This window comes from Acidimicrobiia bacterium (genome assembly GCA_035651955.1).
GTDB lineage: Bacteria > Actinomycetota > Acidimicrobiia > IMCC26256 > JAMXLJ01 > JAMXLJ01.
On sequence record DASRES010000069.1, the window covers coordinates 115,343 to 170,677 of the forward strand.

65 protein-coding genes (2 of these 65 only partly in view) are annotated in these 55,335 nt (G+C 71.0%); 37 read left to right on the top strand and 28 right to left on the bottom strand.

The window, feature by feature from the left end:
• Positions 1-613 carry the start of a glycoside hydrolase family 15 protein gene (locus tag VFC33_14860; GenBank protein ID HZR14517.1) on the bottom strand. 1,199 nt of this gene lie to the left of the window's left edge, so only the first 613 of its 1,812 coding nucleotides appear in the window; it begins with the start codon at positions 611-613; its stop codon lies off the left edge, out of view.
• A 79-nt stretch (positions 614-692) separates the two neighbouring features.
• On the opposite strand from VFC33_14860, the gene VFC33_14865 reads away from it, so the two are divergent.
• A complete protein-coding gene (locus VFC33_14865) occupies positions 693-1,256 on the top strand; it encodes a type 1 glutamine amidotransferase domain-containing protein (GenBank protein ID HZR14518.1) in 564 nt (187 codons plus the stop codon).
• Between the two features lie 61 nt (positions 1,257-1,317).
• A complete protein-coding gene (locus VFC33_14870; protein HZR14519.1) occupies positions 1,318-1,509 on the top strand; it encodes a ferredoxin in 192 nt (63 codons plus the stop codon).
• 80 nt (positions 1,510-1,589) lie between these two features.
• Here the strand turns inward: VFC33_14870 and VFC33_14875 are convergent, their stop codons facing one another.
• Together VFC33_14875 and VFC33_14880 are read right to left on the bottom strand one after the other, a co-directional pair.
• The gene (locus VFC33_14875) at positions 1,590-3,137 is read right to left on the bottom strand and encodes an acyl-CoA synthetase (protein ID HZR14520.1); all 1,548 of its coding nucleotides are present in this window, start codon (positions 3,135-3,137) and stop codon (positions 1,590-1,592) included.
• A gap of 2 nt (positions 3,138-3,139) precedes the next feature.
• Entirely contained in the window at positions 3,140-4,792 is a 1,653-nt protein-coding gene (locus tag VFC33_14880) for an acyl-CoA synthetase (GenBank protein ID HZR14521.1), read from the bottom strand.
• A gap of 81 nt (positions 4,793-4,873) precedes the next feature.
• Here VFC33_14880 and VFC33_14885 point away from each other — a divergent pair, with 81 nt between their 5' ends.
• The 8 genes from VFC33_14885 to VFC33_14920 all read left to right on the top strand — a co-directional run bounded on the left by VFC33_14885 (position 4,874) and on the right by VFC33_14920 (position 10,390).
• Positions 4,874-5,554 carry a TetR family transcriptional regulator gene (locus tag VFC33_14885; protein HZR14522.1) on the top strand — a complete coding sequence of 227 codons (681 nt, stop codon included), beginning with the start codon at positions 4,874-4,876 and terminating at the stop codon, positions 5,552-5,554.
• A complete protein-coding gene (locus VFC33_14890) occupies positions 5,515-6,333 on the top strand; it encodes an SDR family oxidoreductase (GenBank protein ID HZR14523.1) in 819 nt (272 codons plus the stop codon). The genes VFC33_14885 and VFC33_14890 overlap by 40 nt, the downstream gene beginning before the upstream one ends.
• A 7-nt stretch (positions 6,334-6,340) precedes the next feature.
• The gene (locus VFC33_14895) at positions 6,341-7,120 is read left to right on the top strand and encodes an SDR family oxidoreductase (GenBank protein HZR14524.1); all 780 of its coding nucleotides are present in this window, start codon (positions 6,341-6,343) and stop codon (positions 7,118-7,120) included.
• 131 nt (positions 7,121-7,251) lie between these two features.
• Positions 7,252-8,472 (top strand): CoA transferase, encoded by a 1,221-nt coding sequence (locus VFC33_14900; GenBank protein ID HZR14525.1) that lies wholly within the window; start codon positions 7,252-7,254, stop codon positions 8,470-8,472.
• A gap of 4 nt (positions 8,473-8,476) precedes the next feature.
• A complete protein-coding gene (locus tag VFC33_14905) occupies positions 8,477-8,662 on the top strand; it encodes a carboxymuconolactone decarboxylase family protein (protein HZR14526.1) in 186 nt (61 codons plus the stop codon).
• Positions 8,663-8,683: 21 nt separating this feature from the next.
• Positions 8,684-8,959, top strand: coding sequence for a hypothetical protein (locus tag VFC33_14910; protein ID HZR14527.1), 276 nt, complete (start codon positions 8,684-8,686; stop codon positions 8,957-8,959).
• Complete coding sequence (locus tag VFC33_14915; protein ID HZR14528.1) at positions 8,949-9,632, top strand: SDR family oxidoreductase; 684 nt, start codon at positions 8,949-8,951, stop codon at positions 9,630-9,632. Before VFC33_14910 ends, VFC33_14915 begins: the two co-directional genes overlap by 11 nt.
• Positions 9,629-10,390: an SDR family oxidoreductase gene (locus VFC33_14920; GenBank protein ID HZR14529.1), complete on the top strand. Its 762-nt coding sequence runs from the start codon at positions 9,629-9,631 to the stop codon at positions 10,388-10,390. Before VFC33_14915 ends, VFC33_14920 begins: the two co-directional genes overlap by 4 nt.
• 54 nt (positions 10,391-10,444) lie before the next feature.
• Here VFC33_14920 and VFC33_14925 read toward each other — a convergent pair whose 3' ends face one another.
• The 4 genes from VFC33_14925 to VFC33_14940 are packed head-to-tail and all read right to left on the bottom strand — an operon-like array spanning position 10,445 to position 13,211.
• A complete protein-coding gene (locus VFC33_14925; GenBank protein HZR14530.1) occupies positions 10,445-11,890 on the bottom strand; it encodes a class I adenylate-forming enzyme family protein in 1,446 nt (481 codons plus the stop codon).
• Positions 11,887-12,921, bottom strand: coding sequence for an enoyl-CoA hydratase/isomerase family protein (locus tag VFC33_14930; GenBank protein ID HZR14531.1), 1,035 nt, complete (start codon positions 12,919-12,921; stop codon positions 11,887-11,889). Before VFC33_14930 ends, VFC33_14925 begins: the two co-directional genes overlap by 4 nt.
• A 13-nt stretch (positions 12,922-12,934) precedes the next feature.
• A complete protein-coding gene (locus VFC33_14935; GenBank protein HZR14532.1) occupies positions 12,935-13,078 on the bottom strand; it encodes a hypothetical protein in 144 nt (47 codons plus the stop codon).
• Positions 13,068-13,211: a desulfoferrodoxin gene (locus VFC33_14940; GenBank protein HZR14533.1), complete on the bottom strand. Its 144-nt coding sequence runs from the start codon at positions 13,209-13,211 to the stop codon at positions 13,068-13,070. The genes VFC33_14935 and VFC33_14940 overlap by 11 nt, the downstream gene beginning before the upstream one ends.
• A 31-nt stretch (positions 13,212-13,242) precedes the next feature.
• Here VFC33_14940 and VFC33_14945 point away from each other — a divergent pair, with 31 nt between their 5' ends.
• Positions 13,243-14,067 carry an enoyl-CoA hydratase-related protein gene (locus VFC33_14945; protein HZR14534.1) on the top strand — a complete coding sequence of 275 codons (825 nt, stop codon included), beginning with the start codon at positions 13,243-13,245 and terminating at the stop codon, positions 14,065-14,067.
• On the opposite strand, the gene VFC33_14950 is transcribed toward VFC33_14945, so the two are convergent.
• Genes VFC33_14950 through VFC33_14960 form a run of 3 tightly spaced genes read right to left on the bottom strand, consistent with a single transcriptional unit; the run spans position 14,064 to position 17,227 of the window.
• On the bottom strand, positions 14,064-14,936 hold the full coding sequence (locus tag VFC33_14950) for an amidohydrolase family protein (GenBank protein HZR14535.1): 873 nt from the start codon (positions 14,934-14,936) through the stop codon (positions 14,064-14,066). The two genes, VFC33_14945 and VFC33_14950, sit on opposite strands and share 4 nt — an antisense overlap.
• Positions 14,933-16,048 (bottom strand): phosphotransferase family protein, encoded by a 1,116-nt coding sequence (locus VFC33_14955; protein ID HZR14536.1) that lies wholly within the window; start codon positions 16,046-16,048, stop codon positions 14,933-14,935. Before VFC33_14955 ends, VFC33_14950 begins: the two co-directional genes overlap by 4 nt.
• Positions 16,049-16,072: 24 nt before the next feature.
• On the bottom strand, positions 16,073-17,227 hold the full coding sequence (locus VFC33_14960; protein HZR14537.1) for a CaiB/BaiF CoA-transferase family protein: 1,155 nt from the start codon (positions 17,225-17,227) through the stop codon (positions 16,073-16,075).
• 129 nt (positions 17,228-17,356) lie between these two features.
• Between VFC33_14960 and VFC33_14965 the strand changes: the two genes are divergently transcribed.
• A complete protein-coding gene (locus tag VFC33_14965; protein HZR14538.1) occupies positions 17,357-18,526 on the top strand; it encodes a steroid 3-ketoacyl-CoA thiolase in 1,170 nt (389 codons plus the stop codon).
• Positions 18,527-18,551: 25 nt separating this feature from the next.
• Here VFC33_14965 and VFC33_14970 read toward each other — a convergent pair whose 3' ends face one another.
• On the bottom strand, positions 18,552-19,499 hold the full coding sequence (locus VFC33_14970; protein ID HZR14539.1) for an alpha/beta hydrolase: 948 nt from the start codon (positions 19,497-19,499) through the stop codon (positions 18,552-18,554).
• Positions 19,500-19,632: 133 nt separating this feature from the next.
• Between VFC33_14970 and VFC33_14975 the strand changes: the two genes are divergently transcribed.
• A complete protein-coding gene (locus VFC33_14975) occupies positions 19,633-20,097 on the top strand; it encodes a hypothetical protein (protein ID HZR14540.1) in 465 nt (154 codons plus the stop codon).
• 48 nt (positions 20,098-20,145) lie between these two features.
• Here VFC33_14975 and VFC33_14980 read toward each other — a convergent pair whose 3' ends face one another.
• Together VFC33_14980 and VFC33_14985 are read right to left on the bottom strand one after the other, a co-directional pair.
• Positions 20,146-21,288, bottom strand: a complete 1,143-nt coding sequence (locus VFC33_14980; GenBank protein HZR14541.1) for an LLM class flavin-dependent oxidoreductase — start codon at positions 21,286-21,288, stop codon at positions 20,146-20,148.
• Positions 21,289-21,370: 82 nt separating this feature from the next.
• Positions 21,371-22,123, bottom strand: coding sequence for an FCD domain-containing protein (locus VFC33_14985; GenBank protein ID HZR14542.1), 753 nt, complete (start codon positions 22,121-22,123; stop codon positions 21,371-21,373).
• 28 nt (positions 22,124-22,151) lie between these two features.
• On the opposite strand from VFC33_14985, the gene VFC33_14990 reads away from it, so the two are divergent.
• The gene (locus VFC33_14990; protein ID HZR14543.1) at positions 22,152-22,898 is read left to right on the top strand and encodes a glucose 1-dehydrogenase; all 747 of its coding nucleotides are present in this window, start codon (positions 22,152-22,154) and stop codon (positions 22,896-22,898) included.
• Between the two features lie 98 nt (positions 22,899-22,996).
• Here VFC33_14990 and VFC33_14995 read toward each other — a convergent pair whose 3' ends face one another.
• Positions 22,997-24,631: an acyl-CoA synthetase gene (locus VFC33_14995; protein ID HZR14544.1), complete on the bottom strand. Its 1,635-nt coding sequence runs from the start codon at positions 24,629-24,631 to the stop codon at positions 22,997-22,999.
• A 96-nt stretch (positions 24,632-24,727) separates the two neighbouring features.
• On the opposite strand from VFC33_14995, the gene VFC33_15000 reads away from it, so the two are divergent.
• Positions 24,728-25,900: an acetyl-CoA acetyltransferase gene (locus VFC33_15000; protein ID HZR14545.1), complete on the top strand. Its 1,173-nt coding sequence runs from the start codon at positions 24,728-24,730 to the stop codon at positions 25,898-25,900.
• Positions 25,897-26,340, top strand: coding sequence for a Zn-ribbon domain-containing OB-fold protein (locus VFC33_15005; GenBank protein HZR14546.1), 444 nt, complete (start codon positions 25,897-25,899; stop codon positions 26,338-26,340). Before VFC33_15000 ends, VFC33_15005 begins: the two co-directional genes overlap by 4 nt.
• Positions 26,341-26,371: 31 nt before the next feature.
• On the opposite strand, the gene VFC33_15010 is transcribed toward VFC33_15005, so the two are convergent.
• The 3 genes from VFC33_15010 to VFC33_15020 all read right to left on the bottom strand — a co-directional run bounded on the left by VFC33_15010 (position 26,372) and on the right by VFC33_15020 (position 28,664).
• The gene (locus VFC33_15010) at positions 26,372-27,295 is read right to left on the bottom strand and encodes a DUF559 domain-containing protein (protein ID HZR14547.1); all 924 of its coding nucleotides are present in this window, start codon (positions 27,293-27,295) and stop codon (positions 26,372-26,374) included.
• A gap of 87 nt (positions 27,296-27,382) precedes the next feature.
• Positions 27,383-28,033, bottom strand: coding sequence for a PaaI family thioesterase (locus tag VFC33_15015; GenBank protein HZR14548.1), 651 nt, complete (start codon positions 28,031-28,033; stop codon positions 27,383-27,385).
• Positions 28,034-28,055: 22 nt separating this feature from the next.
• Positions 28,056-28,664, bottom strand: coding sequence for an EthD domain-containing protein (locus tag VFC33_15020; protein HZR14549.1), 609 nt, complete (start codon positions 28,662-28,664; stop codon positions 28,056-28,058).
• 36 nt (positions 28,665-28,700) lie between these two features.
• Between VFC33_15020 and VFC33_15025 the strand changes: the two genes are divergently transcribed.
• Positions 28,701-29,462: a glucose 1-dehydrogenase gene (locus tag VFC33_15025; protein ID HZR14550.1), complete on the top strand. Its 762-nt coding sequence runs from the start codon at positions 28,701-28,703 to the stop codon at positions 29,460-29,462.
• Between the two features lie 76 nt (positions 29,463-29,538).
• Here the strand turns inward: VFC33_15025 and VFC33_15030 are convergent, their stop codons facing one another.
• Together VFC33_15030 and VFC33_15035 are read right to left on the bottom strand one after the other, a co-directional pair.
• Complete coding sequence (locus tag VFC33_15030) at positions 29,539-30,213, bottom strand: nitroreductase family protein (protein HZR14551.1); 675 nt, start codon at positions 30,211-30,213, stop codon at positions 29,539-29,541.
• 13 nt (positions 30,214-30,226) lie between these two features.
• The gene (locus VFC33_15035) at positions 30,227-31,165 is read right to left on the bottom strand and encodes an alcohol dehydrogenase catalytic domain-containing protein (protein ID HZR14552.1); all 939 of its coding nucleotides are present in this window, start codon (positions 31,163-31,165) and stop codon (positions 30,227-30,229) included.
• Between the two features lie 72 nt (positions 31,166-31,237).
• Between VFC33_15035 and VFC33_15040 the strand changes: the two genes are divergently transcribed.
• Entirely contained in the window at positions 31,238-32,077 is an 840-nt protein-coding gene (locus VFC33_15040; protein ID HZR14553.1) for an LLM class F420-dependent oxidoreductase, read from the top strand.
• Positions 32,078-32,093: 16 nt separating this feature from the next.
• Here VFC33_15040 and VFC33_15045 read toward each other — a convergent pair whose 3' ends face one another.
• Genes VFC33_15045 through VFC33_15060 form a run of 4 tightly spaced genes read right to left on the bottom strand, consistent with a single transcriptional unit; the run spans position 32,094 to position 34,124 of the window.
• On the bottom strand, positions 32,094-32,366 hold the full coding sequence (locus tag VFC33_15045; GenBank protein HZR14554.1) for a hypothetical protein: 273 nt from the start codon (positions 32,364-32,366) through the stop codon (positions 32,094-32,096).
• A gap of 21 nt (positions 32,367-32,387) precedes the next feature.
• Entirely contained in the window at positions 32,388-32,573 is a 186-nt protein-coding gene (locus VFC33_15050; protein ID HZR14555.1) for a hypothetical protein, read from the bottom strand.
• 25 nt (positions 32,574-32,598) lie between these two features.
• Positions 32,599-33,213, bottom strand: a complete 615-nt coding sequence (locus VFC33_15055) for a hypothetical protein (protein ID HZR14556.1) — start codon at positions 33,211-33,213, stop codon at positions 32,599-32,601.
• A complete protein-coding gene (locus VFC33_15060) occupies positions 33,210-34,124 on the bottom strand; it encodes a D-2-hydroxyacid dehydrogenase family protein (GenBank protein HZR14557.1) in 915 nt (304 codons plus the stop codon). Before VFC33_15060 ends, VFC33_15055 begins: the two co-directional genes overlap by 4 nt.
• 170 nt (positions 34,125-34,294) lie before the next feature.
• Here VFC33_15060 and VFC33_15065 point away from each other — a divergent pair, with 170 nt between their 5' ends.
• The 3 genes from VFC33_15065 to VFC33_15075 are packed head-to-tail and all read left to right on the top strand — an operon-like array spanning position 34,295 to position 37,191.
• Entirely contained in the window at positions 34,295-35,200 is a 906-nt protein-coding gene (locus VFC33_15065; protein ID HZR14558.1) for an SDR family oxidoreductase, read from the top strand.
• A 9-nt stretch (positions 35,201-35,209) separates the two neighbouring features.
• On the top strand, positions 35,210-36,409 hold the full coding sequence (locus tag VFC33_15070) for an acyl-CoA dehydrogenase family protein (GenBank protein HZR14559.1): 1,200 nt from the start codon (positions 35,210-35,212) through the stop codon (positions 36,407-36,409).
• On the top strand, positions 36,406-37,191 hold the full coding sequence (locus tag VFC33_15075; GenBank protein HZR14560.1) for an SDR family oxidoreductase: 786 nt from the start codon (positions 36,406-36,408) through the stop codon (positions 37,189-37,191). The genes VFC33_15070 and VFC33_15075 overlap by 4 nt, the downstream gene beginning before the upstream one ends.
• A 72-nt stretch (positions 37,192-37,263) precedes the next feature.
• Here VFC33_15075 and VFC33_15080 read toward each other — a convergent pair whose 3' ends face one another.
• Positions 37,264-38,046: an SDR family oxidoreductase gene (locus tag VFC33_15080; GenBank protein ID HZR14561.1), complete on the bottom strand. Its 783-nt coding sequence runs from the start codon at positions 38,044-38,046 to the stop codon at positions 37,264-37,266.
• Positions 38,047-38,106: 60 nt separating this feature from the next.
• On the opposite strand from VFC33_15080, the gene VFC33_15085 reads away from it, so the two are divergent.
• From VFC33_15085 to VFC33_15150, 14 genes are all read left to right on the top strand, one after another.
• Positions 38,107-38,877 carry an enoyl-CoA hydratase family protein gene (locus VFC33_15085; GenBank protein ID HZR14562.1) on the top strand — a complete coding sequence of 257 codons (771 nt, stop codon included), beginning with the start codon at positions 38,107-38,109 and terminating at the stop codon, positions 38,875-38,877.
• Positions 38,874-39,308, top strand: coding sequence for an OB-fold domain-containing protein (locus tag VFC33_15090; protein HZR14563.1), 435 nt, complete (start codon positions 38,874-38,876; stop codon positions 39,306-39,308). Before VFC33_15085 ends, VFC33_15090 begins: the two co-directional genes overlap by 4 nt.
• Positions 39,305-40,507 carry a lipid-transfer protein gene (locus tag VFC33_15095; protein HZR14564.1) on the top strand — a complete coding sequence of 401 codons (1,203 nt, stop codon included), beginning with the start codon at positions 39,305-39,307 and terminating at the stop codon, positions 40,505-40,507. Before VFC33_15090 ends, VFC33_15095 begins: the two co-directional genes overlap by 4 nt.
• A gap of 2 nt (positions 40,508-40,509) precedes the next feature.
• Complete coding sequence (locus tag VFC33_15100; GenBank protein HZR14565.1) at positions 40,510-41,361, top strand: CoA-transferase; 852 nt, start codon at positions 40,510-40,512, stop codon at positions 41,359-41,361.
• Positions 41,358-42,137, top strand: a complete 780-nt coding sequence (locus tag VFC33_15105) for a CoA-transferase (protein HZR14566.1) — start codon at positions 41,358-41,360, stop codon at positions 42,135-42,137. Before VFC33_15100 ends, VFC33_15105 begins: the two co-directional genes overlap by 4 nt.
• Positions 42,138-42,204: 67 nt before the next feature.
• Positions 42,205-43,266 (top strand): nitronate monooxygenase, encoded by a 1,062-nt coding sequence (locus VFC33_15110; protein ID HZR14567.1) that lies wholly within the window; start codon positions 42,205-42,207, stop codon positions 43,264-43,266.
• A 6-nt stretch (positions 43,267-43,272) separates the two neighbouring features.
• Positions 43,273-44,436, top strand: coding sequence for a serine hydrolase domain-containing protein (locus tag VFC33_15115; protein ID HZR14568.1), 1,164 nt, complete (start codon positions 43,273-43,275; stop codon positions 44,434-44,436).
• Positions 44,436-44,846: a nuclear transport factor 2 family protein gene (locus VFC33_15120; protein ID HZR14569.1), complete on the top strand. Its 411-nt coding sequence runs from the start codon at positions 44,436-44,438 to the stop codon at positions 44,844-44,846. Before VFC33_15115 ends, VFC33_15120 begins: the two co-directional genes overlap by 1 nt.
• Positions 44,833-45,180: a nuclear transport factor 2 family protein gene (locus VFC33_15125; GenBank protein ID HZR14570.1), complete on the top strand. Its 348-nt coding sequence runs from the start codon at positions 44,833-44,835 to the stop codon at positions 45,178-45,180. Before VFC33_15120 ends, VFC33_15125 begins: the two co-directional genes overlap by 14 nt.
• A 6-nt stretch (positions 45,181-45,186) precedes the next feature.
• A complete protein-coding gene (locus VFC33_15130) occupies positions 45,187-45,969 on the top strand; it encodes a carbon-nitrogen family hydrolase (GenBank protein ID HZR14571.1) in 783 nt (260 codons plus the stop codon).
• A gap of 25 nt (positions 45,970-45,994) precedes the next feature.
• Positions 45,995-47,146 (top strand): acetyl-CoA C-acetyltransferase, encoded by a 1,152-nt coding sequence (locus VFC33_15135; GenBank protein HZR14572.1) that lies wholly within the window; start codon positions 45,995-45,997, stop codon positions 47,144-47,146.
• A complete protein-coding gene (locus tag VFC33_15140) occupies positions 47,147-47,632 on the top strand; it encodes a hypothetical protein (GenBank protein HZR14573.1) in 486 nt (161 codons plus the stop codon).
• A gap of 58 nt (positions 47,633-47,690) precedes the next feature.
• Positions 47,691-48,848: an acyl-CoA dehydrogenase family protein gene (locus VFC33_15145; protein ID HZR14574.1), complete on the top strand. Its 1,158-nt coding sequence runs from the start codon at positions 47,691-47,693 to the stop codon at positions 48,846-48,848.
• Between the two features lie 4 nt (positions 48,849-48,852).
• On the top strand, positions 48,853-49,845 hold the full coding sequence (locus tag VFC33_15150) for an acyl-CoA dehydrogenase family protein (GenBank protein HZR14575.1): 993 nt from the start codon (positions 48,853-48,855) through the stop codon (positions 49,843-49,845).
• A 12-nt stretch (positions 49,846-49,857) separates the two neighbouring features.
• Here VFC33_15150 and VFC33_15155 read toward each other — a convergent pair whose 3' ends face one another.
• The 4 genes from VFC33_15155 to gdhA form a co-directional block, all read right to left on the bottom strand.
• On the bottom strand, positions 49,858-50,298 hold the full coding sequence (locus tag VFC33_15155; protein HZR14576.1) for a L,D-transpeptidase: 441 nt from the start codon (positions 50,296-50,298) through the stop codon (positions 49,858-49,860).
• A gap of 43 nt (positions 50,299-50,341) precedes the next feature.
• Positions 50,342-51,148, bottom strand: a complete 807-nt coding sequence (locus VFC33_15160; protein ID HZR14577.1) for an SDR family oxidoreductase — start codon at positions 51,146-51,148, stop codon at positions 50,342-50,344.
• A gap of 10 nt (positions 51,149-51,158) precedes the next feature.
• Complete coding sequence (locus VFC33_15165; protein HZR14578.1) at positions 51,159-52,373, bottom strand: amidohydrolase family protein; 1,215 nt, start codon at positions 52,371-52,373, stop codon at positions 51,159-51,161.
• A 129-nt stretch (positions 52,374-52,502) separates the two neighbouring features.
• The gene (gene gdhA, locus VFC33_15170; GenBank protein HZR14579.1) at positions 52,503-53,843 is read right to left on the bottom strand and encodes an NADP-specific glutamate dehydrogenase; all 1,341 of its coding nucleotides are present in this window, start codon (positions 53,841-53,843) and stop codon (positions 52,503-52,505) included.
• A gap of 140 nt (positions 53,844-53,983) precedes the next feature.
• On the opposite strand from gdhA, the gene VFC33_15175 reads away from it, so the two are divergent.
• Positions 53,984-55,123, top strand: coding sequence for an LLM class flavin-dependent oxidoreductase (locus tag VFC33_15175; GenBank protein ID HZR14580.1), 1,140 nt, complete (start codon positions 53,984-53,986; stop codon positions 55,121-55,123).
• Positions 55,124-55,131: 8 nt separating this feature from the next.
• Positions 55,132-55,335, top strand: partial view of a GDSL-type esterase/lipase family protein gene (locus VFC33_15180; protein HZR14581.1) — the 5' end (the start) only. It continues 810 nt past the right edge of the window; 204 of the gene's 1,014 nt are visible here — the first part of the coding sequence; the start codon lies at positions 55,132-55,134; its stop codon lies off the right edge, out of view.

The window sequence follows — 55,335 nt, forward strand, 5'->3', positions numbered from 1 at the left end:
GGATCGGGAGTGCGCCGCCCTTCACGCCGACGAGCGCGAACAGGAGGCGGTGGCCGGCCTCGACGGTGGCCTCACCCCACGCGTCGTGACCGTCGCACGACGTCGCAGGCGCGCCGGTGACCACGAGGCCGAGCAGCGCGTCCGACGCGCCGAATGTGATCGCGTCGCCGCGCCGCTCGACGGTCGCGTCGTGCTGCCCGAACGAGAAGCGCGGTGCGACCCGCCACTGCATCCGCACGGTTCCCGACAACGGCTCGAGGCGCCGTGCGAGCTCGAACCACGGCAGGCGCCCGAAGCTCGAGCGCGTGATGCAGTCGGTGACGCGCACGGCACCGGTCGCGGTGCGGAACGTCGTCTCGAGCACGTTCGTGTGCTCGACGTAGTTGCGTTCGGTGGTGAACGGCTCGACGGGCCGCAGCTCGAACGCGCCGCCGCGGGCCGGGTCGAGGATCGCGCACATCACCGCCGACTCGTCGACGCCGTCGTAGACCAACCAGTCGATCGAGCCGTCCCGCGCCACGAGCGCGAGCGATCGGCCGTCGCCGAGGACGGCGTAGTCACCGATCGGGACGAAGCCCCCGTCACGGCGCGCGCCTGCGCCACCAGCGTTCACACTCCTCGAGGTTGTACCCGGACGCCCCGGTGGGTATCTCGCGGCGAGATCGAACCGCAATGACGGACAGGAGTGACGGATGAGCGACGAGCTGAACGGGAAGCGCATCGCGTTCATGGTCTCCAACGAGGGTGCGGAGCAGGTCGAGCTCACCGAGCCGTGGGACGCGGTGAAGCAAGCGGGTGGGACGCCCGTGCTGATCGCGCCGAAGGCCGGCGAGGTGCAGGCGTTCAACCACCTGGACAAGGGCGACACGTTCCCCGTCGACCGCACCGTCGACGAGGCGCGCGTCGAGGACTACGACGGTCTCGTCCTGCCGGGCGGTGTCGCGAACCCGGACCAATTGCGGACCAATCACGGGGCCGTGGCGTTCGCGCGCGGCTTCGTCGAGGCGGGCAAGCCGGTGGCGGTGATCTGCCACGGCCCGTGGACGCTCGTCGAGGCGGGTGTCGTCCGCGGCCGGACGCTCACGTCGTGGCCGAGCCTGCAGACCGACATCCGCAACGCCGGCGGGCAGTGGGTCGACGAGCAGGTCCACCGCGACGGGAACCTCGTGTCGAGCCGCAAGCCCGACGACCTCCCCGCGTTCTGCGCCGCGATGGTCGACGTGTTCGCGCACGCCGGCGGGCGAGCCGCCGCCTGAGGCCGTTCGCTAGTCTCGTCGGGCCCTTGGGACCACGGTCGGCGAGGAGAAGGGGACGGAGATGAAGGTCGTCGTCAACCGCGACCTCTGCGAGAGCAACGCCATCTGCATGGGCATCGCGCCCGAGGTGTTCGAGGTCCGCGACGACGACGTCCTCTACATCCTCGACGAGCACCCGCCCGAGTCGATGCGCCCGAAGGTCGAGCAGGCCGTCCGCCAGTGCCCGAAGCAGGCCCTCTCCATCGAGGACTGACACTGACCCCACCTGTTCTGTGAAGCCTCAGACACACAGCTTGTGCATGACGCTTCACAGAACGGAGGAGGGGTTGCCCGTCAGATCGCGCGCTCGCGGCCTTCCCAGTACGGGTCGCGGAGCTTGCGCTTGTAGAGCTTCCCGTTCGGGTCGCGCGGCATCTCGTCCACGAAGTCGATCGACTTCGGCATCTTGAACCGGGCGAGCTTCCCCGCGCAGAACCCGAGGATGTCGTCGCGCAGGTCGTCGCCCGCCTCGACACCCGGCGCGGGCTCGACGACCGCCTTGACCTCTTCGCCCCAGTCCTCGTGCGGGATCCCGAACACCGCGGCGTCGCCGACCTTCGGGTGCGTGAGGAGGACGCTCTCGATCTCGGCCGGGTAGATGTTCGCCCCGCCCGAGATGATCATGTCGGCCTTGCGGTCGCGCAGGAACAGCCAGCCGTCGTCGTCGAGGTACCCGACGTCCCCGACGGTGAAGAACTTGCCGACCCGGTTGCGCTGCGTCTTGTCCTTGTCCTTGAAGTACTCGAAGTCGCCCGTCGCCATGTGCATGTAGACCGTGCCGACCTCGTTCGGGCCGAGCTCGTTGCCGTCGTCGTCGAGGATCACGATCTCGGCGTTCGGCCACGCGCGCCCGACGGTCCCGGGGTGCTCGAGCCACTGCTCCGACGTCACGAGCGTGCCGCCGCCCTCGCTCGCGGCGTAGTACTCGTCGATCACCGGCCCCCACCACTCGATCATGCGGCGCTTGATGTCCGGCGGGCACGGCGCGGCCGCGTGCACCATGTGGCGCAGCGACGACACGTCGTAGCGCGCCTTGACCTCGTCGGGCAGCGCGAGCAGCCGGTGGAACTGCGTTGGCACCATGTGGCTGTTCGTCACCCGGTACCGCTCGATGAGCTCGAGCATCCCTTCCGGGGTCCACTTGTCCATGACGACGACGGTGTAGCCGAGGTGCAGCGCGCCGCCCGCGAACACGAGCACCGCCGTGTGGTACAGCGGCGAGCCGCAGATGTGGACGTTGTCGTCGCCGGGCTGCAGGCCGAACAGCAGCAGCATCCCGCCGAACGTGACGGCGATGTCGTCGGGTGGCACGCCCGGCAGCTTCCGCCGCACGCCCTTGGGGCGCCCCGTCGTTCCCGACGTGTAGTTCATGACCGCTCCGGTCGTGCGGCTCTCGGGTCGCGACGTCGGCTGCCCGCGCTTCAGCTCGTCGTAGCTCCGGAACCCCGCGATCTCGCCGACCGCGAAGCGACCTTCCTTCGGGAACGCGATCTCGTCCGCGGCAGCCGCGCACTCGCTCGCGAACCGTTCGTGCGCGACGAACACCTTCGCCTCGCAGTCCTGCACGATGTACGCGATCTCGGGACCGACGAGATGGAAGTTGATCGGGATCAGGTACCAGCCGGCCTGCAGCACCGCGAGATACAGCTCGAACACCTCGACGGAGTTCGGCAGCACCATCGCGATCGCGTCACCGGGCTGCAGCCCCATCGCGCGGAGCCCGTGCACGAGCTGGTTGCACGAGGCGAGCAGCTCACCGGCGGCGACCTCGCGCCCGGACGGATCGACCAGCGCGAGATGGTCGGGATCCTCCGTGGCGAGGTTCCAGAAGCCGAGCTGCATGATCAGTGCCCTCCTGCGGTCGCGGTCGTCGCGGTCGCCTTGGCCCAGCGGTAATCGGGCTTGCCGACGGGAGTCCGCACGATCTCGTCCAGCAGGACGAGCTGGCGCGGCACCTTGTAGCTCGCGATCTTCGCTCGGCAGTGTGCCTGCACGTCGTCGAGCGACGGGTTCGTCCCCGGTCGGGGCTGCACGATCGCGGCGACCCGCTCGACGAAGCGGTCGTCGGGTACGCCGACGACGACGGCGTCGAACACGTCGGGATGCGACTTCAGCGCGGCCTCGACCTCCTCGGGGTACACCTTCTCGCCGCCGGTGTTGATGCACACCGAACCACGGCCCAGCACGGTGATCGTGCCGTCGGCGTCGATCGTGGCGTAGTCGCCGGGGACGACCCAGCGGCGGCCGTCCGCGGCGGTCAGGAACGTCGCCGCGGTCTTCTCGTCGTCCTTGTAGTACGCGAGCGGGATGTGTCCCGACCGCGCCAGGCGGCCGACGTCACCCGATCCCGGCACGACGGGGACGAGGTCGTCGTCGAGAACGGTCATGAACGGACCCATCGTGAAGCGTGGTCCCGCGGCCGGACCGTCCAGGTCCATCACGCTGCCGCCCGCCCCCGTCTCCGACGCACCGAAGCTGTCGACGACGACGGCCTGCGGCATCAGCGCGCGCAGCTGGTCCTTCACCGCGCGCGACAGGATTGCTCCCCCGGAGCCGATCGCGACGACGTTGCTCGCGTCGTGGTGCTGGTCGGGATCGAGGAGCGCCTCCGCGAGCGGGCGCGCCATCGCGTCGCCGACGACCATGATCGACCGCGCGCCCTCGCGTTCGGCCATCCGCCAGACCTCGTGCCCGTCGAAGTGGTGCGCGGTGTTGAGGATGGTGGTGTTCCCGGCGAAGAACGCGATGCACGTCACCCACTGGCCGCCCCCGTGCATCATCGGCGCGTTGCAGATGCTGACCAGCTGCTCACCCTCGGGCGCGACGCGCGTCGCGAGCTCCTCCGGCGTCGTGATCGGCGGCTTGCCGAACCCGCCGCCACCCATCGCCGCGAAGAAGATGTCCTCGTGGCGCCACACGACACCCTTCGGCATCCCGGTGGTGCCACCCGTGTAGAGGATGTACAGGTCGTCGGAGGAGCGGGGCGGGAAGCCCCGCGCGGGTGACGACGCGGCGAGCGCCGCTTCGTACTCCAGCGCGTCGTGCGCGTCCTCGTCAGTGCCGTCCTCGAGGACGACGAGATGACGCAACTGGGGGACGCCATCGCGGATGTCCGCGACGAGCGGTGCGAACGCGCGCTCGTGGACGAGCGCGACGACATCCGCGTTGTCGAGGATGTAGCGCGCCTCGTCCGCGACGTAGCGGTAGTTCAGGTTGATCGGGACCGCGCTGATCTTCCACGCCGCGAGCATCGCCTCGACCCACTCGGCGCGGTTCCACGAGTAGATCCCGACCTTCTCGCCGCGCACCACGCCCGCGTCCGACAGATGGTGCGCGAGACGGTTCGCCCGCTCGTCGAGGTCGCGATACGTGAGACGGCGATCACCGGCGACGAGCGCGAGACGGTCGGGGACGGTGTCGGCGACGATCTCGAAGAGGTCCGCGAGGTTGAAGCTGCGGCGCCCGCGCGCGTCGCCGGCGCCGGGGGAGGTCGGCACGGCGGCAGTAGAACACGTTCCGTTCCGGCGCGGCAAGGTCTCGCTGACGGCGCGTCAGGTTGCCGGTTACCCTTGCGCCGAATGGCGATCAGCGCGCAGCCCGACCGCGTCCCAGAGGAGGACGTCCGCGCGACCGACGGCCGGGTTCCCGGGCGTCGCGGCATCGCGACCCGCCGGCGGTTGCTCGACTGCACGGCGGAGCTCCTCGGCTCGACGTCGTACCGCGACATCAAGGTCATCGACATCGCGCGCGAGGCGGGGACGTCGCCGGCGACGTTCTACCAGTACTTTCCGGACGTCGAGCAGGCGGTGCTCGTGCTCGCGGAGGAGCTCGCGGCCGACGCCGAACCCATCGTCGAGCTGGTGAAGGGCGACTGGCGCGGTGAGAAGGGTGCGGCCACCGCGCGCGCCGTGGTGGACGCGTTCCTCGAGTACTACGAGCGCCACCGCGCCGTGTTCCGCGTCGTCGACCTCGCGACCGGTGAAGGGGATCTCCGGTTCAAGCAGTTGCGCACGCGAGCGCTCGGCGGGATCACCGACGCGCTGTGCGCGGTGATCGGCGAGTTCCAGCACGACGGGAAGCTCGACGCTGACGTCGACCCGAAGGCGACCGCGTTCATCATGGTCGCGATGCTCGCCCACTCCGCGGCCCACCGGTACGGGTTCGAGTTCTGGGGCGTGCGCACGTCCGCGCAGGTCGACACGCTGACACGCGTGCTGACGTGGAACGTGACCGGCCGGAAGCCGAGGAAGAGCGGCTGATGCTGCTCGACGGGCGCGTCGCGATCGTCTCGGGGATCGGGCCCGGCATGGGGCGGGACATCTCGCTGACGCTTGCTCGTGAAGGCGCCGACGTCGTCCTCGCCGCGCGTCGCGAGACGAAGATGCGCGAGGTCGCGGCCGAGGTCGCGGGTCTCGGTCGTCGTGCGGTCTGCGTCCCGACCGACATCACCGACAAGGAGCAGTGCGGGCGCCTCGTCGCGACCGCGCGCGACGAGCTCGGACGGGTCGACGTCCTCGTGAACAACGCGTTCGCGGAGGAGGACTGGGCGACCTTCAAGGGCTTCGACCTCGAGCGGTGGCGCGCGCCGTTCGACGTCAACGTGTTCGGAACCCTGCAGCTCAGCCAGGCCGTCGTGCCCGTCATGAAGGCGCAGGGCGCCGGGTCGATCGTGATGATCAACACGCTGTCGACGCGTGTCGTCAACCCCGTGCTCGGCGGGTACGCGTCGTCGAAGGGCGCGCTGCTCGTCGCCGCGCAGGTCATGGCGAAGGAGCTCGGCGCGTACGGCATCCGCGTGAACTCGGTCGCCCCGGGCCACATCTGGGGGGACTCGCTGAAGCACTACTTCGAGCACCTGGCGCGCCAACGGGGCGTCACGCCCCAGGACGTCTACGACGACATCGCGGGGCAGACCGCGCTGCACCACATCCCGACCTCCGAGGAGATCTCTCGCGCGGTGCTGTTCTTCGCGTCCGATCTGTCGCGCGTCATCACCGGGCAGACGCTCGACGTGAACGCCGGCCGCGTCTTCCACTGAGGCTGCCGTGCTGCTGAAGGACAAGACCGCGATCGTCTCCGGTGTCGGGCCCGGGCTCGGCAAGGAGGTCGCGCTCGCGTTCGTCCGCGAAGGCGCGTCCGTCGTCATCGGCGCGCGGCGCGAGTCGTACCTGCGAGAGGTCGCGGCCGAGCTCGAGGCGCTCGGTGGCACGGTGCGCTACGTCCCGACCGACGTGTCCGATCCCGACCAGTGCCGGCGCATGGTCGACGTCACGCTCGACGAGCTCGGCCGTGTCGACGTGCTCGTGAACAACGCCTTCGCGCCCGACGTGTTCCAGCCCTTCGACTCGGTCGACCTCGACGCGTGGCGTCACATCATGGACGTCAACCTGTTCGGCTCGCTGCAGCTCACCGGCGAGGTGATCGAGCCGATGAAGGCCGCGGGCGGCGGCTCGATCGTGTTCGTGAACTCGATGATCACCCGCAAGGTCCTGCCGCTGCAGGGCGGGTACGCGACCTCGAAGGGCGCGCTGCTCACCGCCGCGCAGGTGCTCGCGAAGGAGCTCGGCCCGCACCGGATCCGGGTGAACTCCGTCGTGCCCGGATACATGTGGGGGCCCTCGGTCGAGATCTACCTGAAGATCCTGGAACAGCAGGACGGCCGGCCCGCGCAGGAGCACTACGACGAGATCGCGTCGCACATCCCGCTCGGGTTCATCCCGCCCGACGAGGACTGCGCCAACGCCGTGGTGTTCTTCGCCTCCGACCTGTCCGCCGTCGTCACGGGCCAGTCGCTCGACGTGAACGGCGGCGAGGTGTTTCACTGAGCGAGCGAGCCGAGAGGCGAGCGGAAGCGTGGCCGAGCGGCCCGGCGCCGAAGGCGCCAAGAGCGGAGAAACTGAATCGACCGGAGAGCGTCGACTACGCGGCGAACCTGCTGCGGCTGGTCGGGCTCGACATGCCCGTCGACGGGCCGCCCGATCCCGGCCCGGCCGACGACTGGGCCGCGTCGGGTGCGATGTTCCTGACCGGCGAGGCCGACGGCCCGCCCCGCGTGCTCCGCGGGCCGGTGTGCGCGCGGCTGCGTGGTTGCGCGCTCGCACTGCACGCGCTCAGCGGCGGTGCCGTCGCCGTCGACGGACCCGCGCTGCTCGGCGAGCGCGCCGCGATCGCGCACCTCGGGAGGAACGGGACGACCTCACCCGGCGGCAGCTGTCGCCTGCTCCAGGCGCGCGACGGCTGGATCGCGGTCAACCTCGCGCGACGCGACGACTTCGCGATGCTGCCCGCGTTGCTCGCGCGCGAGCTCGCCGGGGATCCGTGGGCCGCGCTCGAGAACCACGTCGCGACGCACGGCGCCGAGGAGGTCGTCACGCGTGCGCAGCTCCTCGGCGTCCCGGCCGCGGTCGTCGCGCCGCCGCGCGACGGAGCCCCACCGTTCGCCGTGACGCGCGGAGCACGGCGTCGGCGGCGCGATCCACCGCTCGTCGTCGACCTGTCAGCACTGTGGGCCGGGCCGCTGTGCACGAGTCTCCTCGGTCTTGCCGGCTGCGACGTCGTGAAGGTCGAGAGCCGGGCACGTCCTGACGGCGCCCGGCGCGGACCACCGGCGTTCTTCGACCTGATGAACGCGGGCAAGCGCAGCGTCTGCGTCGAGCTCGGGACGCCCGCCTGGCGGGCGCTGGTCGAGGCGGCCGACGTCGTCGTCGAGAGCTCGCGCCCGCGCGTGATGGAACAGGCCGGCGTCGACGTCGGCGCGCTCGTCGCGCGCGGCACCGTGTGGGTCTCGTTCACCGGGTACGGGCGTGGCGGCGACTGGCGCGACCGCGTCGCGTTCGGTGACGACGCCGCAGCCGCGGGGGGCGCGTGCGCGCTCCTCGCCGGTGACGACGGCGTGCCGATGATCTGTGCCGATGCCTTCGGCGATCCCGTCGCCGGGCTCCACGGCGCAGTCGCCGCACTCGCCTGTCTCTCGGACGGCCGGGGCGCGCTCGTCGACGTCTCGCTTCGTGATGCCGTCTCCGCCGTGCTCGCGGGCGGACGATCGGACGCTGCGGTCGCCCACGTACCCGTCGAGGTCGCGCCACCGCGCGCGCGACCGTCGCCCGGTCGCGGGCCGGCGCTCGGCGCGCACACGGAGGACGTTCTGGCGCAGCTCGGGTTCCAACGGGTGGAATAGGCGCGTGGCGCGGATCCGCATCCCCGACGGGGACGACCCCGAGATCGTCCGAGTGTGGTCGCTGCAACCGGAGATGTCCGCGGCCCTGAACGCGCTGACGGACGCCGTGCACAACAAGAGCATCCTGCCGCCCCGCGAACGCGAATGCGTGCGGATGCGGATCGCGCAGATCAACGACTGCCCGATATGACTGGGCTGGCGCGTCGCGTCGTTGGCGCGACACGGGGTCACCGAGGAGATGTATGCGCACGTCGCGGACGCGCACGAGCGTGACGACTACACGGCTCGTGAGAAGCTCGCCATCGAGTACGCCGAGCGGTTCGCGCTCGACCACCTCGACCTCGACGACGAGTTCTTCGTGACGCTCCGCGAGCACTTCAGCGACGCCGAGATCCTCGACCTCACGATCGTCATCGGCGACTACCTCGCGTTCGGCCGCCTCACGCAGGTCCTGAAGCTCGACCAGTCGTGCAGCCTTGACGGCTGACGGTCGGGAGCTCGCGGGGCTCGCCGCGCTCGTCACCGGCGTCGACCGCCCCATCGGGGACGGGCTCGCCCGCGCGCTCGCCGACGCGGGCGCGACCGTCGCGGTGCGCGGTAGCCATCTCGACCCCGTCGACAACGTCTTCGCCACGGCGCGCGACGAGCTGGGCGCGGACGTCGACGTCGTCGTCCACGCCGCGCTGCCGCCCGGCGCCGCGGAACTGCTCGCGTTCGAAGAGGTGACCGACGAGCGTTGGGAAACCGTCTGGGAGCGCGGGATGCGCACGACCCTGGCGCTGCTGCAGGGTGCGTTCCCCGCGATGCGCGAACGTGGTCGCGGCCGGTTCGTGTTCGTGTCGCCGACACTGTCGATGTCGGGCGCGCCGGGCTTGGTCCCGCTCACCGCGTACGTCGAGGGCCAGCGACTGCTCGCGAAGTCGGCGGCACGCCAGTGGGGTCCGTACGGCATCACCGTGAACTGCGTCGCGCCCGCGCCCGAGCTCGCGGTGGCGGGAACTGCCGCGGGCGCGGTGTCGCTCGCGGCCCCCGCCCTCGGCGGCCCCGGCGACGCGCGTGACGACCTGGGGCCGGTGGTCACGTTCCTCGCGTCGGACGCCGCGCACTTCGTGACGGGCGTGACCGTCTGTGCCGACGGCGGTGTGTGGATGGCGCCGTGACGCTCGACGGTCGCGTCGCGATCGTGACGGGCGCCGGGCAAGGGGTCGGTCGGGGCATCGCGCTCGCGCTCGCGGCCCGTGGCGCGCGCGTCGTGATCGCGGCACGGCGCGCGGAGACCGGCGATCCCGTCGCGCGGGAGATCTCGGAGCGCGGAGGCGAGGCCGAGTGCATCGTGACGGACGTGACACGCCGCGACGACGTCGAGCGGTGCGTCGACGCGACCGTCCGGCGGTTCGGCGCGCTGCACGTCATGGTCCACAACGCGTACGCCGGTGGCATCGCGCACCGCTTGGAGGACGTCGGCGCCGAGCTCTGGGAGCAGAGCTCGAGGACCGCCGTCTGGGGCTCGTTCTACTGCGCGCAGCTCGCGTTCCCGCACCTGCGGGATGCGGGCGCGCGCGGCCGGTTGGTCCTCGTCACCTCCCCGGCGGGCGTCGAGGGGAGCGCGAACATCCCGCTGTACGCGCCGGTGAAGGCCGCGCAACGTGCGATGTCGAAGAGCCTGGCGCGCGAGTGGGGTCGGTACGGGATCACGGTGAACTGCATCGCACCGGTCGCGGAGACGCCCGCGCTCGCGCGCGCGTTCGAGCTCACCCCGGAGCTGAAGGGCCGGCTCGAGGCGCGCACGCCACTCGGCCGCGTCGGCGACGCCGAGCGCGACGTCGGCGGTGTCGTCGCGTTCCTCGCGTCGGACGACGCCGGCTACGTCACCGCGCAGACGATCGTCTGCGACGGCGGCAGCTTCACCGGGTTGTGACGACGACCGTGCGCCGGAAGGCGCCCGGTCGTCATGTCTTCGCAGCCGCTCGCCTTAGCCCGCGAGCTCGTCGCGGACCTGGCGGCGCAGCACCTTGCCCGTCGCGGTCGTCGGGAGCTCGTCGGTCACGACGATCACCTGCGGGGCCTTGAGCGAGCCGAGCGTCTCGCGGGCCCAGACGACGATCGCGTCGACGTCGTCGTCGGCGTCGGGGCGAAGCGTCACCATCGCGCCGATCCGCTCGCCCCACTCGACGTCGGGGAGCCCGACGGCGGCGGCACCCGTGACCGCGGGATGGCGCAGCAGCGCGTCCTCGATCTCGGCCGGCGAGATGTTCTCCCCGCCTCGGATGATGACGTCGTCGGCGCGGCCCGACACGAAGAGGTAGCCGTCGTCGTCGAACCATCCGACGTCGCCGGTGTGCAGCCAGCCGTCGGCGTCGAGCTGCGACGGCTGGTCGACGTACCCGCCGCCGACCTGCGCGCCGCGCACGAGGACCTCACCACGCTCACCGACCGCGAGCGCGTTGCCATCCGGATCCGCCACGACGACCTCGATCCCGGGCACGGGCCGGCCGACGGACTCGAGCCGCCGTCTCGCGCGCTCGTCGGCTCCGAACGCGTTGCGGTGGTCGTCCGGGCCGAGCACAGCGATCGTCGAGCTCGTCTCGGTGAGTCCGTACGCGTTCACGAACCCGGTGTCGGGAAGCAGTGCGAGGGCGCGCTCCAGGACCGGCGCGGGCATGCGCGCACCGCCGTAGGCGAGGTGACGCAAGGTGGGCACGCGCGCGTCCGGATCGGCGTCCATCGCGGAGACGATGCGGGCGAGCATCGTCGGCACGACGAACGCGTGCGTGACGCGCTCCTCGCGTGCCGTCCGCAGCCACGCCTCGGCGGAGAAGTTCGGCAGGGGGACGATGCGACGACCTGCGTACGTCGAGCTCAGCACGGCGGCAACGCCCGCGACGTGGAAGGGCGGCACGGCGAGCAGGACCGCCTCGTCCTCGTCGGCGGACGCGAACTCGACCGTGTTGAAGATGTACGACAGCAGGTTCTCGTGGTGGAGCACCGCGGCCTTCGGCGCCGCGGACGTGCCGCTCGTGAACAGCAGGATCGCGGGGCGCTCCGGCGCTTCAGGGAACGAAGCGGCCGCGTCGCCGTCGCCGTCGTCGGTGGTCCACTCCTTGGCGACGGTCTCGTCGACGACGACGGCGGGCCGGACACGCTCGACGAGCTGCGTCAGCGCGTGATCCGGGAGCCGGTAGTTCAGCGGCGCGTAGCTCGCGCCCGCCCACGCGGCGCCGAACAACGCGACCGGCACGATCGGCCCGGTGCGATCGGTCAGCGCGACCGTCGACGCGCTCGCGGCCGTCAGACGGGCAGGGACGCGCGCCGCGAGGCGGCGCAGCGCGTCGAACGACACGCCGTCGCCACGCGACCCGATCGCGATCCGGTCGCCGAGACCGTCGGCTGCCATGTCGAGCACCATCGCCAGGTTCACGCACGCTCCATTCCGTTCGCGAGCGCGTACACGCGCTCGACCAGCATGTCGCGCGGGACCACCTCGTCCACCAGTCCCCATTCCAGCGCGCGTGACGCGTCGACCGTCTCGCCCGTGAGCAACAGCTCCAGGACGCGGGCGCTGCCGATGCGCCTTCGGAGCGACACAGTCCCCCCCGCGCCCGGCACGAGGCCCAGACCGAGCTCCGGGAGGCCGATCCGCGTGTCGTCTGCTGCGACGACGCGTGACGCGAACGCCGGCAGCTCGATCCCGGCGCCGGTGCATGCGCCGTGCAGCGCGACGACGAGCCGGTCGCGCAACGCGTCGACGACACGCGCGACGCAGCGCGTCAGCCGGACGACGTGCGCAGTTGCGGGATCCGGCGCGGTCCCGAACTCGCCGAGGTCCCCGCCGGAGCAGAACGACGGCCCGTCGGCGCGCCACACGACCGCGCCGTCACCCGCTGCGAGCGTCGTGAACGCTTCGTGGAGCGCGTCGCGCATCGCGAGGTCGAACGCGTTGTGACGCGACGGGCGGGCCAGCACGACGCCGGTGACCCCGTCGCGTTCCTCGAGCCGGACGCGCGGGGTGTCGGCGTCGCCGGCGGGTGTGATGCAACGAGTGGCGAGCCACGCCCGGTGCTCGGGGCCCGACTGCAACATCGAGTACGCGGCCGATTCCGCGACGAGCCCGGGCCACGTCTCCGTGGGCGCCGTGCGCAGCAGCACCGCCGCCGACACCGCCGCCACCGGGGCGCGCGCGAAGCCCGCCGACCATGCGAGGACATCCCGGTCGTCGTCGGTCACCAGGTCGACGGCGTCGACGGGCACCTCCCGCGCGTCGGTGAGCGCGATCGTCAGCGCGGGAAGCTCGCGGAGGGCATGCCGCGTCCGTTCGTCGGCGTCGCGCAGGCCGTCGCCCTCGATGCACACCAGCGAGGGCTGTGCACCGAGCTCGTCGCGCAGCGACCGGACGGTCCAGCGGCCGGCGTCGCCGCCGAGCAGGCGGGCGTCGAGCCGGAGCGTCGCCATCGCGCTCCGTCGGTCAGTCGGACGACGGCAGCGGCTTCGCCTGGAGGATCTCCATCGGCTTGCCGTGGCACTCGAGCGTGCCGTCGCCGGCCTTCGTGACCAGCGCCGTGGCCTCGCACTCGGTGCAGGTGTACCGCTTGCCGAGGCTATTGGGCACCGGCGTTCTCCTGCTCCCTCGAGCCCATCTCCTGGCCGCAGCACGACAGCGGGCCGGTGGGCGCCTTGACGACGATGATCTCGGTGCCGCACTTCGCGCAGCGAAGGCGCGTGCCGACGGAAGGTGCGCTCATGCGGCCCAGGCTATCCGTACGATCGACGGCCGTGACCGAGACGTTCCGCGACATCCGCTTCGAGGTCCACGACGGCGTCGCGGTCGTCACGCTCGACCGGCCCGATCGGCTGAACGCGTTCACGGGACGGATGGGCGACGAGCTCGGGCGCGCCTACGCACGCTGCGACCGCGACGACGACGTGCGCGCCGTGGTCGTGACGGGTGCCGGCCGCGCGTTCTGCGCGGGCGCGGACTTCGAGCGCGGTGCGGACACCTTCGGGGCGCCGGCGGACCGCGCCGAGCGGCCGTTCACCGCCTCGCCGATCAGCCCGCCCGCGTGGGAGGTGCGCAAGCCCGTCATCGCCGCGATCAACGGGCACGCGATCGGCATCGGGCTCACGATCCCGATGCAGTGCGACATCCGGTTCGTCGCGCAGGACGCGCGGCTCGCGTTCGTCCACGTCCGCCGGGGCGTGATCCCCGACGCGCACTCGCACTGGACGGTGCCGCGGGCGGTGGGGTTCGCGACAGCGGCCGAGCTCCTGCTGACGGGCCGCGAGGTCCGCGGCTCGGAGGCGGTCGCGTTGGGTCTCGCGAGCCGCGCCTTGCCCGCGGAGGACGTGCTCCCGGCGGCCGTTGAGCTCGGGCGCGACATCGCGGTCAACACGTCGCCGCTCTCGGTCGCGTTGAGCAAGCGGCTGCTCTGGCAGAGCCCGACGCCCGACCGTGACGGGGTCGAGCGACTCGAGACGGAGCTGCACCGCGTCGTCATGGGGCGCGACGACGCGCGCGAAGGTGTCGTCGCGTTCATGGAGCACCGGGCGCCGCGCTGGCGGTCGAGCCCGACGGCGGACTGGCCGGACGGCGTCTTCTAGGTCAGCGCGAACACCCGCAGCGCGTTCTCGCGGAGGAACCTCGGCCACACGTGGTGGCGGAACGGCACGTCCTCGAGCTGCGTGAAGATCGTCTCGAGCGAGAGTCCCATCGGGAAGTAGCCCGCGTAGATCACCTTGTCCGCGCCGCGGGTGTTCGCGAACTCGACGATGTCGCGCGGGTAGTGCTTCGGCGCGAACGCGCTCGTCGAGTAGTAGAGGTTCGGCCACTTCAGGAGGAGCTTCACCGCCAGCGCGGTCCACGGCTCGCAGCCGTGACGCGTGACGAGTGTCAGCTCCGGGAACCGGTAGCAGATCTCGTCGATGCGCATGACGTCCTGGGGCGCGGCGGGGACGCGCGGACCGGGCACGCCGAGGCACATGCACATCGGTATGCCGAGGTCGATGCAAGCCGCGTACAGCGGGTACCAACGGGCGTCGTCCGCGGGGACCTGCGGGAAGGTCCCCGCGGGGAACGCGCTCGCGGCCTTCACGCCCAGCTCCTCGACGGCGCGCCGCAGCGCGCGGACGCCGTCCATCCCCGCGTTCGGGTCGACCTCGAAGCTCGCGAAGAATCGGTCGGGGTGGTTGCGCAGCGCACCGAGCGCGCGCTCGTTGCCGAAGCTCGCGGTGATCATGGCCCGCTCGACGCCGAAGCGGTCCATCTCCGTGAGAACCGCGGCGACGGTGTCGTCGGCGAAGCGCGCCGCGGGAAGGTTCTTGAACATGTACTCCGCGGGGAACCGGAAGCTCGACAGCGACTCCTCGTCGCGCAGGAGTGGACGGAGGTGTCCGAGCCACGTCATGTCACCCGGTTCGGGCGGGATCCCGACCATCGTGTCGACGACCGCGATCCCACTCGGCATCGTCACGTCGCGAACCCGATGTCGAGCGGCGGTGGCGGCGGAAGGCCGAGGTCCTTGGCGAGCATCTGCGCCGGGATGCTGCTCACCGCCATCGTCGAGTCCGGTGGGATGAGCTCGAACTCCACGAGCATCTGCCCGATGCGCATCATGATCACCGCGAAGCGCAGGCCCGCGAAGCGCTCGTACCACTCGAGGTGCTCCGCTCGCCGCCCGAGCGCGTCCTCCCAGGTCGCGACGAGCTCGGAACGGGGCGGGAACCCTTCGAGCGGCGGGATCCCGATGCCTTCCGTGAAGTGGCGTTCGCAGAACAACCACCAGGCGAGATCCATGACGGGATCGGCGAGGGTCGCCATCTCCCAGTCGAGCACCGCGGCGAGGCGGAGGTCGCGGTCGAACATCTGGTTGCTCACGCGCGCGTCGCCCCAGCACAGCGCGACCGGACCGCCGGACGGCGGCTTGTTCGCGCGCAGCCACTCGAGCCCGGCCTTCGCCACCGGGAACCGGTCCGGCTCCCCGCGCGCGGCCCACGCGAAGGACTCTTCGTAGTAGCGGAGCTGTTGGTCGACACCGGTCGGCCCGTACTGCGGCTTGTCGAGGAACTCGAGGCCGAGCGCGCGCCAGTCGAGACGGTGGATGCGAACCAGCGCGTCGAACCCGGCGCGGATCGCCCGGCCGCGCTGCTCCGGTGTGGCGTCGAACAGGACACCGGTGACGGTGTACGGCGGATTGTCGGTCGCGGCGGTCCCGTCGACCTTGCTCATGAGGAAGAACGGCGCGCCGAGCACCGCCTCGTCGTCCTCGTACCAGTGCACGCGGGGGACGGGGACGTCGGTGCGCTCGCCGAGCGTCTTCAGCACGCGGTACTGCTGCTCGAAGTCGGACTCGAGGAACACGCGGTAGCTCGTCGGCTTCACGCGTACGACGAAACCTTCCGTGCGCGCCGCGCCGTCGCGGCCGGTCCAGGACGCGTCGAAGAGCAGCGTCTCGTTCGAGAAGCCCGTCATCGCGGGCGCGCTGATGGGACCGACATCGACGCTCGGCACGTCCAGCTTGCGGGCGAGCCACTCGCCGATGACGGTCCGTGCCTTCTCGAGGTCCCGTTGCTCGGGGATCGGCATCGCGTCGCCTCCCGGCTCGCTCGGTTACAGCAGGACGTCCGCGTCGTGCAGCGCCCGGACCTGGTCGGGGTCGAGCCCCCACGACACGAGCGTCTCGTCGGTCCGCTCCCCGGCGTGCTCGGGCGGCGCTGGCACCCCGGCGGGCGTCCGTGAGAAGCGGGGCCCGGGGGCGGGCTGCGGCACGTCGCGCAGACACAGGAACGTCGCGCGCGCCTCGTTGTGCGCGAACCCCGGCGCCTCGACCGGGTCCAGCACCGGCGCGAAGCACGCGTCGACGTCCTGGAGCAGCGCGCACCACTCGTCGCGCGTCCTCGTGCGGAACAGCTCCGTGAACCGCTCACGCTGGACGGGCCAGCGCGATCGGTCCCACTGCTCCTTCATGTCTGCGTCGTCGGCGAGGCCCAGGCGGTCGAGCAGCGTCGCATAGAACTGCGGCTCGATCGCGCCGATCGCGACGAACCTGTCGTCGGCGGTCGCGTACGTGTCGTAGAACGGCGCGCCGGTGTCGAGGAAGTTCGTGCCGCGCGGCCCCCAGAACCCCGAGGCGCGGCCGGCGTAGAACGGTGTGAGCATCAACGCCGCGCCGTCGACCATCGCCGCGTCGACGACCTGGCCCTGGCCCGAGCCGCCCGGCCGGTCCCGCTCCCACAGCGCGCACGCGATCCCGTAGGCGAGCAGCATCCCACCGCCCGCGAAGTCGGCGAGCACGTTGATCGGCGGGGTCGGCTTGTCATCGGCGCGGCCGAGCGGCTCGAGCGCCCCCGCGACCGCGAGGTAGTCGATGTCGTGACCGGCGCGCGCCGCGAGTGGGCCGTCCTGCCCGTAGCCCGTCAGCCGCCCGTAGACGAGACGGTCGTTCCGTGCGCGGCAGGCGTCGGGACCGATGCCGAGTCGCTCGGCGACGCCGGGCCGGAACACCTCGAAGCACGCGTCCGCGCGTGCGACGAGAGCGAGGAACGCGCCGACGCCCTCGGGTCGCTTGAGGTCGAGCGCGATCGAGCGCTTGCCGCGGTTCATCGCGCTCGTCGCGGGCTTCGACCGGTCGGTGGCGCGCGCCTCGTCGAGGCGCTCGACGCGCAGGACCTCGGCGCCCATGTCGGCGAGGAGCATCCCGCAGAACGGCCCGGGGCCGAGGCCGACGATCTCGACGATGCGGACGCCCGAGAGCGGTCCGGGCACGCGTTCCCCCTGCTCGACGAAGCGTGAAGCGGCGCGAAGTGGCGCGAAGTAGAACGGATTCTACGGTGATCCGTACACTCGCATCCGCCGCGCCGGCGGCGCCGATCACGCGAGCAGGAGCGCACGCCCATGGGCACCCCCGTCATCATCGAGGCCGTCCGCACGCCGATCGGCCGTCGCAACGGCTGGCTGTCCGGCCTCAAGGCCGTCGAGATCCTGCGGCACGCGCAGACCCAGGTCATCGAGCGCGCCGGGATCGACCCGTCGATGGTCCAGGAGATCATCGGCGGCTGCGTGACGCAGGCGGGCGAGCAGGGCTCGAACGTCACCCGGAACGCGTGGTTGAGCACGGGTCTCGATCCCGAGGTCGCGTGCACGACGGTCGACTCGCAGTGTGGCTCGTCGCAGCAGGCGAACCACCTCGTCGCAGGGCTCATCGCGGCGGGTGGGATGGACATCGGGATCGCGTGCGGTGTCGAGGCGATGAGTCGTGTGCCGCTCGGCGCGAACGTGCGCAACGGCCCCGGTCACTACAAGACCGAGGACTACCCGTGGGACGACCCGCCGAACGGTCAGTTCGGCGCGGCGGAACGCATCGCGGACAACCGCGGCATCACCCGCCAGGATCTCGACGAGTTCGGCCTGTGGTCGCAGCAGAAGGCGAAGGTCGCCTGGGACGAGGGCCGTTTCGAGCGCGAGGTCGCCCCGATCGACGCGCCCGAGGTCGACAAGGACGGCAACCCGACCGGTGAGACGCTGCACGTCGAGCGGGACCAGGGACTGCGCGAGACGACGCTCGAAGGGCTGGCCAAGCTCAAGCCCGTCGTCGAGGGCTACAAGCACACCGCGGGCACCTCGTCGCAGATCTCCGACGGCGCGGCCGCGGTGCTGTGGATGTCGGAGGAGAAGGCGCAGGAGCTCGGGCTGAAGCCGCGCGCGCGTCTGCTGCACCAGCTCGTCACCGGGTCGGATCCGTACTACCTGCTCGACGGCCCCGTCGTCGCGACCCGCAAGATCCTCGACCGCTCCGGGATGTCGATGGCCGACTTCGACATCTTCGAGGTCAACGAGGCGTTCGCCGCGGTGGTGCTGTCGTGGGCGCAGGTGCACAAGCCCGACATGGACCGCGTGAACGTGAACGGCGGCGCGATCGCGCTTGGCCACCCGGTCGGCGCGACGGGCGCGCGGTTGGTCACGACCGCGCTGCACGAGCTCGAGCGACGCGACGCGGAGCTCGCGCTGATCTCGATGTGCTGCGGCGGCTCGCTCGGGACCGCGAGCATCCTCCAGCGCCTGTAGCCGTCACACGGCGAGCGGCCCGAGCTCAGGGCGTCGAGAACGCGTCGCGCAGCGCGGACGCGGCGACGTCCATCGCTGCGTCGGCCTCGTCGAACATCGCGGGCATGCCGAGGAAGCCGTGGATCATGCCGTCGAAGCGACGCACGGTCACGGGGACGCCTGCGTCGCGCAATCGCGCGCCGTACTCCTCGCCCTCGTCGCGCAGCGGGTCGAACTCCGCGGTGACGATCGTCGCCGGCGGGAGCCCGTGCAGGTCGTCCGCGCATGCGGGCGCAGCGAGCGCGTCCTTCTCGTTGCCGTCGCGGCCGAGGTACTGGGCCCAGAACCAGCGCAGGCTCGGCTCGTCGAGCACGTAACCCTCGCCGTTCTCGCGGTGCGACGCGCTCGCGCACGACGGGTCGAGCGCCGGATACACGAGCACCTGCGCGCGGAGCGCCGGCCCACCGCTCTCACGCGCCCGCAGCGCGACCGCAGCGGCGAGGTTGCCGCCCGCGCTGTCGCCCATGACCGCGACGCGGTCGGGATCACCGCCGAGCCCCGCCGCGTGCTCCGCGACCCACGCGACCGCCGCGTACGCGTCGTCGAGGGGGACCGGATACGGGTGCTCCGGTGCGAGCCGGTACTCCACGCTGACGACGAGCGCGCCCGCGGCGCGCGCGAGCCGCCGGCAGATCAGGTCGTGCGTGCGGATGCTCATCGAGACCCAACCGCCGCCGTGGAGGTACACCACGACGGGAAGCGGGTCGCCGACGCCGACGGGTTCAGGGGCGTAGACACGTACGGGGATGTCGCCGTGCGGGCCGGGTATCGCCTGGTCCGCGACGGCCTCCACGTCGACGGGCTCGCCCGCGCCGATCGACGCGAACGTCATCTCGCCGGCGCGGAGGTCGGTGATCTCGACCTCCCACACCTTCGGCGCGTCGACCGACGCCATCTGGTCGACCATCTGCTTCGCGGCTGGGTGCAACGGCATGCGCGGAACGGTAACGCGCGTCATGTCCCCGTGATCTCAGGCGATGTTCATGGCGCTCCCAGGCCGCGTCCAGGTTCGTGTCGGATCGTGACCGTGCCCGGATGGACCGGGCTGCACGAACGGAGGAGAGCCCATGACGTTCGATCGTCATCGTCTGAGAACGTGGGTCCTCACCGGCGCGGCCGCGATCGGCATCGCGGTCGGTGCGGCGGGGATCGCGAACGCCGCGACCACCGGGTCGTCGTCGTCCGGGAGCAACGCGAACGCGCCGGCTGCGACGGCGCCCGACCCGGCGACCGTCGCGCACGGTCCGGGTGAGACGTTGCTGACGGGTACGACGGCCGACAAGGTGCGCGCGGCTGCGACGGCCGCGGAGCCGGGAGCGACGATCATCCGCGTCGAGACCGACTCCGCCGGTTCGCCGTACGAGGCGCACATGCGCAAGGCCGACGGCACCGAGATCACGTTGAAGATCGACTCGAGCTTCAAGGTGACGGCGACCGAGAACGGCTTCGGCGCCGGTCCCGCCGGTGCGCAGAACGGCGGTCCCGCCGGTGGCCAGGGCGGTCCGTCGGCCGGGTACGGCCCCGCGGCGTAACCGTGCGACGAGGGGTCCGGTGACCGCGGGCCGGACCCCTCGCGCGCTTCACGACCGCTTCGCGCGGAAGTGGGGGATGACCTTCTCGCCCCACTGGCGGATGGTCTCCATGCACGCCGCGTGCGGGACGGTCCCCATCTGCACGAGGCACATGATCTCGTCGGCGCCTGCTTCCTGCAGCTGCTCGACGTACGCGATCGCGCGGGCGGCCGTGCCGTACGCATGATCGATGTTGAACGTCGCCGTCGTGTTCGGGCTCACCGGGATGTTGGCCTCGTGCAGCTTCGCGACGATCTCCTCCCGTTCGCGCGTGATCGCGGCGACGTTGTCCTCGTCCTCGGTGTCTTCCGCGGGCGCGGGACCGCCGCCGTACCAGTGCGCGATCGCCTCCGCGAAGAACCGCTGACCGCGCGCACCGACGCGCAGCGCCTCGTCGCCGTCGTCGAGGACGATCGTCGGGCAGAGGGCCGAGAAGTGGTCGTTGACGACCGTCGACACGAACCGCTCGCCGGTACGCGTCGCGATCGCGTCGCGGTAGATCTTGTGCAGACCCGCGACCTCCTCGACGCCGGCGAACCCGAGGACGAGCGCGCCGATGCCGTACTCGGCCGCAAGCGCGACGGTGTCGCGCTTCGTGCACGCGAGGAACAGCGGCGGATGCGGGCGTTGCAGCGGTCGCGGCAGCACGTAGTGGGGACCCCGGTTCGCGATCGGTTCAACGGTCAGCAGCTTGCCGTGCCACTCGAACGTGTCCTGTTGCCACATGTGGCCGATCATCCGCAGCGCTTCCTCAACCTCCTCGTACGTGCGCTCCGGATCGACGCCGCACAGCGACATCTCCTGCAACGTCGCGCCGCGTCCTGCGCCGAGGTCGAGGCGTCCCCCGGAGAGGGTGTCGAGCATCGCGGCCCGCTCACCGACGCGGACGGGATGGTTGTAGTTGAACGGCATGCAGACCACGCCGTGACCGATCCGGATGCGTGACGTGCGCGCCGCGACCCAGGTCAGGAAGATCTCGGGCGCGCTCATGTGCGCGTACCAGCGCAACGCGTGGTGCTCGACGGCCCAGACCCGGTCGAAGCCCATCGACTCGGCGAACACGGCCTGCTCGACGCAGCTCTGCAGCACCTCGCGCTCGCGCTCGGCGGTCGGGTGCGCCATCTGGGCCTCGAAGATCATCGAGAACTGCACGTCGGGGACCTCCGGAGGCGAGGCGGGCGGCTATTCCGATATTTGTTGTATCTGAATCCGCCGGCCGGGGCAACCCGGCTGGTCACGCCCAGTCGATGACCTGGTCGAGCACCTCGGGCAGGAGCTCGTCGAGACGGTGCAGGGCGACGTCGAGCGACGCGCGGGTGAGCGCCTCGGCGCGCGCGCCGTCGCCGGCCGCGATCGCGTCGACGATCGCGCGGTGCGCGGCCCACACGTCGCGCCGTTGCGCCCGCGGGGTGAGCGGGACGCGGAGGCGTTCCTCGTAGAGCTCGAGCAACCCGTTCCCCAGGAGGTCGACGACGCGGTTCCCCGATGCGCCACCGATCGCGGCGTGGAACCGTGTCGCGAGGCGCGTGTAGGCGACGTCGTCGTCGACGTCGGCCTCCTCCTCGGCCGCGAGCACGTCGCGCAGGCGCGCGAGACCGGCTTCGTTGCGACGGACCGCGGCCAGACGCGCGGCCATTGGCTCGAGCTCGAGACGCGCCTCGATGAGCTCCCGGTACGTCGTCCCCGACAGGCGGAAGAACAGGCTCGCCATCTCCCCGAACGCGGACGCCGTGACCGTCCCGACGACGGGACCGCCGCCCGGTCCGGGCTTCATGCGCAGGAGGCCGTGCACCTCGAGCACCCGCAGGGCCTCACGCAGCGCGGGCCGTCCGACGCGGTAGCGCTCGAGCATCGCCTGCTCGCTCGGGAGCATCTCGCCCGGCGTGAGATGCTGCTCGACGATGTCGCGCACGATCTCGCGGGCGACGAGCTCGGACGTCTTACGGCTGCGGTGTCTGAACCGATCGTCGCCGGGGACGGTATTCACGCGCAAAGGGTAAATGGAGGACGTCGCAGTGGGTCGGTTGGACGGCAAGGTCGCGGTCGTGACGGGTGCGGCACGCGGGCAGGGCGCCGCCGAGGCGCGGCTGTTCGCAGCCGAGGGCGCGTTCGTCGTCCTGTGCGACGTCCGCTTCGACGACGCGCGCCACGTCGCCGGCGAGATCGGCGATCGGGCGCATGCACTGTCGCTCGACGTCGCCGACGAGACCAGCTGGGTCGCCGCCGTCGAGCAGGCCGTCGACCGCTTCGAGCGCATCGACGTGCTCGTCAACAACGCGGCGATCTACCGCTCGGGGACGCCGCTCGTATCCACGACGCTCGAGGACTACCGGTCGCTGATCGAGGTGAACCAGATCGGCGTGTTCCTCGGGATGCGCGCGGTCGCGCCCGTGATGACGCAGCACCATGCCGGGTCGATCGTGAACGTCTCGTCGCTCGCAGGGATGAACGGCCAACCCGGCGCGGTCGGCTACGTCGCGTCGAAGTTCGCGGTGCGCGGGATGACGAAGGTCGCCGCGTTGGAGCTCGGCCCCCTCGGGATCCGCGTGAACTCCATCCATCCCGGCGTGATCGACACCCCGATGATCGAGGGCGCGGTCGAGCGCTTCCCGACCCGGCGGCTCCCCGCGCAACGCGTGGGTCAGCCCGAGGACGTCGCGTCGCTCGCGCTCTTCCTCGCGTCCGACGAGTCGAGCTTCTGCACGGGCGCCGAGTTCGTCGTCGACGGCGGCCACAGCGCCGGCATCGGCTTGCCACTTTGATGGTCGCGCTCGCTCGGCGCCGGGATGCCCGCTGCCGCCCTTCGGGACGCTCGCCGCTGCTGCGCCAACAGCTCGGGGCGTTCGGGGGATGGCGCTTCCTAACGCGCGGATGCGCTCGCGGCGGCCGAGCTCGCGATGTCCTTCGCCCACCGGTAGTCGGGCTTCCCGCTGGGCGAGCGCTCGATCTTCTCGACGAGGTGCAGCTCGCGCGGGACCTTGTAGCCGGCGATCCTGGTCCGGCAGTGCGTCTGGACGTCCTCGAGCGTCGGCGTCGTCCCCGGCCTCGGCTCGACGACCGCGCAGACGCGCGAGCCCCACCGCTCGTCCGGCACGCCGACGACGACGACGTCGTATACGTCGGGGTGGGACTTCACCGCACCCTCGACCTCCTCGGGGAAGATCTTCTCCCCGCCCGAGTTGATGGACACCGACCCGCGACCGAGCAACGTGATCGTCCCGTCCGCCTCGATCGTCGCGAAGTCACCCGGGATCGAGTAGCGCGTCCCGTCGGGTGCGGTCACGAACGTCGCCGCGCTCTTCTCGGGATCCTTGTAGTACTCGATCGGGATGTTGCCCTTGCGCGCGAGCTTGCCGACCTTCCCGGAGCCAGGCTCGATCGGGTTCAGGTCGTCGTCGAGCACGACGGTGTCGCGGATCGCGGTGACGGTCGGGCCGCCCTTCATCGCGGTCTTGCCCGCCTGGATCATCGTGTAGCCGTTCGAGCCGCTCTCCGACGCGCCGATCGCCTCCGTGACGATGAGGTTCGGGAAGCGGCGCATGAAGTCCTCCTTCACGGAGGGCGAGAAGAGCGCCGCGGTGCTGCTCAGCGCGATCCACGAGGAGAGGTCGTACGTGTCGGGGCCGACCTCGTCGAGCGCCTCGAGCATCGGGCGTGCCATCGCGTCACCGGTGATCATGATCGCGGTGACGCGCTCCTGCTCGACGAGCTCGAAGACGCGCTTCGGGTCGAACTTCGCCATGAGCACGACGCGGTTGCCGACGACGCCACCACCCATGACGCTCCACTGGGACGCGCCGTGCATGAGCGGCGCGATCGGCATCATCGTCATCTGCATCGGGTTGGCGAGGCCCTTCTCGACCATTGCCTCGGGCCGGTCGATCCGCGTGTTCGTCACCGGGTCGATGCCGCCGCCGAGCGCGAAGAACACGTCCTCCTGCCGCCACACGACGCCCTTCGGCATTCCCGTCGTGCCGCCCGTGTAGAGGATGTAGCGGTCGTCGGGACTGCGCGGGCCGAAGTCCCGCTCGGGTGAGGCGGCCGCCAATGCCTCCTCGTAGTCCACGGAGTCGAGCCCCTCGAGCGGCACGTCGGTCCCGTCCTCGATCACGATCGAGTGACGGAGCTGCGGCAGGGTGTCGCGCACGGCCGCGATGCGCGGTGCGAACTCGCGCGCGTGCACGAGCGCGACGAGGTCCGCGTTGTCGAAGATGTAGCGCAGCTCGTCCTCGACGTAGCGGTAGTTGATGTTGATCCAGACCGCGCGGATCTTGAAGACCGCCCAGAGCGTCTCCACCCACTCGACGCAGTTGTACGCGTAGATGCCGACGTGGTCGCCGGGCTCCACGCCCTGGGCGAGCAGGTGGTGCGCCAGCCGGTTGGCGCGCTCCTCCATCTCGGCGTAGGTGCGTCGCTTGCCCTCCGCGACGACGTACTCGCGGTCGCCGAAGTGGTCGACGGCGTGCTCGAACAGGTCGGCGAGGTTGTACTCCATGGCGTCCGAGGTTAGAACACGTTCTGTTCTGCCAACACGGCGCTCACGCGTGTGACGCGTTTGTCAGGTACGCGGAGGGTCTGTTTCACTTCGGCGATGGACCGTACTCCGGTGATCGTCGGCATCGGCCTGTCCGACTACCCCCGCGCGCCGCATCTCGACGGCGTGCAGCACCACTGCCTCGCGATGCAGCGCGCGCTCGACGACTGCGGCGTGCCGAAGTCCGAGATCGACGGCTACATCAACGCCGGCGGCGGTGGCGGGATGATGATCGACGACCCCGTCACGATGGCCGAGTACCTCCGCATCGACCACCGCTACATCGACGGCACCATGACGGGTGGCTCGAGCTTCGAGTTCCACGTGCAGCACGGCGCGGCGGCGATCCGCGAGGGCCTGTGCGACACGATCCTCGTCACGTACGGCTCCGACCAGCTCTCGCGCATGGGTCGCACGCTCGGCACCGGCGGCTTCGCGCGCGGCAGGCAGCGCATCGGCGGCCCGATCCAGTACGAGGCGCCGTATGGCAACTCGCTCGTCGGCGCATACGCGATGGCGGCGCGCCGCCACATGCACGAGTACGGGACGACGTCCGAGCAGCTCGCCGAGATCGCGGTCGGCGTGCGCGAGTACGCGACGCACAACCCGAACGCGATGTACCGCGATCCGATCACGGTCGACGACGTCGTGAGCTCCCGCATGATCGCGGAGCCGCTGCACAAGCTCGACTGCTGCGCGATCACCGACGGCGGCGGCGCGTTCGTGATGACGACGGCGGAGCGCGCGCGTGACCTGCGCCAGCCGCCCGTCTACGTGCTCGGCGCCGCGGGCGCGCAGACGCACTGGAACATCTCGCAGATGCCCGACTACACGACGACCGCCGCGGCGACGTGCGGGCCGATCGCGTTCGAACGCGCCGGGTTGACCCCCGACGACGTCGACATGGCGATGTTCTACGACAGCTTCACCATCACGGTCCTGCTCCTCCTCGAGGACCTCGGGTTTTGCAAGAAGGGCGAGGGCGGGTCGTTCGCGGCGGAGGGCAACCTCAAGCGCGGCGGCCGGCTCCCGCTGAACACCGACGGCGGCGGTCTGTCGTCGTGCCATCCGGGGATGCGCGGCATCTTCCTCATCGTCGAGGCGGTACGTCAGCTGCGCGGCCAGGCCGGCGAGGTGCAGGTCCCCGACTGCAACGTCGCGATCGCGTGTGGGTCCGGCGGGTGGTTGAGCGCGATCGGCGCCGCGATCCTGGGCAAGGAGCATCCATGACCAGCTCGACGAACGCGGAAGTCGTGCGCGGCCAGGAGTGGGAGCGGCCGACGCCCGCGAAGGATGGGGTGTCCTCGCACTACTGGGAGGCGGCGGCGCAGGGCGACCTGCTCATCCAGCGATGCCCGTCGTGCGGCAACCGTCAGTGGTACCCGCGCGCGGTGTGCACCGAATGTGGCGCGGATCCCGAGTGGGAGGCGGCGTCTGGACGCGGCACCGTGCACACGTACACCGTCATCCACCAGAACTACGCGACGCCGTTCCGTGACGAGCTGCCGTACGTCGTCGCGATCGTCGAGCTCGAGGAAGGCCCGATGATGATGGGCAACGTCACCGGCGTCGCGCCGGGGGACGTGCGCATCGGGATGCCGGTCGAGGTCTACATGGTCGAAGCCGAGGAAGGCCTCGCCGTCCCCTTCTGGCGCCCCGCGCGCTCGTGAAGATGCGGCACTGACGTACGGATTGCGTACGTCAGTGCCGCATCTCCATGCCGAGCGACCGGCGGAGCGCCACGGTGACGTGCTCGGGGCGGCGCGTGACGTCGTGCCAGGTGAACCGCAGGACGCGCCAGCCGTCGAGCACGACGCGGTTCTGTCGGACGCGATCACGCAGTTGCGCGGCGCGGCCGTCGTGGAATGCGACACCGTCGAGCTCCACGGCGACCCGTTGCGCGGGCCAGGCGAAGTCGATCCGGTACCCGGCGCCTTGGTACTGCCTGACTGGGTCGGGAACGCCCGCCTTTCGCACGAGCTGCGCGAATCGAGCTTCGAGCGCGCTCTCCGTCGGAACCGTCCTCGGGCCGCGTCGCGCGAGGACGCGTTTGATCACGTCGACTCCTGCTCGGCGGCACTCGAGGAGCTTGATGAGGTCGTCGTCCTCGACCAGACCGGCACGCCGAGCCGACTCGTATGCGCGCTCCACGATCGCCTCCGGGACGACCGCACCGAGCTGCACGAGCGTCATCCCGACCGACGTGACCGGGATGTCGCGCCGGACGTCCACCTCGTTCGCCGCGTAGGGCCGCGTCTCGTGGACGATCGCGTTCCTGAACCGCCGCCGTGCACGAGGGACGGTCACCTCGACGGGTCGACCCCGTACGCCGTCCAATCCCCACAACAGCGCGGCCGCGCGGTGAGACACGACCGCGTCGTCGCCGGCATCGAGCAGCGCGACCGTCAGGTCCTGCTCCCAGGAGCGCGGGTATCCCGGCAGCCGGTACACGGCGGGCGCGACCCGTTCCCACCGTCCGGCACGGGACCGTCGTCGAACGAGCGCCTGGGCGGATCCGATCGAGAGTCGGAGCCCGGCGGCGGACTCGAGCACCTGACCGTACGAGAACACGCCGTACTGCCTACCCGCGAGGCGTGCGATCGCGGAGTCCACGTCCCTCCGCATGCGGAGATCTCACCACCGGGGTACGACAGCAACGACATGCGGCACTCACGTACGGATTGCGTACGTGAGTGCCGCATCTTTGGGGTTCTACCGCGGGCGGGAGCCGTCGGCGGGGGTGATCATGACGATCTCGGCCTCGCACAGCAGGACGTCGTCGTGGAACGACTCCGCCGTGCAGAAGATCTTGCGGCCCTCCACACGTTCGACGCGGGCTTCGTAACGGATCGTCTCGAGCAGCGGGGTCGGGCGGCGCATACGGATCGTCAGCGTCCCGGTGTACCCGGCGATCCCGGACGCCGTCTGCGCGAAGCCGAGGAGCTCGTCGAATGCCGCGGCGACGAACCCGCCGTGCAGGCACCGCACCGGTCCCTCGTACGCCATCGAGTACCACGCCTCGCCGTGCGTCACGCCCCGCTCGTCCATCCACATCTGCAGCGGTGGTGCAAGCGGGTTCGACCGGCCGCTGATGCCACTGCGCTCCAGCAGCGCGCTGTCGGGCGCGGGCAGGTCGGCGAGACCGTGGAAGCGCGGCAGCGCCTCGAGCCGGTCGGCCAGCGCGCGCGCCTGCTCGATCAGCGCGACGAGCTCGCCGTCGTCGATGCTGTGCACGTCGAGGAGCGCGACGTGGTCGATGACGCGCTTCGTCTCGCGCACGAGCGCGTGCTTGCGCGCGCGTGGCGTGTCCTCGGACGGATCGTCGGTGATGTAGACGGACCGGGGATCGGGCGGCAGCGTCATGTGCCGGCGGATCGTACGCCGCTCAACTGCGCACGATCCGCTCGACGGCGAGCATGCGCCAGCCCGCGGGCGCGTCGAGGAAGCGACGCACGTCCGCTCGGATGATCTCCTTGCCCTCGTCGGAGTCGTACATCCGGTGCTGCAGGTCGGCGTAGGTGCGGAAGTGCAGCTCCGCGACGCCGTCGAGCTCCGGCGTCCGGTCGGTCAACGGCTCGACGACGACGTTCTGCACGTACCGCCAGATGCCCGGATGGTGCACGCGCGCCAGCGGTGCGTGCTGCTCGCTCCAATGCCGCGCGAACTCGTCGTGGTCGATCGCAGGCACCCGTCGCACGAACGACACCCGCTTCACACCGGGCGACGAAGTGCCGTCGGGCCAGTCGCGCTCGTAGTCCCACTGCACACGCTCGTCGACCGCGTACGCCGCGAGCGCGTCGCGGACGACCGGGAGCGCGCCGGCTGCGTCCGTCGAGTCCTCCGTCCACACCATCGCGATCGCGGCAACTTCGTCCGGCTGCTCGGCGGGCGCGTCGGGATACGGCGTGTGGAGCGACGCGCGGTGTACGCCGGGAGCCGACGCCCACGTGGTGTCGTCGGGAGGCGCCTGCAGGGCCGCGACGATCTTGCGCATGATGGGCACGTTACGTGCTCGACGGAAAGGGTGACGATGGGACGGCTCGACGGCAAGGTCGCGTTGATCACGGGCGCGGCACGCGGGCAGGGCGAGGCCGAGGCGCGACTGTTCGCGCGCGAAGGAGCGCGTGTCGTCCTCGCAGACGTCCTCGACGACGACGGCGCGCGTGTCGCGCGTGACATCGGCGACGACGCCCGCTACGAGCACCTCGACGTCGGGGACGAGACGGAGTGGACGACGGTCGTCGACGCGACGACGCGGGCGTTCGGTTCGCTCGACGTCCTCGTGAACAACGCCGGGATCCTGCGCCATCACGTCATCGAGGACCATCCACTCGACGAGTACCTCGACGTCATCCGGGTCAACCAGGTCGGGTGCTTCCTCGGCATGCGCGCTGCGGTCCCCGCCATGCGAGCTTCGGGCGGCGGGTCGATCGTGAACACCGCGTCCGTCGCGGGACTCGTCGGGAACGCCGGCCTCGTCGCGTACACGGCGTCGAAGTTCGCGGTGCGCGGGATGACGAAGGTGGCCGCCGTCGAGCTCGGTCGCTACGGCATCCGGGTCAACTCGATCCACCCCGGCGGCGTCGACACCGCGATGGTCCGGACGGGCGTGTTCGGCGACCGCGACCCGAGCACCGCGTACAGCTACCTGCCGCTCGGCCGCATCGGCACCGTCGACGAGGTCGCCGCGATGGCGCTGTTCCTCGCGTCGGACGAGTCGAGCTTCTCGACGGGCTCGGAGTTCGTGCTCGACGGTGGCTCGACCGCGGGCGCGCCCGGCCGGCGCGGGTGAGCGAGCGCGCTCAGTCCGCGTTGTCGCCGCTCTTGGTGCCTTCGGCGCCGGGCCGCTGGGCCACGCTCCCGCTCGCCTACCGGCTCGCTCGCTCAGCCGGCCACAACGGCTCGCGCACCTCGAAGCCGACGTCGGTGCCCCACCGGTTCCGGAACGACACCTCGTGAACCGGGCGTCGCGGCGCGACACCCCACCGGCCGGTCGGGTACCCGAACGACACGCAGCACGCCATCACCCAGCCCTCGTCGGCCGGTACGCCGAGGATCTCCAGCGTCTCGTCCCGGTGGAACACGCCGAGGATCGACGTGAGCGACGTGCCGATCCCCTCCGCGCGCGCCGCGAGCTGCGCGCTCCAGATCGCGGGGAAGATCGAGCCACCGGTCGGATCGAGGCGCACGAACCCGAACAGGAACAAGGGCGTCTCCGCGAAGTGGTCGGCGAGGTGTTGCGCCGACCGCACGACGCGCAGGGTCTGCGCCGACTCGGGGTCGTCGGGGTTCGCGCGCGCGTCCGCGATCCGCTGCGCGTAGATCGTCTTCCAGAGCTGGTCGATGCTGTCGTGGTACAGCGGCGCGAGCTTCGCCTTCACGCCGGGGTCGTCGACCAGGAGGAACCGCCAGTCCTGGGTGTTGCCGCCGCTCGGCGCGCGGATCGCCGCGTCGAGGATGCGCGCCTGGACGTCGAGCGGGATCGGATCCGGCTTCACACGACGCATCGCGCGGGTCGTGTACAGCGCCTCGTGCAGCTCCATGTGATTCACGTCCTCAGCTGTTCGGTTCGAGCACGACCTTGATCGCCCCGGACGCGCGGTCCGCCGCGACACGGAACGCCTCGCGCGCGTCCTCGAGCGGGAAGCGGTGGGTGATGATCGTCGGCGCGATCGACGGCTCGCGCGCGAGCAGCGCGGCCGCGGCCTCGACGTCCCGGCCGCCGGCGTGGTCGCCGTACGTGTACGACCACACGAACCGCAGCTCCTTCATCAGGGCCGGGATGCCGGGGACGGGCACGAGCCCCCAGTGCGTGCACAGCTCGACGACGGTCGCGCCCGGCCGGCAGAGGCGCGCGACGGACGCGAGCGCGTTCTCGGTCCCGGCCGCGTCGACCACGACGTCGTACTCGCCCTCGGCCGGCGTCGCATCCAGCGCCTCGCCGGCCTGCCGCTGCCGTTCGTGCCGCGCGACGAGCCCGACCTCGCAGCCCGTCGCGCGCGCGGCCGCGGCAGCGAGGAGACCGATGCTGCCCGCGCCGACGACCGCGACGCGCGTGCCACCGTCGACGTCCGCGAGCCGGAGGCCGTGCACGGCCACCGCGAGCGGCTCGACGAGGCACGCGTCGCCCGTCGACACACCAGCCGGTAGCGCGACGACCCCACGAGGTGACACCTCGAGCCACTCGGCCATGCCACCGTCACGCGCCACGCCGAGCGCTCTGGAGCTTCCCGTCCGGCAGAGGTGCCCGCGTCCCGCGTGGCACTGGTCGCACGCACCGCACGGCGCGCTCGGATCGACCGCGACCGCGGTGCCGTCCGGCAACGTCCCCGCGTTCTCGTGCCCGAGCGTGACCGGCATCGGACCGAGCCGCGTGAGCGCGAGGTCCGAGCCGCAGATGCCCGCGGCATCGACGCGCACGCGCACGCCACCTCCGGACGGCTCGTCGACGTCGACGACCGTGATCCCGTGCTCGGTGTTGCGGACGGCCCGCATCCGCCGGAGCTTACGGCCGGAGCTTACGCGGGCGGCGCGTCGCGTCGGCGGGTCGCACTACGGTCGCCCGTCGTGCGCCACGGGATCACCATGTTCATGACCGACCTGTCGATGGGGCCCGTCGAGCTCGCGCGCGCGTGCGAGGAGCGGGGCTTCTCGTCGCTGTACATCCCCGAGCACACCCACATCCCGACGAGTCGGCGCACACCGCCGCCGACGGGCGACGCCGAGCTGCGCGAGGAGTACAAGCGGACGCTCGACCCGTTCGTCGCGCTCGCCGCCGCCGCGACGGTGACGACGCGTCTGGTCCTCGGCACGGGCATCGCCGTCATCGCGCAGCACGAGCCGATCGTGACGGCGAAGGCGGTCGCCACGCTCGACCGGCTCTCGGGCGGCCGCTTCGTGCTCGGCGTCGGGTTCGGCTGGAACCGTGAGGAGATGGAGGACCACGGCATCGACGTGTCGCGTCGCCGCGCCCGTGTCCGCGAGCACGTGCTCGCGATGCAGCGCCTGTGGCGTGACGACGTCGCGTCGTTCGACGGCGAGTTCGTGCGCTTCGAGCCGAGCTGGTCGTGGCCGAAGCCCGTCCAACGGCCCGGTCCACCGGTGCTCGTCGGTGGGGCGCCCGGTGCCAAGCTCTTCGCGCACGTCGCCGAGTACGGCGACGGCTGGATCCCCATCGGCGGTTCCGGCATCCGCGCCGCGCTTCCCGACCTCCACCGCGCCGCCGAGCGCGCGGGGCGCGATCCGGCGACGTTGCGCGTCGTGCCGTTCGGCGTGCTCCCGGATCCCGGGAAGCTCGAGTACTACGCGTCGCTGGGGATCGACGAGGTCGTCCTGCGCGTCCCGTCGGCCGGCGCGGACACGGTGCTGCGCGTGCTCGACGACCACGCCGCGCTCGTGACGCGCTGACGAGTCCCTCGGAGCGTCAGGCCCGCCGGCTCGGATCGTCGATCTGGAGAACCTGCAGCAGACGGCCCAGCGCGAGGAACGTCGCGATGCAGATCGTCAGGTCGAGGACCTCGTCGTCGGCGAAGGCGGATCGCAGCCGCGCGAAGAAGGCGTCGTCGATCGCGAGGTGGTCGAGCACGAACCGCTCGGCGTACTCGATCGCGAGCTTCTCCCGCTCGGTGTACGCGTCGTGATCGTGGTACTCGGCGACGTGGTCGTACAGGGCCTCGTCGACGCCTTGCTGCACCAACGATGCAGCACGGAAGTTGAGTCAGATCGGGCAGTCGTTGAGCTGCGCGACGCGCATCCGGGCCGCTTCGCGCTCACGCGCCGGGAGCCTGCTCTTCTTGTACGCAGCGTCGACGAGCTGGCCGATCGCGCTGCCCATCTCGGGCCGCAGCGACCACACCATCGCGGCGTCGCCACCATCACCGTGCGGGATGTCGATGCGCGCCATCCCGAGAGCGTACGGCGCCGCGCGCTCAGACGTGGTCGCGGACCAGGTCACGCAGCTGCTCGGCCGCGTCGAGCACGTCGCCGACGGGCGCGACCTCGGCCAGCAGCGTCTCGAGCCGACCCGCGGAGTCGACGATCCGCTGCCACGTCCCGGCATCGAAACCCCAGGGGGCAGCGTAGGAACGGACGGCCTCCGCCGCAGTGACGAGGTCGCGCGCGACGTTCTCGTTGTCGGGTCGGTGCGCGAGGCGGTCCGCGACGTCGTGCAGACGCGACAGCGCCTCCATCGCGGCCTCGTCGTCGCCGTCCCCGTCCTCGGCGTCGGCCGGTTCGAGCGCGAGGTCGTCGTCGGCGATCGAACCCGCCTCCTCCAGCGCGTCGTCGACCCGCGCTTCCTCCGCGGCAGGGACGACGAGCAGCGGGCCCGCCTCCCACCGGTACGCGATCCCCGCGTCGCGGAGCGCGTCGGTCAGCGCGGCGCGCCGGATCGGGTCCAGGTTCGCGAGGTCGTACTCGAGCTCCTCGGCGTGGAGTGGGATGTCGCGCGGCCACGGGAACGCGGTCGACTCCGTGTGGCACGCGCTGCAGCGCTCCCACGTGGTGAGGTCCGTCCCGCAGACCGGGCAGATTCCCGTCTTCACGGCGCGGCCTCGATGACGCGGATCGGCGACCCGGCGAGGAACGCAGCGATGTCCTCGACCGCGTCGCCGTAGAAGATCCTGTACGTGTCGTCGGTGACGTAGCCGAGGTGCGGGGTCAGGACGACGTTCACCATCGTGCGGAGCGGATGATCCGGCGGGAGCGGCTCCTCGTCGAACACGTCGAGCGCCGCGGTCGCGATCGTGCCGTCGCGCAGCGCGTCGATCAGTGCACGCTCGTCCACGATCGGGCCGCGCGACGTGTTCACGAGCAACGCGCTCGGTCGCATCATCGCGAGCTCGCGCGCGCCGACCAGACCACGGGTCCGGTCGCTCAGCACGAGATGGATCGAGAGCACGTCGGCGCGCGCGAACAGCTCGTCCTTGTCGACGCGCGTGACGCCACGGACCTGGGCGCAACGCTCGTCCGTGAGGTTCTGGCTCCAGGCGATGACATCCATCCCGAACGCGTCGCCGACGCGCGCGACGAGCGCGCCCAGACGGCCGAGTCCGAGCACCGCGAGCGTCCTGCCGCGCACGCTCGACCCGACGGTCCGTTGCCACGCGCCCGCCCGGATAGCAGCGTCCTCCGTCGGGATGTGGCGGAGGGCCGCGAGGATCAGGCCCCAGGTGAGCTCGGCCGTCGGCGCGATCGTGCCGCCCGTGCCGCACACCAGGACGCCGCGCGTGGCCGCCGCGCGGACGTCGATCGCCGCGTTGAACGGTCCCGTCGTGACGAGCAGCCGCAGACCGGGCAGGCGCTCGAGCAGGTCGCGACCGAACGCGGTCCGCTCGCGCATCGCGACGACGACGTCGAACGGTGCGAGCCGCGCGGCAAGGTCGTCGACGTCGGCGACGTGGTCGTGGAAGAACTCGACGTCCGTTCCCCGCGGGAGTGACGACCAGTCGGCCATGACGGCGGCCGCGCGTTGGTAGTCGTCGAGCACCGCGACCCGGGCCACGGACCGAACGTAGCCGCGAGCCGTCGGCACGTCCGGCGCCGCCTCGGGAGCGGCGAAAGCGCGGTGCTAACTTCCGCGGCTCCGGCACCCACAACGACGTACGAGCGAGCGAGGGCTTCAGCGTGGCCGAATTCCTGAAGGGCAAGTCGATCGCGGTCACGGGCGCGGGACGGGGCATCGGCCGCGCAGTTGCGCTGCTGTGCGCGGCGGAGGGCGCCAACGTCGTCGTCGCCGACTACGGCGTCGGCATGGCCGGCGAGGACCCGACCAGCGAGGTCGCCGACGCCGTCGTCAAGGAGATCACCGACGCCGGTGGCAGCGCGGTCGCGGTCGCCGACAGCGTCACGCGGATGGAGGGCGGCGAGCGGATCGTGCAGACCGCCGTCGACAACTGGGGCAGCATCGACGGCGTCGTCTGCGTCGCGGGCATCCTGCGCGAGCGGATGCTCTTCAACATGAGCGAGGACGAGTTCGACCCGGTCGTCGAGACGCACCTGAAGGGCACCTTCACGGTCTTCCGCGCCGCGGCCGCGCGCATGAAGCAGCAGCAGTCCGGCACGCTCATCGGGTTCACGTCCGGCGCGTACGCAGGCAGCGTGGCGCAGGCGAACTACAGCGCGGCGAAGGGCGGCATCGTGTCGCTCGTGCGCAGCGCGGCCGTCGGCATGTACCGCTACAACGTCACGGCCAACTGCATCGCGCCGATCGCGCGCACGCGCATGTCCGCGAACGTGCCGATGGAGCTCGCGGAGAACGGCGAGCCCGAGGACGTCGCGCCCATCGTCGCGTACCTCCTGTCCGACTCCGCTCGGCACATCACCGGCCAGGTGTACACGGCGGTCGGCGGGAAGATCGCGGTGTGGAACCAGCCCCGTGAGCTGCGCGCCATGTACAAGGACGGCCGCTGGACCCCCGAGGAGATCGCGGCACGCCTCGACTCGACGGTCGGTCAGGAGCGCATGGCGATGATCGACCGGCTCGAGGCGATGCGGCAGGCGGCGGCGTCGGGCGAGAAGCCCAACGCCTGACGTTCCGTCATGGCGGGCACGCTGGACGACGAGGCGTTCCGCGCCGAGATCCGCAACTGGTTGGAGGCCAACCTCGTCGGCGAGTTCGCCGAGCTGCGCGGCGCGGGCGGTCCCGGCGCCGAGCACGAGCGCTTCGAGGGCCGCCTCGCGTGGGAGCGCCATCTCGCCGCGAACGGGTGGAACTGCGTCGGCTTCCCGAAGGAGCACGGTGGTCGCGGGCTGAGCCTGGCGCAGCAGGTCATCTACCACGAGGAGTACGCGCGCTCGCGTGCCCCGGCGCGCGTCGGCATCGTCGGTGAGGGGCTGCTCGGTCCGACGCTCATCGCGTTCGGGACGGCCGAGCAGCAGCGTCGGTTCCTGCCCGGGATCGTGAACGCGACCGAGCTGTGGTGCCAGGGGTACTCCGAGCCGAACGCCGGTTCCGATCTCGCGAACGTGCAGACGCGGGCCGAGCGCGACGGCGACGAGTGGGTCGTGTCCGGGCAGAAGGTGTGGACCTCGCTCGCGCAGTGGGCCGACTGGTGCTTCGTCGTCTGCCGGACCGATCGCGAGCTGCCGCGTCATCGCGGCCTGTCGTACCTGCTCGTGCCGATGCGCCAGCCCGGGATCGAGATCCGGCCCATCGTCCAGATCACCGGGACGTCCGAGTTCAACGAGGTCTTCTTCGACGGCGCGCGTACCGCCGCGGAGAACGTCGTCGGCGAGGTGAACGGTGGCTGGCGCGTCGCGATGGGAACGCTCGCGTTCGAGCGCGGCGTGTCGACGCTGGGACAGCAGCTCAACTTCAAGAGCGAGCTCGACCGCATCATCGCGAGCGCGCGGGCGAACGGGCGCGCGCGCGATCCCGTCGTCCGGCAGGCGCTGGCACGCTCGTGGAGCGAGCTCGAGATCATGCGGCTGAACGCGCTCCGCACGCTCGCGCGCATGGAGGACAACGCGCTCAGCCGCGAGGGGATGATCACGAAGCTGTACTGGGCGAGCGTGCACCGCCGTCTCGGTGAGCTCGCGGTCGACGTCCTCGGTGCCGACGGGATGGTCGCGGGCGCGGCGGGCGTGACCGGCGAGCGCTACCCGATCAGCGACGCGCAACGGCTGTTCCTGTGGACGCGCGCCGACACGATCTACGGCGGGTCGAACCAGATCCAGCGCAACCAGATCGGCGAGCGCGCGCTCGGCCTACCGCCCGAACCGAAGGTGGTGAAGACGTGACAGTCCCGAGTGTCCCGCCGTACCCCGAAGGTCACCACCTCCTCGACGGGAAGGTCGTGCTGATCACCGCGGCGGCCGGGACCGGCATCGGCTTCGCGACCGCGAAGCGCTGCGTCGAGGAGGGCGCGACGGTCGTCGTCAGCGACAAGCACGAGCGGCGGCTCGAGGAGGCGGCCGAGCAGCTCGGGCACATCATGGGCATCCGCCCGCTCGCGCTGCCGTGCGACGTGACCGACGAGAGCTCCGTCCAGGCGATGTTCGCGGCGACAGTCGCCGCGCACGGGCGCATCGATGTCCTCGTCAACAACGCGGGGCTCGGAGGCACCGAGAACATCGTCGACATGACCGACGAGCAGTGGAGCGCGGTGCTCGACGTGACGCTCAACGGCACGTTCCGTTGCACGCGCGCCGCGCTGCGCCTCATGCAGTCGGCGCGCTCGGGCGTCATCGTGAACAACGCGTCGGTGCTCGGCTGGCGGGCGCAGGTCGGCCAGGCGCACTACGCGGCGGCCAAGGCCGGCGTCATGGCGCTCACGAGGACCGCGGCCGTGGAGTCGGCACCGTACGGCGTGCGCGTCAACGCGGTGTCGCCGAGCCTGGCGATGCACCCGTTCCTGTCGAAGGTCATCAGCGAGGAGACACTCGGCGAGCTCGAGCGCCAAGAGATGTTCGGGCGCTCGGCCGAGCCGTGGGAGGTCGGCAACGTGATCGTCTTCCTCGCCAGCGAGTACTCGTCGTACATGACGGGCGAGATCGTCTCCGTCAGCAGCCAGCACCCGTGACCGCGCACCCGATCGTTCTGTGAAGCGTCAGCCACACAATGTGTGTCTGACGGTTCACGGAATGCTGGGTCGTCACGCGTTGCTGGCGTCCATGTAGGCGGGCTTCTCGCCGCCGCCGTGGACGACGAGGTTCTCGCCGGTGACGTAGCGGGCGAGCGGCGACGCGAGGAACAGGCACACGTCGGCGATGTCGTCGGGGTCCGCCATCCGGCCGACCGGGATCGTCCGGCCGACCGCGGCGATGCCCTCCTCGTCGCCGTAGAAGAGGTGGGCCTGCTCGGTGCGGATGAGCCCCGCGGTCAGGCAGTTGACGCGCACCTTCGGGGCCCACTCGACCGCGAGCGTTTGCGTCAGGTTGACGAGCCCGGCCTTCGCAGCGCCGTACGCGGCGCTGTTCGGCGACGGGCGGATGCCGCTCACGCTGCCGATGTTGACGATGCATCCGCCGCTCTCCTGCGCCTGCATCACCGCGTTGACGCGCTGCGCGAAGACGAGCGGCGCGATGAGGTTCAGCGTGATGATCGACGTCGTGAACTTCGGCGACGCGGTCGACGAGTCGGCGGGCGGCGCACCGCCCGCGTTGTTGACGAGCACGTCGATGCGACCGTGCTGCTCCATCGTGAAGGCGACCACGCCGTCGACCTGATCGGGGTCGCGCACGTCTGCCGCGACGAACGACGCGGGACGGCCGCCGCCCACCGGTAGCTGCTCGGGCTCGTGCCTGCAGCACACGACGACGTGCGCGCCCGCCTCCAGGAACCGGCGTGAGATCCCCGCACCGACGCCCCGACACCCGCCGGTGACGATCACGACCTTCCCGGTGAAGTCGAGCGGATCGGGACGCGCGGTCGGCATGGCGCGTCGTTCTAGCACCGGCCCGGCGGATCTGACGGTGCGTCGGATAGCCTCACGACGATGATCCGCTCGGAGGTGCGCGACCACGTCGGCGAGGTCGTGATCGCCAACCCACCGGTCAACGCGCTGCCGGTCGCGGGATGGTTCGAGCTCGCCGACACCATCCGCACGCTCGGTCACGACCCGTCGGTCCACGCGCTGATCGTCGCCGCGGACCCGTCCATCAAGGGCTTCCAGGCCGGCGTCGACATCAAGGAGCTGGCCGCCGACCCGACGCACGAGTCGCTCATCGGTGTGAACCGCGGCTGCTGGGAGACGTTCGCCGCCGTGTACGACTGCGAGGTCCCGGTGATCGCGGCGGTGCACGGCTTCTGCCTCGGCGGCGGCATCGGCATCGCGGGCAACGCGGACATCGTCGTCGCGTCCGACGACGCGACGTTCGGGCTGCCCGAGGTGGACCGGGGCGCGCTCGGCGCGGCGACGCATCTCAGCCGGCTCGTCCCCCAGCACAAGATGCGCGCGCTGTTCTTCACCGGGTCGATGGTCACCGCGCAGGAGCTCCTCGCGTTCGGCACGGTCGAGCGGGTCGTGCCGCGCGAACAGCTGATGGACGCGGCGAGGGAGGTCGCCGGCGTGATCGCGAAGAAGAGCCCGCTCGTCATCCGGCGCGCCAAGGAGTCGCTCAACGCGATCGACCCCGTCGACGTCAAGCGCAGCTACCGCTTCGAGCAGGGCTTCACGTTCGAGCTCAACCTGTGGGGAGACTCCGACGAGCTGCGCCAGGCGTTCGTCGACAAGCGCGACGCCGACGTCGGACGGGACCGGACGTGAGCCCGAAGCCGCAGGTTCCCGAGGTCGAGGGCTGGTTCGGGGAGGACGCGCTGGGCCCGCACCTGATCGGGACGCGCTGCCGCGCGTGCGGCTCGTACTTCTTTCCGAAGGAGACGTTCGCATGCCGCAACCCGCGCTGCGGGAGCAGCGACCTCGACGACGTGCCACTCAGCCGGCGCGGGAAGGTGTGGTCGTTCACGACGAACGAGTACGCGCCGCCGCCGCCGTATCCCGCCCGTGAGCCGTTCGAGCCGTACACGGTCGTCGCGGTCGAGCTGCCCGAGGAGCGGATGATCGTCCTCGGCCACCTCGCGCGTGGTGCGCGGCCGAGCGAGCTGCACGTGGGCGACCAGGTCGAGGTCGTCGTCGAGCCGTTCTACGACACCGACGACGCGACGCACACGGTCTGGAAGTGGAGGCCGGTGACGTGAGTGCGAGCAGCGAGCGTGAGGTCGTCGTCCTCGGTGCGGGCATGCACCCGTGGGGCAAGTGGGGACGTCGCTTCGTCGAGTACGGCGTCGTCGCGGCGCGTGCCGCGCTCGCCGACGCGCAGGTCGCCCTCGACGACGTGCAGTTCCTCGCCGGCGCCGACACGATGCGCAACGGCTACCCGGGCTACGTCGCGGGTTCGACCTTTGCGCAGGCGCTCGGCTGGACCGGTGTTCCTGTCTCGAGCGCGTACGGAGCGTGCGCGTCGGGCGCGATGGCATTGCAGGCGGCGCGTGCGCAGATCCTGGCCGGGTTCTGCGACGTCGCGCTCGTCGTGGGTGCCGACACCGCACCCCAGGGCTTCTTCGGTCCCGCGCCGGGCGAGCGCTGGCAGGACCCCGATTGGCTCCGGTTCCGCGTCCTCGGCGCGACGAACCCGACGTACTTCGGGTTGTACGCGCGCCGCCGCATGGACGTGCACGGCGCGACGCTCGACGACTTCGCGCGTGTGAAGATCAAGAACAGCCGCCACGGGCTCCACAACCCGAACGCGAGGTACCGCAAGGAGTTCACCGCCGAGGACATCGCGAAGTCGCCCGTCGTCGCCGATCCCTTGCGCCTCGTCGACATCTGCGCGACCAGCGACGGCGCCGCGGCGGTCGTGCTCGCGAGCACCGAGTACGCCCGGGCGCGCGGTCTCGACGCGCCCGTTCGCGTCTCCGGGATCTCGACGATCACGCCGCGGTACCCGAACACGTATCTCGACATGCCCGACATCGGCACGGACTCCGCGGCGGCGGTCGCGCCGCCCGAGCGGTCGTACCGCGACTCGATCGCGGTGAGCGCGTACGAGCAGGCGGGCGTCGGCCCCGAGGACCTGAGCTTCGCCGAGGTGTACGACCTGTCGACCGCTCTCGAGCTCGACTGGTACGAGAACATCGGGCTCTGCGAGACGGGCGAGGCCGAGAAGCTGCTCCGCAGCGGCGACACCGAGCTCGGTGGCCGCATTCCCGTCAACCCGAGCGGCGGGCTCGCATGCTTCGGCGAGGCGATCCCCGCGCAGGCGATCGCGCAGCTGTGCGAGCTGACGTGGCAGCTGCGCGGGACGGCGGGCGAGCGTCAGGTGGACGGCGCCCGCGTCGGCCTCGCGATCAACCAAGGCCTCTTCGGCCACGGCAGCTGCATCATCGCGACGCGTTGAGCATGACCGACAAGCGGATGACCGAGGCCGACGTCGTCGGCGAGCTGCGCGACGGGATGACGATCGGCATCGGCGGTTGGGGGTCGCGCCGCAAGCCCATGTCGATCGTGCGCGAGATCCTGCGCTCGGACCTACGCGACCTGACGATCGTCTCGTACGGCGGTCCCGACGTCGGGATGCTGTGCACGACGGGCCAGGCGCGCAAGGTCGTCTACGGGTTCGTGTCGCTCGACTCGATCCCGCTGGAGCCGCACTTCCGTCGTGCCCGTGAGGAAGGGACCATCGCCGCTATGGAGCTCGACGAGGGCATGTTGCAGTGGGGGCTGCGCGCCGCTGCGATGCGCGTGTCGTTCCTCCCCTGCCGCGCCGGCATCGGGTCCGCGATCATGGAGGTCAACCCCGAGCTGAGGACCGTCGAGTCGCCCTACGAGGACGGCGACGTGTACGTGGCGATGCCGGCTCTGTCGCTCGACGTCGCGATCATCCACGCCAACCGTGCCGACGCGCGAGGGAACGGTCAGTACCTCGGGCCCGACTGGTACTTCGACGATCTGTTCTGCATGGCGGCGAAGCGCCGGTTCATGAGCTGCGAGCGCGTCGTCGACACCGACGACTTCCTGAAGGAGGGGTCGGAGCAGACGTTGAAGATCAACCGCATGATGACCGACGGCGTGATCGAGGCGCCGTACGGCGCGCACTTCACGCACTGCATCCCGGACTACGAGCGCGACGAAGCCGTGCAGCGCGAGTACGCCGCCACCGCGAAGGATCCCGACGCGTGGGCCGCCTTCCGGGCGAAGTACGTCGACATCCCCGAAGCCGACTACCGCCGTGTGATCGGAGTCGCGGAGTGAGCGGCGGGTCGACTGCGCCGACGATCGCCGAGGTGTGCGTGGTCGCGTGTGCCGACGTCTGGCGGGGTGACGGCGAGATCCTCGCGAGCCCGATCGGCACCGTGCCGATGATCGCGGTACGGCTCGCTGCGTCGACGTTCGAGCCCGACCTGGTCTACACGGACGGCGACGCGCTGCTCCTCGCGGAGCCCCTGCCCGTCGGCCCCACCGCCGCCGACGCGCCGAAGCACGTCGAGGGGTGGATGCCGTTCCGCAACGTGTTCGACGTCGTCTGGTCCGGGAAGCGGCACGTGATGATGGGCGCGACGCAGGTCGACCGCTACGGCAACCAGAACATCGCGTGCATCGGCCCGTGGCAGAAGCCGAAGGCGCAGCTCCTCGGTGTGCGTGGCGCGCCCGGGAACACGGTGAACCACCCGACGAGCTACTGGGTCCCGAACCACACGACGCGCGTGTTCGTCGAGAGCGTCGACTGCGTGTCGGGCGTCGGCTACGACCGGGCCGCCGCGGCGGGACCGACCGCGAGCGAGTTCCACGAGATCCGCCGCGTCGTGTCGAACAAGGGCGTGTTCGACTTCGAGACGCCCGATCACTCGATGCGGTTGCGGTCGGTGCACCCGGGCGTGCCCGTCGACGACCTCGTCCAGAGCACGGGGTTCGAGCTGGTGATCCCCGACGACGTCCCCGAGACGCGTCTCCCGACCGACGAGGAGCTCCACCTCATCCGCGACGTCCTCGACCCCGACAACCTCCGCGACACCGAGGTGAAGGCGTGACCCCGAGACGTTCATGCGTCGCTGAACGTCGCTCTACGACGACGAACGACGCACGAACGCTGGTGCCATGACGCACCCGACGCTGCGCACCCGCATCTGCGAGCTGTTCGGGATCGAGCACCCGATCGTGCAGACGGGCATGGGCTGGGTCGCGGGGCCGCGCCTGGCGGCGGCGACGTCGAACGCAGGCGGCCTCGGCATCCTCGCGTCGGGGACGATGGACTTCGCACAGCTGCGCGACGCCATCACCGAGACGAAGCAGCGCACCTCGAAGCCGTTCGGCGTCAACCTGCGGGCGGACGCGCCCGACGCGCGGGAGCGCATCGACCTCCTGATCCGCGAGCAGGTGAAGGTCGCGTCGTTCGCGCTCGCGCCGAAGCAGGACCTCATCGCGCGCCTCAAGGACGCCGGTGTCGTCGTCGTCCCGTCGATCGGCGCGAAGCGTCACGCCGAGAAGGTCGCGCAGTGGGGCGTCGACGCGGTCGTCGTCCAGGGTGGTGAGGGCGGCGGTCACACCGGTCCCGTTCCGACGACGTTGCTCCTGCCGCAGGTCGTCGACACGGTCGACATCCCCGTCATCGCGGCGGGCGGGTTCTTCGACGGGCGCGGTCTCGTCGCCGCACTCGCCTACGGCGCGAGCGGCATCGCGATGGGGACGCGCTTCCTGCTGACGCGCGACAGCACCGTCCCCGACGACGTGAAGCAGATCTACCTCGGCAAGGCGGTCACGGACACGGTGGTCACGACGCAGGTCGATGGTGTCCCGCACCGGGTCCTCCGCAGCGAGCTCGTCGAGCGACTCGAGCACACCGGACCGGTGACGAGCCTGCCCCGCGCGATCCGGAACGCGCTCGAGTTCAAGAAGCTGTCCGGCACGCCGTGGCGCGACATCGTGCAGGAAGGGCTCGCGATGAAGCGCGCCCAGGAGCTCTCCTGGAGCCAGGTCGTCATGGCGGCCAACACGCCGATGCTCCTGAAGGCCGCGATGGTCGACGGGCGGCCCGATCTCGGCGTGATGTCGAGCGGTCAGGTCGTCGGTGTCATCGACGACCTGCCGACGGTCGCGCAGCTCGTGCAGCGCATCGTCGACGAGGCCGAGTCGACGCTGAAGCGTCTCGGCGCGTCCTGAGCGCGCATGGCTCCGCCGGTCGACGTCCACGGCACCGTCGATCCCCGGTTCGACGCGGTCCGCACCGCGTTCGCGCGGAACTTCGAGCGACACGGCGACGTCGGCGCCGCGTGCTGCGTCTGGGTGGGGGGCCGGCCCGTCGTCGACGTCTGCGGCGGGGTCGCGGACACCACCGACGGACGACCGTGGGAGCACGACACGCCGTGCGTCGTGTTCTCGACGACGAAGGGTGTCACCGCGATCGCGGTCAACCTGCTCGTGCAGCGGGGCGTCCTCGACCTCGACGCGTCCGTCGCGACGTACTGGCCGGAGTTCGCGGCCAACGGGAAGGGTGGGATCCCGCTGCGGTGGCTGCTGTCGCACCGCGCCGGGCTCGCGCACGTCACCGCGGATCTGACGCTCGACGACGTGCTCGCGTGGGACCCGGTCGTCGACGCGATCGCCGCGCAAGAACCCGTCTGGGAGCCGGGGACGGCACACGGCTACCACGTGCGTTCGTACGGTTGGCTGCTGGGCGAGGTCGTCCGGCGCGTGACGGGCATGTCGATCGGCGCGTTCGTCGCGCGCGAGCTCGCGGCGCCGCTGCACCTCGATCTCTGGATCGGTCTTCCGGAGACCGTCGAGGCGCGCATCGCGCGTCTCCTGCCGCCGCTGGAGCTCCAGGACGAGCACGCGCGCGAGCTGTTCGAGGCGTTCATGAAGGACGATCCGCTGCGGGCCGGTGCGATGGGCGGCCCGTCGAATCTGTTCCGCTACGACGACATGTGGAACACACGCGCGTTGCACGCGGCCGAGATGCCGTCGTCGAACGGCGTCGCGACCGCACCCGCGCTCGCCAAGCTGTACGCGGCGTGCATCGGTGACGTCGGCGGCGTCCGGATCCTCGACGGCGACACGGTCGCGCGCGCGTCGCGGGTGGAGTCGGACGGCGAGGACGTGATCCTCGGCATCCCGACCCGGTTCGGGCTGGGGTTCTCGCTCCCGCCGATGCTGTCGCCCGCGGCTGGTCCCGGCGCGTTCGGGCATCCGGGCGCGGGAGGATCGCTCGCGTTCGCGGATCCCGACAACGAGCTCGCGTTCGCGTACGTCATGAACCAGATGCAGCTCGGTCTGACCGGTGACCGACGCACGGAGACGCTCGTCGCCGCCGTCTACGACGCGCTCGCCTGATGGACCTGACGCTCGAGCGCGCGCGGCAGCTGTTCGACCGGCGCCGTGACGCGTGGCTCGCGCAGGACGTCGACGCGTACCTGGACCTCTTCGCGCCGGACCTCGAGATCACGATGCCGGGCCGGGCCGAGCCCGTGCGCGGAATCGAGCCGTACGCCGAGATCGTCCGCCGGTCGTTCGCATGGGCGGTACCCGAGGCGTTCACGTTCCACGAGCTCGCCGTCGCCGGCGACGCCGTCCTCGCCGAGTGGACGATCTCCGTCCGCCGTCGCGACGACGGCGCCCGCTTCGAGTGGCACGGCATGAGCATCGCCCGCATCGACGGCGATGGCCGGATCGCGCGGTGGCGTGAATACTGGGATCCCCGCGAGGTTCGCGAGCCGGTGGAGGTTCCCCATGTCGGAACGTGATCTGCTGCAGCTCACCGAGGCGTTCGGGAAGGCGTGGAACGACCACGATCTCGACGCCGCCCTTGCACTGGTCACCGACGACTGCGTGTTCGAGAGCACCGGCCCGTCACCGGACGGCGTCCGTCACGAAGGACGTGATGCGGTGAGGAGCGCGTGGAAGGCGATCTTCGACGACGTGCGCGCGCGCTTCGACACCGAGGACTGCTTCGTGGCGGGCGACCGCATCGTGCAGACCTGGCGATACGACTGGGGCGACGGCCACGTTCGCGGTGTGGACGTGATGCGCGCGCGTGACGGGCGCATCTCCGAGAAGCTCTCGTACGTCAAGGGCTGACGCGTCGTGCGCGTCGCGGCGATCCAGCACGACATCGTGTGGGAGGACCGCGACGCGAACTACGGACGGCTCGCGCCGATGATCGCCGCGGCCGCATCGGCCGGCGCGCGACTGGTCGCGCTGACGGAGATGTTCGCGACGGGCTTCTCGATGGACGCGTCGCGCATCGCGGAGCCGCGCGACGGGCCGAGCTCTCGGTTCCTCCGCGAGCAGGCGCGCGTGAACGACGTCTACGTGTGCGGTTCGATCGCCGAATGTGTACCGGGCGTCGACCGCCCGTACAACACGTTCGTGCTCGCGGGCCCGGACGGCGTGGTGCTCCGCTACGACAAGATCCACCCGTTCACGTACTCGGGGGAGCACGAGCACTACTCGGCGGGCTCCGCGCGCGTCACGGTCGCGGTCGAGGGCGTCGCGCTCAGCCCGTTCGTCTGCTACGACCTCCGGTTCGCCGACGAGCTGTGGGACCTCGCGGCGCGCACCGATCTCTACGTCGTGGTCGCGAACTGGCCCGAGAGCCGCCGGCTGCACTGGCAGGTGCTGCTGCGTGCACGCGCGATCGAGAACCAGGCGTACGTCCTCGGCGTGAACCGGGTCGGGACCGGCGGGCGGCTCACCTACGCGGGTGACTCGTGTGTGATCGACCCGCTCGGCGAGGTGCTGGCGTTCGCGGCCGGCGGTGAGACGCTCGTCCTCGCGGACGTCGATCCCGAGATCGTCCGCGCGACACGCGAGCGGTTCCCGTTCCTCGCCGACCGCCGGACCGGCGAAGACCGTCCCGTAAGCTGAGATCCCCCAGCTCGGAGGTTCCGTCATGGCCGAGGCCTACATCGTCGACGCGGTCCGCACGCCGGTCGGGCGGCGCGGCGGCGGGCTGTCGCAGGTCCATCCGGCCGACCTCGGTGCGCACCCGATCACCGCGCTGGTCGACCGCACGGGCATCGATCCGGCCGCGGTCGAGGACGTCATCTTCGGCAACGTCGACTCGATCGGCCCCCAGGCCGGCTGCATCGCGCGTACGTGCTGGCTCACGGCCGGGATGCCGGAAGCCGTGCCTGGCACGACGATCGACCGGCAGTGCGGATCGTCGCAGCAGGCCGTGCACTTCGCCGCGCAGGCCGTCATGAGCGGGACGAACGATCTCGTCGTCGCGGGCGGCGTGCAGAACATGAGCGCGATCCCGATCACCGCCGCGATGCTGGCCGGCCAGCAGTACGGGTTCCCGGATCCGTTCACCACGTCGAAGGGCTGGCTGAAGCGCTACGGCGACCAGGAGATCTCGCAGTTCCGCGGCGCGGAGATGATCGCGGAGCGGTGGGACATCTCACGCGAGGACATGGAGCGCTTCGCGCTGGAGAGTCACCAACGCGCGATCCGCGCGATCGACGAGGGTCGCTTCGACCGTGAGATCGTCCCGCTCGAGGGTGTCGCGGCCGACGAGGGACCGCGGCGCGACACGTCATTGGAGAAGATGGCCAAGCTCCCGACGCTCGTCGACGGCGGCCGCCTGACCGCGGCGGTGTCGAGCCAGATCTCCGACGCCGGCGTCGCCATGCTCGTCGCGTCGGAGCGGGCGGTGAAGACGCACGGCTTGACGCCCCGGGCGCGCGTCCACCACATCAGCGTGCGTGGCGACGACCCCGTCATCATGCTCACCGGCCCGATCCCGGCCACGCGCTACGCGCTCGACAGGACCGGGCTGACGCCCGACGACATCGACCTCGTCGAGATCAACGAGGCGTTCGCGTCCGTCGTGCTCGCGTGGCAGAAGGAGACGGGGTTCGACCTCGCCAAGGTCAACGTCAACGGTGGCGCAATCGCGCTCGGTCACCCGTTGGGCGCGACCGGCGCACGCCTGATGACGACGCTCCTCAACGAGCTCGAGCGCACCGGCGGGCGTTACGGCCTGCAGACGATGTGCGAGGGCGGTGGCATGGCGAACGTCACGATCATCGAGCGCCTCTGAATGCTCGTCATCGGTGTGGCCGGCCTCGCGGTCGCCGTCGTCGCGCTCGTCACCGCGTCCGTGGCCGTACGGTCACGCCGACGGCTCGCGGCCCGGGTCGAGGCCGTCGCACGCCAGCAGGCCCAGCTCGGCACGCATCTCGCTCGCCTGAACGACCGGCTGCTCGATCTCGAGGAAGGACGCCGCAGCGAGAGCGGCGCGGAGCGTGAACGCGCGCGTGTCCGTGTCGAGCTCGCGCGTACCGCTTCGGGGACGCACGAGGTCGCGCTCGTGAACGAAGGCCCGGCGATCGCGCACGACGTCATGGTCGAGCACGCGAACGGGGACCCGCTCGCATGGGAGCCGCTCCCGGTGCGCAGCCTCCTTGCCGGCGCGCGATTCGGGTTCGCGGTCGACGGGCACCTCGACGGGCCGCTCGACTGCGTCCTGCGCTGGCACGACGGCGGCGGCGCGCACCGCGTCCCGGTCCGCCTCGCCGCGACGTGACGTCGCCGCGCGCGCGTCTCGGGGTCTCTGACGGTCGATCAGATAGGGTCGGCGGGTCATGTCGGGGACGCCGTTCGACCTGGACGACACGGACGCCGAGGCCGCCTTCCGCGCCGAGGCGCGCGCCTGGCTCGAGGTCAACAAGCCGCACGCTCCGTTGCCCTCGGGCAACACCGCCGAGGGGTTCGTGGTCAACCGCGACTGGGAGCGGCGACTGTTCGACGGCGGCTGGGCCGTCGTGTCGTGGCCGCGCGAGTACGGCGGACGCGACGCAACCCTCTTCGAGTGGCTGATCTTCGAGGAGGAGTACTACCGGGCCGGTCTGCCGCAACGCGTCGCGCAGAACGGCATCTTCCTGCTCGCGCCGACGGTGTTCGAGTTCGGCACGAAGGAGCAGCGCGACCGGATCCTGCCGCGCATGGCGGCCGTCGAGGACGTGTGGGCTCAGGGATGGTCGGAGCCGAACGCGGGGAGCGACCTCGCGGGCATCGCCAGCCGTGCGGTGCGCGACGAGGCGGCACACGGGTGGCGGTTGAGCGGTCAGAAGACCTGGACGTCGCGCGGCGCCTTCTGCACGCACCTGTTCGGACTGTTCCGCAGCGATCCCGAAGCGGAACGCCACCGCGGGCTCACGTACTTCCTCGTACCGCTCGACGCACCGGGCGTCACCGTCCGGCCCGTCGACGTGCTCGACGGTGACGCCGCGTTCGCGGAGGTGTTCCTCGACGACGTCTTCGTCCCCGACGACGACGTGCTGGGGGAGGTGCACAAGGGCTGGAACGTCGCGATGGCGACGACGGGCTCGGAGCGCGGGCTGAGCCTGCGCAGTCCCGGGCGGTTCAGCGCCGAGGCTCGCCGCCTGGTCTCGCTGTACCGGGAGCTCGGCGACCACGGTGACGCGACGCTGCGCGACGCGGTGATCGGGGCGTGGATGGACGCCGAGGCGTACCGGCTCAACACGCTGCAGACCGTCACGCGGCTCGCCGACGGCGGTGCGATCGGTCCCGAGTCGAGCCTCAACAAGGTCTTCTGGTCGGAGATGGACATCGACCTGCACGAGACCGCGCTGCGACTCCTGGAGCGCGACGGCGAGCGCGCGGACACCGCGTGGATGAAGGGGTTCCTGTTCTCCCTCGCCGGGCCGATCTACGCGGGCACGAACGAGATCCAGCGCAACGTCATCGCCGAGCGCGTCCTCGGCCTCCCGCGGAAGTAGCGCGATGCGCTTCGCGTTCACCGAGGACCAGCTCGCGTTCCGCGACACCGTGCGCGACTTCCTCACCGCCGAGTGCCCGCCGTCCTTCGTGCGGTCGCAGGCGACGGCACGCGACGACGGATGGCGCGCGCTGTGGTCCAAGCTCGCGGAGATGGGCGTCGTCGGCCTCACCGCGGCCGAGTCGTCCGGCGGCCTCGGGCTCGGGCCGCTCGACCTCGTGCTGATCCTGGAGGAGACCGGCCGTGCCGCGATGCCGGGACCGGTCGTCGAGACGACCTCCGTCGCGCTCCCGGTGCTGCAGGGTGGCTCGCTCGTCGAACGGGCGGCGGCGGGCGACGCGGTCATCGCGGTGGCGCTCGACGGCGGGCACGATGTCGCATTCGGCGCCGACGCCGACGCGCTGCTCGTCCGCGACGGTGACCGCTTGGGCCTCGTCGACGCTCGTTCCCTCCGTGCTGTCGACGTCGAGTCGGTCGACGGGCTGCGCCGCCTGGCCGACGTCGAGTGGGACACCGACGCCGTCACGGAGATCGGGGGCGCGGACGCGCTTGCGGCGGTCCGCGATCGTGGTGCGAGCGCCGCGGCCGCGCAGCTGTGCGGGGTCGCCGCGCGGCTGCTCGACTTCGCGGTCGAGTACGCCAAGGAGCGGCACCAGTTCGGCGTGCCGATCGGCTCGTTCCAGGCCGTCAAGCACCACTGCGCGAACGCCGCGCTGAAGCTCGAGTACGCCCGGCCGGTCGTCTACCGCGCCGCGTACTCGTTGCACCACGGCGACCGGGACCGGTCGGTCCACGCGTCGATGGCGAAGGCGTACGCGTCGGACGCCGCTCGCCTCGCGTCGCGCGTCGCGCTCCAGGTGCACGGCGCGATCGGCTACACGGCCGAGCACGACCTCCAGCTGTGGATGAAGCGGGCGTGGTCGTTGAGCGTCGCGTGGGGTGACGCCGCTGCACACCGGGCGATGGTCGCGGACGCGGTGCTCGGTGCACGCTCCTGAGCCCGAGCCGCGTCAGGTGTGCACCCAGACGGGCATGCCGACGTACGCGTTCGCGTACACCGCGTCCATCGTGCCGACCGGGACGCGCACGCATCCGTGACTGGCCGGGTAGCTCGGGACGGAGCCGAACCCGTGCACCCCGTAGTTCCCGTGGAACCACAGCGGTGAGTAGACGCTCCCGTTGTCCGTGTGCACCCACCCCGACTGCTTCGAGTAGACGGTGAAGCGACCGAGCACGGTCGGCGTGCTCGGCTTGCCCGTCGACACGTGCGTCCCGACGACGAGCCTGCCGTTGCGCCACACCGTCATCGTCTGGGTCGACACGTTGACGTCGATGAGGTCGCCGTTGCCGTTGGCCGCCGACGGGTTCGGTCCACACGCGCCGAGCACGAGCAGCGCGAGGGCCGCGACCAGCGCGACCGCGACGCGCCGCACCACCTTCTCCTGCCGCATGCCCGCCCATCGGCCTCTCGACCGACGACGTGAGGGTTTCGCGTCAGGGCGTCCAGCCGCCGTCGGGACGGCGGGTCCAGCCCGACGCCGCCTTCGTCCCGCCGTCGACGTGGATCGTCGTGCCGGTCACGAACCGGGACAGGTTCGACGCGAGGAACACCACGACACCTGCGCAGTCGTCCGGCTCGCCCAGGCCGAGTGGGACCTTCGCGCCATACGACTCGGGGGACGCGTCGCCGTGCGCGGCCTCACCCAGCGACCGGTCGCCCGGCGTCGGGATCGCGTCGGGTGCGACCGTGTTGACCCGGATACCCTGCGGTGACAGCTCCAACGCGAGCGTCTGGGTCAGGGACTCGACCGCCGCCTTCATCGCCGCGTAGATGCCGAACCCGGGCGCGGCGCGGAACGCCTCGATCGACGTGACGTTCACGATCGACCCGCCGGCGGGCATCAGCGGGACGCACGGCCGCACGAAGTTCGTCACCGACGTGAAGTTCTCGTCGACCAGCGCGCGCTGGCCCTTCGCGCTCACGTCCATCACGGGTGCATGGAACCCGCCGCCGGCGTTGTTCACGAGGACGTCGACGTGCCCGAAGCGCGCACCAACGTCGCGCACGAACGCCTCGCTCGCGTCGACGTCGCGCACGTCGAGGACGGCCTCGATGGCCTCACGACCGAGCGCGCGCACGTCCTTCGCGGTGGCCGCGAGCCCGTCGGCCTGACGGTCGCAGACCGCGACGTCGGCGCCGAAGCGCGCCAGCGCGAGCGCGGTGGCCTCGCCGATCCCCTGCGCGGCGCCCGTGACGAGGGCGACCTTGCCGTCGAGCGAGACGGCCGACGGGTCGATCACGCGACGCCCGTCACCGCGCGTCGAGCGACAGCATCCGGATCGCGTTGCCGCGCATGATCTTGTAGACCGTCGCGTCGTCGAGGCCGGCCATCAGCTCCTTGGCGACCTGCTTCGTGTCCGGCCACGTCGAGTCGGTGTGCGGGTAGTCGGTCTCGAACGTGATGTTGTCGACGCCGACACGCTCGATCGACTCGACGCCGTGACGATCTCGGAAGAAGCAGCCGAACACCTGCCGGTAGTAGTAGGTCGACGGCGGCTCGGGGACGATGTCGCGCACGCCGCCCCACGCGCGGTGCTCGCGCCACACGTCGTCGGCGCGCTCGAGCACGTACGGCAGCCACCCGATCTGGCCTTCCGAGTACGCGAGCTTCAGCTGGGGGAACCGCACGAGCACGCCGGAGAACAGGAAGTCGGACAGTGACGCCATCGCGTTGTTGAAGCTCAGCGTCGCGGCCACCGCGGGCGGCGCGTCGCCGGACGTGGCCGGCATCCTCGACGACGAGCCGATGTGCATGCACACGACCGTCGCCGTGTCCTGGCACGCCTGGAAGAACGGGTCCCAGTAGCCGGAATGGATGCTGGGCAGGCCGAGGTGGGGAGGGATCTCGCTGAAGCAGACCGCGTGCGCGCCGCGAGCCGCGTTGCGTCGCACCTCGTCGGCCGCGAGCTGCGCGTCCCACAGCGGGACCAGGCAGAGCGGGATCAGGCGGCCGGCGCTGTCGCCGCACCACTCCTCGACCATCCAGTCGTTGTACGCGACGACGCACGCGTGCGCGAGCTCGCGGTCCTTCGCCTCGAGGAACGTCTGCCCGCAGAAGCGCGGGAACGTCGGGAATGAGAGTGACGCGTCGACCCAGTTCATCTCCATGTCGTCGATCCGCGCCTTGGGGTCGTAGCAGCCCGGCCGCATCTCGTCGTAGGTGATGGGCGACATCGTCATGTCGTCGCGGTCGAAGCCGACCGCGGCGACGTGACGCTTGTTGATGTAGACCAGTTCCTCGTAGACCCAGCAGTCGGCCTTGGGTCCATCGGGGTCGAACGTCTGGCGGTACGTGCCGCCGCCGATGTGCTCCATCGACCCGATGCCGCGCCGCTCGACCTTCGGCCCCCGGTCCCGGAGCCGCGCGGGAAGCCACGTCTCCCACAGGTGGGCCGGCTCGACGACGTGGTCGTCGACGCTGATGATGCGGGGCAGCTCCCCGCTGCGCGTCTCGGTGGCGGTCATCGCGAAGCCTCCGCAGCAGGGCACCCGGGCGGACGCGTCGGGGCACGAGCCGGATCTGACGTTGCGTCAGCAACGATACACGGGCCTCTCCGGCGAGGCCCGGGGGCTCTCGGTCCCCGGGACCGCGGGTCAGATCAGGCCGAGGCCGGCCATCGCCTCCGCGACGGTGAGGAACCCGGCGATGTTCGCCCCGTTCACGTAGTTGCCCGGCGTGCCGTACTCGTCGGCCGTCTCGTAGCAGAGCGTGTGGATGTCGCGCATGATCCCCGCGAGCCGCTGCTCCGTGTGCTCGAACGTCCAGTTGTCGCGCGACGCGTTCTGCTGCATCTCGAGCGCAGACGTCGCGACGCCGCCCGCGTTCGCGGCCTTGGCCGGCCCGAGCGCGACGCCGGCATCGTGGAACGTCCGCACGCCGTCCTCGGTCGTCGGCATGTTCGCCCCTTCGGCGACGACGGTGCAGCCGCTGCGCACGAGCACCTGCGCGTCCGTTCCCGTGATCTCGTTCTGCGTCGCGCACGGGAGCGCGACGTCGCACGGCACCGTCCAGATGCTCCCGGCCGGTGTGAAGCGCGCGCGCGAGCGGTGCTTCACGTACTGGTCGATGCGCGAGCGGTCGACCTCCTTGATCTGCTTGAGCAGGTCGACGTCGAGCCCGTCCTCGTCGACGACGAAGCCGCTCGAGTCGGAGCACGCGACGACGCGCGCGCCCAGCTGCATCGCCTTCTCGATCGCGTAGATCGCGACGTTGCCCGAGCCGGAGACGACGCACGTTCGCCCGTCGAGCGTCTCACCGCGCGTCCGCAGCATCTCCTCGACGAAGAACACGAGCCCGTAGCCCGTCGCCTCGGTGCGGACGTGCGAGCCGCCGTAGGGGATCGCCTTGCCGGTGAGCACGCCCGCCTCGTAGCGGTTGGTGATGCGCTTGTACTGCCCGAACAGGTAGCCGATCTCGCGCTGGCCGACGCCGATGTCGCCGGCCGGCACGTCGGTGTACTCGCCGAGATGGCGATACAGCTCGGTCATGAAGCTCTGGCAGAACCGCATGACCTCGTCGTCGGAGCGTCCCTTCGGGTCGAAGTCGGATCCGCCCTTCCCGCCGCCGATCGGGAGCCCGGTGAGCGCGTTCTTGAACGTCTGCTCGAACCCGAGGAACTTCACGATCCCCAGGTTCACCGTCGGATGGAACCGGAGCCCGCCCTTGTACGGGCCGAGCGCGCTGTTGGCCTCGACGCGGAAGCCCCGGTTGATGTGGACCTCGCCGTGGTCGTCCTGCCACGGCACGCGGAAGATGATCTGGCGCTCGGGCTCGCAGATCCGCTCGACGAGCTTCATCCGCGTCAGCTCGGGGTGCTTCGACAGCACCGGCCCGATCGACCCCAGCACCTCACGGACGGCCTGGTGGAACTCCAGCTCACCGGGGTTCCGCCGGACGACCGTCTCGTAGATGGACTGCACCTTGTCGTCGAGCACGGGTGCCCCTTCTCTCGCGCCGCGATACGCCGTGCGGCCAACGTTGACACGTGGACGGCTCGTCCGTAGCCTCGTTCTGCCACGCGATCAGTCGTTCGCCATGTCGAACAACGCCGGTCGTCCGAGCTCGGAGGGGTGCCGTGAAGCTCGACCTGCTCTACGAGATCGACGTGCCCAAGCCGTGGGCCGGTCCCCATCCCTACGGGCAGCGGGAGGCGGAGCAGCGGGCCTACCGCGAGGCGTTCGAGCAGATCCGCCTGGCCGACACGCTCGGCTTCCACACCACCTGGCACGTCGAGCACCACTTCCGCGAGGGCCGGTCGCACTCGCCCGCGCCCGAGGTGATCATCGGCGCCCTCTCCCAGTGCACCGAGAACCTGCGCCTCGGCTTCGGCGTGACCCTCATGCCCCACGCCTTCACCCCGCCGATGCGCGTCGCCGAGAAGGTCGCGACTGCCGACATCCTCAGCGGGGGACGCGTCGAGTGGGGGACCGGCCGGTCGACGCCCATGGAGCAGATCGCGTTCGGGGTGCCGCGCGAAGAGAGCCGCGCGCAGTGGCAGGAGGCGATCGAGGCCGTCGTGCGCATGTGGGAGGAGGAGTACTTCGAGTTCCACGGCACGTACCTCGACTTCCCCCGCCGCATGGTGACGCCCAAGCCCGTGCAGGACCCGCACCCGCCGTGCTGGATGGCGGCGACCAGCGAGGGCAGCTCCGCCGTCGCGGGTGAGCTCGGCCTCGGGCTGCTCTCGTTCGCGATCCTCCAGCCGATCCAGAAGATGGGACAGCACATCGCGCAGTACCGCGCGGCGGCCGCGAACCCGACGCCGCTGACCCGCGTCGTGAACGATCGCGTCGCGGCGTACACGCTCGTGCACTGCGCCGAGTCCCTCGCCGAGTGCGAGCGCAACGGAATCTGGGACTCGGTGTGGTGGTGGTACAAGAACCTCGCCGAGTTCACGCTCGAGTGGGAGCTCCCGAACCTGTCGCAGGAGGAGCGCGACGCGACGTTCCCGTTGCTCAAGCGCCAGATCGAGGGGAACTTCGACGTCCGCGAGTTCCACGAGGCCGACATGATCATCGTCGGTGATCCCGACCAGTGCCTGGAGAAGATGCTGCGCTACGAGGAGCTCGGCGTCGACCAGCTGATCTGCTACGTGCAGTTCGGGCACCTGTCGCACGAGTCGATCATGCGGACGATCGAGCTGCTCGGCACCGAGATCGTCCCGAAGCTCGCGGCGCGCGACGTCGACATGTCGGTCTCGGTCACCACGAGCTGACCGTCCGCATGTTGCGCCCCGAGCAGCCGGATCCGTTCGTCCGCGGCTGCGCGTTCCAGGACACCGACGACGTGTGGTACCCGCGCGCGGACCCGTTGGACGCGGCGCGGCTGCCCGTCGACACGTGGACGAGCGCGCAGCTGCCCGTCACCGTGCGGCTGGAGATGATCGGCGACGCCGAGGCCGTCGAGGTCGCGTACACGACGGAGACG

Bases quoted from the DNA above. Each gene is read 5' to 3' on its own strand.
- VFC33_15080 (HZR14561.1), bottom strand. From the start codon at position 38,046: ATGCCGACCGCGCGTCCCGATCCGCTCGACTTCACCGGGAAGGTCGTG.
- VFC33_14965 (HZR14538.1), top strand. From the start codon at position 17,357: ATGGGCACCCCCGTCATCATCGAGGCCGTCCGCACGCCGATCGGCCGT.
- VFC33_15140 (HZR14573.1), top strand. From the start codon at position 47,147: ATGCTCGTCATCGGTGTGGCCGGCCTCGCGGTCGCCGTCGTCGCGCTC.
- VFC33_15070 (HZR14559.1), top strand. From the start codon at position 35,210: ATGGCGGGCACGCTGGACGACGAGGCGTTCCGCGCCGAGATCCGCAAC.
- VFC33_15125 (HZR14570.1), top strand. From the start codon at position 44,833: ATGTCGGAACGTGATCTGCTGCAGCTCACCGAGGCGTTCGGGAAGGCG.
- VFC33_15110 (HZR14567.1), top strand. From the start codon at position 42,205: ATGACGCACCCGACGCTGCGCACCCGCATCTGCGAGCTGTTCGGGATC.
- VFC33_14955 (HZR14536.1), bottom strand. From the start codon at position 16,048: ATGCCGATCCCCGAGCAACGGGACCTCGAGAAGGCACGGACCGTCATC.
- VFC33_15025 (HZR14550.1), top strand. From the start codon at position 28,701: ATGGGACGGCTCGACGGCAAGGTCGCGTTGATCACGGGCGCGGCACGC.
- VFC33_15145 (HZR14574.1), top strand. From the start codon at position 47,691: ATGTCGGGGACGCCGTTCGACCTGGACGACACGGACGCCGAGGCCGCC.
- VFC33_15115 (HZR14568.1), top strand. From the start codon at position 43,273: ATGGCTCCGCCGGTCGACGTCCACGGCACCGTCGATCCCCGGTTCGAC.
- VFC33_15030 (HZR14551.1), bottom strand. From the start codon at position 30,213: ATGGAGCTGCACGAGGCGCTGTACACGACCCGCGCGATGCGTCGTGTG.
- VFC33_15005 (HZR14546.1), top strand. From the start codon at position 25,897: ATGACCAGCTCGACGAACGCGGAAGTCGTGCGCGGCCAGGAGTGGGAG.
- VFC33_15000 (HZR14545.1), top strand. From the start codon at position 24,728: ATGGACCGTACTCCGGTGATCGTCGGCATCGGCCTGTCCGACTACCCC.
- VFC33_15120 (HZR14569.1), top strand. From the start codon at position 44,436: ATGGACCTGACGCTCGAGCGCGCGCGGCAGCTGTTCGACCGGCGCCGT.
- VFC33_15020 (HZR14549.1), bottom strand. From the start codon at position 28,664: ATGCGCAAGATCGTCGCGGCCCTGCAGGCGCCTCCCGACGACACCACG.
- VFC33_15155 (HZR14576.1), bottom strand. From the start codon at position 50,298: ATGCGGCAGGAGAAGGTGGTGCGGCGCGTCGCGGTCGCGCTGGTCGCG.
- VFC33_14900 (HZR14525.1), top strand. From the start codon at position 7,252: ATGCCCGTCGACGGGCCGCCCGATCCCGGCCCGGCCGACGACTGGGCC.
- VFC33_14870 (HZR14519.1), top strand. From the start codon at position 1,318: ATGAAGGTCGTCGTCAACCGCGACCTCTGCGAGAGCAACGCCATCTGC.
- VFC33_15010 (HZR14547.1), bottom strand. From the start codon at position 27,295: ATGCGGAGGGACGTGGACTCCGCGATCGCACGCCTCGCGGGTAGGCAG.
- VFC33_15100 (HZR14565.1), top strand. From the start codon at position 40,510: ATGACCGACAAGCGGATGACCGAGGCCGACGTCGTCGGCGAGCTGCGC.
- VFC33_15150 (HZR14575.1), top strand. From the start codon at position 48,853: ATGCGCTTCGCGTTCACCGAGGACCAGCTCGCGTTCCGCGACACCGTG.
- VFC33_14875 (HZR14520.1), bottom strand. From the start codon at position 3,137: ATGCAGCTCGGCTTCTGGAACCTCGCCACGGAGGATCCCGACCATCTC.
- VFC33_15015 (HZR14548.1), bottom strand. From the start codon at position 28,033: ATGACGCTGCCGCCCGATCCCCGGTCCGTCTACATCACCGACGATCCG.
- VFC33_14885 (HZR14522.1), top strand. From the start codon at position 4,874: ATGGCGATCAGCGCGCAGCCCGACCGCGTCCCAGAGGAGGACGTCCGC.
- VFC33_14865 (HZR14518.1), top strand. From the start codon at position 693: ATGAGCGACGAGCTGAACGGGAAGCGCATCGCGTTCATGGTCTCCAAC.
- VFC33_14975 (HZR14540.1), top strand. From the start codon at position 19,633: ATGACGTTCGATCGTCATCGTCTGAGAACGTGGGTCCTCACCGGCGCG.
- VFC33_14970 (HZR14539.1), bottom strand. From the start codon at position 19,499: ATGCCGTTGCACCCAGCCGCGAAGCAGATGGTCGACCAGATGGCGTCG.
- VFC33_15050 (HZR14555.1), bottom strand. From the start codon at position 32,573: ATGGCGCGCATCGACATCCCGCACGGTGATGGTGGCGACGCCGCGATG.
- VFC33_15060 (HZR14557.1), bottom strand. From the start codon at position 34,124: ATGGCCGACTGGTCGTCACTCCCGCGGGGAACGGACGTCGAGTTCTTC.
- VFC33_15085 (HZR14562.1), top strand. From the start codon at position 38,107: ATGATCCGCTCGGAGGTGCGCGACCACGTCGGCGAGGTCGTGATCGCC.
- VFC33_15035 (HZR14552.1), bottom strand. From the start codon at position 31,165: ATGCGGGCCGTCCGCAACACCGAGCACGGGATCACGGTCGTCGACGTC.
- VFC33_14995 (HZR14544.1), bottom strand. From the start codon at position 24,631: ATGGAGTACAACCTCGCCGACCTGTTCGAGCACGCCGTCGACCACTTC.
- VFC33_14940 (HZR14533.1), bottom strand. From the start codon at position 13,211: ATGAGCGCACCTTCCGTCGGCACGCGCCTTCGCTGCGCGAAGTGCGGC.
- VFC33_15165 (HZR14578.1), bottom strand. From the start codon at position 52,373: ATGACCGCCACCGAGACGCGCAGCGGGGAGCTGCCCCGCATCATCAGC.
- VFC33_15135 (HZR14572.1), top strand. From the start codon at position 45,995: ATGGCCGAGGCCTACATCGTCGACGCGGTCCGCACGCCGGTCGGGCGG.
- VFC33_14930 (HZR14531.1), bottom strand. From the start codon at position 12,921: ATGGCGACGCTCCGGCTCGACGCCCGCCTGCTCGGCGGCGACGCCGGC.